The 56,610-nt window shown below is 65.4% G+C and carries 50 protein-coding genes (2 of these 50 running past the window's edge); 24 read left to right on the top strand and 26 right to left on the bottom strand.

Annotation, left to right across the window (positions count from 1 at the left end; all coding sequences use genetic code 11):
• Window positions 1-897, top strand: the 3' portion of a protein-coding gene (locus QCE49_RS15365; RefSeq protein WP_250459637.1) for an RNA polymerase sigma factor. 354 nt of this gene lie to the left of the window's left edge; only the last 897 of its 1,251 coding nucleotides appear in the window; its start codon lies off the left edge, out of view; the stop codon is at window positions 895-897.
• On the opposite strand, the gene QCE49_RS15360 is transcribed toward QCE49_RS15365, so the two are convergent.
• The 3 genes from QCE49_RS15360 to QCE49_RS15350 all read right to left on the bottom strand — a co-directional run bounded on the left by QCE49_RS15360 (window position 880) and on the right by QCE49_RS15350 (window position 4,560).
• Complete coding sequence (locus QCE49_RS15360) at window positions 880-2,937, bottom strand: secretin N-terminal domain-containing protein (protein ID WP_250459627.1); 2,058 nt, start codon at window positions 2,935-2,937, stop codon at window positions 880-882. The two genes, QCE49_RS15365 and QCE49_RS15360, sit on opposite strands and share 18 nt — an antisense overlap.
• A 354-nt stretch (window positions 2,938-3,291) precedes the next feature.
• Window positions 3,292-3,765 (bottom strand): hypothetical protein, encoded by a 474-nt coding sequence (locus QCE49_RS15355; RefSeq protein WP_008345806.1) that lies wholly within the window; start codon window positions 3,763-3,765, stop codon window positions 3,292-3,294.
• A gap of 330 nt (window positions 3,766-4,095) precedes the next feature.
• Window positions 4,096-4,560: a diacylglycerol kinase gene (locus tag QCE49_RS15350; RefSeq protein WP_250459625.1), complete on the bottom strand. Its 465-nt coding sequence runs from the start codon at window positions 4,558-4,560 to the stop codon at window positions 4,096-4,098.
• A 346-nt stretch (window positions 4,561-4,906) separates the two neighbouring features.
• On the opposite strand from QCE49_RS15350, the gene bcsB reads away from it, so the two are divergent.
• Genes bcsB through QCE49_RS15305 form a run of 9 tightly spaced genes read left to right on the top strand, consistent with a single transcriptional unit; the run spans window position 4,907 to window position 19,447 of the window.
• Window positions 4,907-7,159 carry a cellulose biosynthesis cyclic di-GMP-binding regulatory protein BcsB gene (bcsB, locus tag QCE49_RS15345; RefSeq protein WP_309806138.1) on the top strand — a complete coding sequence of 751 codons (2,253 nt, stop codon included), beginning with the start codon at window positions 4,907-4,909 and terminating at the stop codon, window positions 7,157-7,159.
• A 3-nt stretch (window positions 7,160-7,162) separates the two neighbouring features.
• On the top strand, window positions 7,163-8,320 hold the full coding sequence (bcsZ, locus tag QCE49_RS15340) for a cellulose synthase complex periplasmic endoglucanase BcsZ (protein ID WP_034473656.1): 1,158 nt from the start codon (window positions 7,163-7,165) through the stop codon (window positions 8,318-8,320).
• On the top strand, window positions 8,302-12,270 hold the full coding sequence (locus QCE49_RS15335) for a cellulose synthase subunit BcsC-related outer membrane protein (protein WP_409017229.1): 3,969 nt from the start codon (window positions 8,302-8,304) through the stop codon (window positions 12,268-12,270). Before bcsZ ends, QCE49_RS15335 begins: the two co-directional genes overlap by 19 nt.
• A 13-nt stretch (window positions 12,271-12,283) precedes the next feature.
• Window positions 12,284-14,140: a cellulose biosynthesis protein BcsE gene (gene bcsE, locus QCE49_RS15330; RefSeq protein WP_239295266.1), complete on the top strand. Its 1,857-nt coding sequence runs from the start codon at window positions 12,284-12,286 to the stop codon at window positions 14,138-14,140.
• A gap of 4 nt (window positions 14,141-14,144) precedes the next feature.
• Window positions 14,145-14,357: a hypothetical protein gene (locus QCE49_RS15325; RefSeq protein WP_175982192.1), complete on the top strand. Its 213-nt coding sequence runs from the start codon at window positions 14,145-14,147 to the stop codon at window positions 14,355-14,357.
• The gene (gene bcsQ, locus QCE49_RS15320) at window positions 14,354-15,121 is read left to right on the top strand and encodes a cellulose biosynthesis protein BcsQ (protein ID WP_250459621.1); all 768 of its coding nucleotides are present in this window, start codon (window positions 14,354-14,356) and stop codon (window positions 15,119-15,121) included. Before QCE49_RS15325 ends, bcsQ begins: the two co-directional genes overlap by 4 nt.
• Entirely contained in the window at window positions 15,118-17,649 is a 2,532-nt protein-coding gene (bcsA, locus tag QCE49_RS15315) for a UDP-forming cellulose synthase catalytic subunit (protein ID WP_250459619.1), read from the top strand. Before bcsQ ends, bcsA begins: the two co-directional genes overlap by 4 nt.
• Window positions 17,650-17,663: 14 nt before the next feature.
• Window positions 17,664-19,220: a cellulose biosynthesis protein BcsG gene (gene bcsG, locus QCE49_RS15310; RefSeq protein ID WP_250459617.1), complete on the top strand. Its 1,557-nt coding sequence runs from the start codon at window positions 17,664-17,666 to the stop codon at window positions 19,218-19,220.
• Entirely contained in the window at window positions 19,217-19,447 is a 231-nt protein-coding gene (locus tag QCE49_RS15305) for a hypothetical protein (protein ID WP_008345789.1), read from the top strand. The genes bcsG and QCE49_RS15305 overlap by 4 nt, the downstream gene beginning before the upstream one ends.
• Here QCE49_RS15305 and QCE49_RS15300 read toward each other — a convergent pair.
• The 8 genes from QCE49_RS15300 to QCE49_RS15265 form a co-directional block, all read right to left on the bottom strand.
• Complete coding sequence (locus tag QCE49_RS15300) at window positions 19,436-19,618, bottom strand: hypothetical protein (RefSeq protein WP_250437835.1); 183 nt, start codon at window positions 19,616-19,618, stop codon at window positions 19,436-19,438. The genes QCE49_RS15305 and QCE49_RS15300 overlap by 12 nt on opposite strands.
• 18 nt (window positions 19,619-19,636) lie before the next feature.
• Entirely contained in the window at window positions 19,637-21,067 is a 1,431-nt protein-coding gene (locus QCE49_RS15295) for an efflux transporter outer membrane subunit (RefSeq protein WP_250459614.1), read from the bottom strand.
• Complete coding sequence (locus tag QCE49_RS15290) at window positions 21,060-24,197, bottom strand: efflux RND transporter permease subunit (RefSeq protein ID WP_250482070.1); 3,138 nt, start codon at window positions 24,195-24,197, stop codon at window positions 21,060-21,062. Before QCE49_RS15290 ends, QCE49_RS15295 begins: the two co-directional genes overlap by 8 nt.
• 6 nt (window positions 24,198-24,203) lie before the next feature.
• A complete protein-coding gene (locus QCE49_RS15285) occupies window positions 24,204-25,340 on the bottom strand; it encodes an efflux RND transporter periplasmic adaptor subunit (RefSeq protein ID WP_250459612.1) in 1,137 nt (378 codons plus the stop codon).
• 383 nt (window positions 25,341-25,723) lie between these two features.
• Window positions 25,724-28,465, bottom strand: coding sequence for an EAL domain-containing protein (locus QCE49_RS15280; protein ID WP_250459610.1), 2,742 nt, complete (start codon window positions 28,463-28,465; stop codon window positions 25,724-25,726).
• Between the two features lie 135 nt (window positions 28,466-28,600).
• Entirely contained in the window at window positions 28,601-29,083 is a 483-nt protein-coding gene (locus QCE49_RS15275) for a hypothetical protein (protein WP_250459608.1), read from the bottom strand.
• A complete protein-coding gene (locus tag QCE49_RS15270) occupies window positions 29,084-30,997 on the bottom strand; it encodes an RICIN domain-containing protein (protein WP_008345777.1) in 1,914 nt (637 codons plus the stop codon).
• 76 nt (window positions 30,998-31,073) lie between these two features.
• Window positions 31,074-31,733: an SCO family protein gene (locus QCE49_RS15265; protein WP_250459606.1), complete on the bottom strand. Its 660-nt coding sequence runs from the start codon at window positions 31,731-31,733 to the stop codon at window positions 31,074-31,076.
• Window positions 31,734-32,338: 605 nt separating this feature from the next.
• Between QCE49_RS15265 and QCE49_RS15255 the strand changes: the two genes are divergently transcribed.
• From QCE49_RS15255 to QCE49_RS15245, 3 genes are all read left to right on the top strand, one after another.
• Window positions 32,339-34,003, top strand: a complete 1,665-nt coding sequence (locus QCE49_RS15255; RefSeq protein WP_250459603.1) for a PQQ-binding-like beta-propeller repeat protein — start codon at window positions 32,339-32,341, stop codon at window positions 34,001-34,003.
• 12 nt (window positions 34,004-34,015) lie between these two features.
• A complete protein-coding gene (locus QCE49_RS15250) occupies window positions 34,016-35,689 on the top strand; it encodes a hypothetical protein (RefSeq protein WP_175982185.1) in 1,674 nt (557 codons plus the stop codon).
• Window positions 35,690-35,790: 101 nt separating this feature from the next.
• The gene (locus QCE49_RS15245; protein ID WP_008345771.1) at window positions 35,791-36,162 is read left to right on the top strand and encodes an RcnB family protein; all 372 of its coding nucleotides are present in this window, start codon (window positions 35,791-35,793) and stop codon (window positions 36,160-36,162) included.
• An 18-nt stretch (window positions 36,163-36,180) separates the two neighbouring features.
• On the opposite strand, the gene QCE49_RS15240 is transcribed toward QCE49_RS15245, so the two are convergent.
• Both QCE49_RS15240 and QCE49_RS15235 read right to left on the bottom strand, forming a co-directional pair.
• Complete coding sequence (locus QCE49_RS15240) at window positions 36,181-36,588, bottom strand: DUF2000 domain-containing protein (protein ID WP_008345769.1); 408 nt, start codon at window positions 36,586-36,588, stop codon at window positions 36,181-36,183.
• A gap of 44 nt (window positions 36,589-36,632) precedes the next feature.
• Window positions 36,633-37,490 carry an AraC family transcriptional regulator gene (locus tag QCE49_RS15235; protein ID WP_008345768.1) on the bottom strand — a complete coding sequence of 286 codons (858 nt, stop codon included), beginning with the start codon at window positions 37,488-37,490 and terminating at the stop codon, window positions 36,633-36,635.
• 98 nt (window positions 37,491-37,588) lie between these two features.
• Between QCE49_RS15235 and QCE49_RS15230 the strand changes: the two genes are divergently transcribed.
• Window positions 37,589-39,097, top strand: coding sequence for an MDR family MFS transporter (locus QCE49_RS15230; protein ID WP_033535645.1), 1,509 nt, complete (start codon window positions 37,589-37,591; stop codon window positions 39,095-39,097).
• Between the two features lie 9 nt (window positions 39,098-39,106).
• Here the strand turns inward: QCE49_RS15230 and QCE49_RS15225 are convergent, their stop codons facing one another.
• Window positions 39,107-40,234 (bottom strand): aminotransferase class V-fold PLP-dependent enzyme, encoded by a 1,128-nt coding sequence (locus QCE49_RS15225; protein WP_250459601.1) that lies wholly within the window; start codon window positions 40,232-40,234, stop codon window positions 39,107-39,109.
• 198 nt (window positions 40,235-40,432) lie between these two features.
• On the opposite strand from QCE49_RS15225, the gene QCE49_RS15220 reads away from it, so the two are divergent.
• On the top strand, window positions 40,433-40,876 hold the full coding sequence (locus QCE49_RS15220) for a hypothetical protein (RefSeq protein WP_175982183.1): 444 nt from the start codon (window positions 40,433-40,435) through the stop codon (window positions 40,874-40,876).
• A gap of 199 nt (window positions 40,877-41,075) precedes the next feature.
• Here the strand turns inward: QCE49_RS15220 and QCE49_RS15215 are convergent, their stop codons facing one another.
• The gene (locus QCE49_RS15215) at window positions 41,076-42,245 is read right to left on the bottom strand and encodes a zinc-dependent alcohol dehydrogenase (protein WP_175982182.1); all 1,170 of its coding nucleotides are present in this window, start codon (window positions 42,243-42,245) and stop codon (window positions 41,076-41,078) included.
• A 142-nt stretch (window positions 42,246-42,387) separates the two neighbouring features.
• Here QCE49_RS15215 and QCE49_RS15210 point away from each other — a divergent pair, with 142 nt between their 5' ends.
• On the top strand, window positions 42,388-42,900 hold the full coding sequence (locus QCE49_RS15210) for a flavin reductase family protein (RefSeq protein WP_250460741.1): 513 nt from the start codon (window positions 42,388-42,390) through the stop codon (window positions 42,898-42,900).
• 131 nt (window positions 42,901-43,031) lie between these two features.
• On the opposite strand, the gene QCE49_RS15205 is transcribed toward QCE49_RS15210, so the two are convergent.
• The 3 genes from QCE49_RS15205 to QCE49_RS15195 all read right to left on the bottom strand — a co-directional run bounded on the left by QCE49_RS15205 (window position 43,032) and on the right by QCE49_RS15195 (window position 44,968).
• Window positions 43,032-43,514, bottom strand: coding sequence for a DUF3597 domain-containing protein (locus QCE49_RS15205; RefSeq protein WP_175982181.1), 483 nt, complete (start codon window positions 43,512-43,514; stop codon window positions 43,032-43,034).
• A 67-nt stretch (window positions 43,515-43,581) separates the two neighbouring features.
• Complete coding sequence (locus QCE49_RS15200; protein ID WP_008345755.1) at window positions 43,582-44,028, bottom strand: response regulator; 447 nt, start codon at window positions 44,026-44,028, stop codon at window positions 43,582-43,584.
• 64 nt (window positions 44,029-44,092) lie between these two features.
• Entirely contained in the window at window positions 44,093-44,968 is an 876-nt protein-coding gene (locus tag QCE49_RS15195; RefSeq protein WP_008345754.1) for a manganese catalase family protein, read from the bottom strand.
• Window positions 44,969-45,292: 324 nt separating this feature from the next.
• On the opposite strand from QCE49_RS15195, the gene QCE49_RS15190 reads away from it, so the two are divergent.
• From QCE49_RS15190 to QCE49_RS15175, 4 genes are all read left to right on the top strand, one after another.
• The gene (locus QCE49_RS15190; protein ID WP_008345753.1) at window positions 45,293-46,393 is read left to right on the top strand and encodes a YihY/virulence factor BrkB family protein; all 1,101 of its coding nucleotides are present in this window, start codon (window positions 45,293-45,295) and stop codon (window positions 46,391-46,393) included.
• Between the two features lie 57 nt (window positions 46,394-46,450).
• Window positions 46,451-46,915: a hypothetical protein gene (locus QCE49_RS15185; protein ID WP_008345752.1), complete on the top strand. Its 465-nt coding sequence runs from the start codon at window positions 46,451-46,453 to the stop codon at window positions 46,913-46,915.
• A gap of 46 nt (window positions 46,916-46,961) precedes the next feature.
• Window positions 46,962-47,165: a CsbD family protein gene (locus tag QCE49_RS15180; protein WP_250458522.1), complete on the top strand. Its 204-nt coding sequence runs from the start codon at window positions 46,962-46,964 to the stop codon at window positions 47,163-47,165.
• 72 nt (window positions 47,166-47,237) lie between these two features.
• Window positions 47,238-47,411 (top strand): hypothetical protein, encoded by a 174-nt coding sequence (locus QCE49_RS15175; RefSeq protein ID WP_008345750.1) that lies wholly within the window; start codon window positions 47,238-47,240, stop codon window positions 47,409-47,411.
• 6 nt (window positions 47,412-47,417) lie between these two features.
• Here QCE49_RS15175 and QCE49_RS15170 read toward each other — a convergent pair whose 3' ends face one another.
• Genes QCE49_RS15170 through coxB form a run of 7 tightly spaced genes read right to left on the bottom strand, consistent with a single transcriptional unit; the run spans window position 47,418 to window position 53,803 of the window.
• Window positions 47,418-48,695, bottom strand: a complete 1,278-nt coding sequence (locus QCE49_RS15170; protein ID WP_250437854.1) for a cytochrome c — start codon at window positions 48,693-48,695, stop codon at window positions 47,418-47,420.
• Window positions 48,696-48,697: 2 nt separating this feature from the next.
• Window positions 48,698-49,060 carry a cytochrome c family protein gene (locus QCE49_RS15165; protein WP_008345748.1) on the bottom strand — a complete coding sequence of 121 codons (363 nt, stop codon included), beginning with the start codon at window positions 49,058-49,060 and terminating at the stop codon, window positions 48,698-48,700.
• 4 nt (window positions 49,061-49,064) lie between these two features.
• The gene (locus QCE49_RS15160) at window positions 49,065-49,991 is read right to left on the bottom strand and encodes a cytochrome c oxidase assembly protein (RefSeq protein WP_250458520.1); all 927 of its coding nucleotides are present in this window, start codon (window positions 49,989-49,991) and stop codon (window positions 49,065-49,067) included.
• Window positions 49,970-50,305, bottom strand: coding sequence for a hypothetical protein (locus QCE49_RS15155; protein ID WP_033535647.1), 336 nt, complete (start codon window positions 50,303-50,305; stop codon window positions 49,970-49,972). The genes QCE49_RS15160 and QCE49_RS15155 overlap by 22 nt, the downstream gene beginning before the upstream one ends.
• The gene (locus QCE49_RS15150) at window positions 50,302-50,931 is read right to left on the bottom strand and encodes a cytochrome c oxidase subunit 3 (RefSeq protein ID WP_175982175.1); all 630 of its coding nucleotides are present in this window, start codon (window positions 50,929-50,931) and stop codon (window positions 50,302-50,304) included. The genes QCE49_RS15155 and QCE49_RS15150 overlap by 4 nt, the downstream gene beginning before the upstream one ends.
• The gene (gene ctaD, locus QCE49_RS15145) at window positions 50,928-52,850 is read right to left on the bottom strand and encodes a cytochrome c oxidase subunit I (RefSeq protein WP_034471079.1); all 1,923 of its coding nucleotides are present in this window, start codon (window positions 52,848-52,850) and stop codon (window positions 50,928-50,930) included. Before ctaD ends, QCE49_RS15150 begins: the two co-directional genes overlap by 4 nt.
• Window positions 52,847-53,803 carry a cytochrome c oxidase subunit II gene (gene coxB, locus QCE49_RS15140; protein ID WP_250458518.1) on the bottom strand — a complete coding sequence of 319 codons (957 nt, stop codon included), beginning with the start codon at window positions 53,801-53,803 and terminating at the stop codon, window positions 52,847-52,849. Before coxB ends, ctaD begins: the two co-directional genes overlap by 4 nt.
• A gap of 140 nt (window positions 53,804-53,943) precedes the next feature.
• Here coxB and QCE49_RS15135 point away from each other — a divergent pair, with 140 nt between their 5' ends.
• From QCE49_RS15135 to QCE49_RS15125, 3 genes are all read left to right on the top strand, one after another.
• Window positions 53,944-54,381, top strand: coding sequence for a CBS domain-containing protein (locus tag QCE49_RS15135; RefSeq protein ID WP_250458508.1), 438 nt, complete (start codon window positions 53,944-53,946; stop codon window positions 54,379-54,381).
• 105 nt (window positions 54,382-54,486) lie between these two features.
• A complete protein-coding gene (locus QCE49_RS15130; protein ID WP_008345740.1) occupies window positions 54,487-54,831 on the top strand; it encodes a response regulator in 345 nt (114 codons plus the stop codon).
• 109 nt (window positions 54,832-54,940) lie between these two features.
• Window positions 54,941-55,159 carry a hypothetical protein gene (locus QCE49_RS15125; RefSeq protein WP_250458505.1) on the top strand — a complete coding sequence of 73 codons (219 nt, stop codon included), beginning with the start codon at window positions 54,941-54,943 and terminating at the stop codon, window positions 55,157-55,159.
• Between the two features lie 18 nt (window positions 55,160-55,177).
• Here QCE49_RS15125 and QCE49_RS15120 read toward each other — a convergent pair whose 3' ends face one another.
• Window positions 55,178-56,305, bottom strand: a complete 1,128-nt coding sequence (locus QCE49_RS15120; protein WP_250458503.1) for a major royal jelly family protein — start codon at window positions 56,303-56,305, stop codon at window positions 55,178-55,180.
• A 158-nt stretch (window positions 56,306-56,463) separates the two neighbouring features.
• Here QCE49_RS15120 and QCE49_RS15115 point away from each other — a divergent pair, with 158 nt between their 5' ends.
• On the top strand, window positions 56,464-56,610 hold the 5' end (the start) of the coding sequence (locus QCE49_RS15115; protein ID WP_250442203.1) for an FUSC family protein. Its footprint extends 873 nt past the window's final position; 147 of the gene's 1,020 nt are visible here — the first part of the coding sequence; the start codon lies at window positions 56,464-56,466; its stop codon lies beyond the right edge, outside the window.

Genomic DNA, 56,610 nt, shown 5'->3' with positions numbered 1-56,610 from the left:
CCCGCGCTCGAGGCCGCGATCCGCACGCCGCTGATGCTGCAAGTGGTGCTCGGGCTCGAAGCGAAGACGATCGCTTCCGCGTTTCTCATGTCGCCCGCCGCGATGAGCAAACGCCTCGTGCGCGCGAAGAACAAGATCCGCGAAGCCGGCATTCCGTTCAGCGTGCCGGAGCGCGAAGACTTGCCGGGCCGTCTCGACGCGGTGCTCGAAGCCGTGTACGCGGTGTATGCCGAAGGATGGACGGATCCGCTCGGCGGCGATGCCGCGCGGCGCGATCTGACCGGCGAGGCGCTGTTTCTCGCGCATCTGCTCGTCGACTTGCTGCCCGATGAACCGGAGACGCTCGGCCTTCTTGCGCTGATGCTCTACGCCCAGGCGCGATGCGACGCTCGACGCGATGCGGCAGGCGACTACGTGCCGCTGTCGGCTCAGGATCCGTCGACATGGAACGCGCCGATGATCGACGCAGCCGACAGGCTGCTGCGGCGCGCGAACGCTTTCAACGCGATCGGACGGTTGCAGCTGGAGGCCGCGTTGCAGTCGGCGCATGTGCATCGCTGCCGCACGCATCGGCCGAACTGGGACGAGATCGTGCAGCTCTACGATGCGCTGTTCGGGATCGCGGCGTCGCCGGTGGTGGCGGTGAACCGCGCGCTCGCGCTGGCGAAACGCGACGGCGCGCGGGCGGCGCTCGATGCGCTCGCGCCCTACGCGGACGATCCGCGCCTCGCCGACTATCAGCCGTATTGGGCGGCGCGCGCCGATCTGCTCGCTCGCGTCGGCGCGACGGACGAGGCGCTCGCCGCCTACGATCTCGCGATCGGACTGGAGCGCGATCCGGCGGTGCGCCGGTTCTTGCAGCGCAGGCGCGCCGCGGTGTCAGCGGGCGGGCGATGAACGCTCGGTTCCAGGCGTCGCGGGCTGCGCCGCGTTTCGCACATGCGTCAGATCGACCACGTTGGTTCCGTCGCCGTGATCGTATCCATCGATGTGGGGCAGCGCCGGCACGGTGTCGTCCTTCTCCAGCCAGTTGTCGCTCTTGTACGTGGCCGAGCGCGCCTGCATGTAGCCGTAGCGATCCGCGGCGATCGCCTGAAGCTGCGACGCGTCGCGAACGATCACCGGCCTCAGGAAGATCAGAAGGTTCGTCTTCTGCCGGCTTTTCGTCTCGTGCCTGAATAGCGATCCGAGCACCGGAATCTTCGAAAGCCACGGGATTCGGGAATTGCCGTTCGTGTAGTTGTCGCTGATCAGTCCGCCGAGCACGACGATCTGGCCGTCGTCCGCGAGAATGGTCGTCTGCAGCGAGCGCTTGTCGATGCTGTAGCCGCCCGCCTGATCCGCCGTGCCGTTCTGCACGCTCGAATCTTCCTGATAGACCTGCAGCGTCAGCGTTCCGCCCTGATTGATCTGCGGCTTGACGTTCAGCATCACGCCGACATCCTTGCGGTCGTACGTGTTGAACGCCGATACCGATGACGAGCTCGTCGTGTTCGTCGAATAAGACCCGGACTCGATGGGAACATTGGTGCCGACGAGAATGCGCGCCTCGTGATTGTCGAGCGTGACGAGGCTCGGCGTCGACAGCACGTTGACATCCGAGTTCGACTGCAATGCGCGGAACAGGCCCTTGGTGCCGAGGATATTGCCGAATCCCGCGACCAGGCCGACGTTCGTCGTGGTCGCGGCGACGGACTGCAGCCCCGCAGCCGTCAGCCATTCGATGCCGAATTCGCCTTCCTTGTCGGAAGCCACTTCGATGATGAGCGATTCGATATACACCTGAACCTTGCGCTGATCGAGCCGCGCTATCACGGTGGCGAGGTTTCTGAACACCGGTTCGGGCGCGGTGATGATGAGCGAATTCGTGGACACGTCCGCGACGACTTCGCCGCTTCCTTGCTCGTCCTTGTCATCGCCCGAGCGCGATTGCATCCCGCCGAAAGGGCTTTTCGAGGAAGACGCCGACGATGACGTCGCGCTCACCGACGATGCCGAATCCGTGCCGCCCGGCAGCGGCGGCAGCGTGCCGTTGCTGCTCGGAAGCCCCGACGAGCTTTGATTGCCGCCGCCGTTGCCCGAGCCCGATTGCGAATCGCCGCCGCCTGTCTGGCCGAGAATCCGTCGCAGCGTCTTGGCGATATCGGTGGCGTCGGCGTTGCGCAGGCTGACGATATGAATGTTGCCCGGCGCGCGCGTCGGCGTGTCCAGCTTGACGATCAGCGATTCGGCGTCGGACAGCCGCGCGGCGCCGCTCGACCGAAGCACGACCGCGTTGCTTCTCGCGTCCGGCGTGACGACGACCTTCTGCGTCGGATCGCTGTTGCCGATGCCGTTCAGATCCAGCAACTTCTGCGCTTGTTGCGAGACGGCCGTCGCATCCGCGAAATTGAGCTGCACGACCGCGATATGCGGGCTCGACGCCCCTTCGATGCCCGCGATGATCGACGCGATCCTGCGCACGTTATCCGCATAATCGGTCACGATCAGCGTGTTGTTGCTCGGGTTGGCGGCAATCGTGTTGTTCGGGGAAATCAGCGGCCGCAGCGTCGGCAGGATACTGTTCGCGGACTCCCTGCGAAGCTGAAATACCTGCGTGACGATCTGATCGCCCTTCGCGACGGGCTGATTGCCGACATAGGTCGGCACGCCCTGAACCTTCGCTTCCGATTCCGGCACGACCTTGAGTACGCCGTGATCCTGCAATAGCGCGAAGCCCTGCATACGCAATGCGGATTGCAGCGTCTTGAGCGCTTCGTCTTCGGGAACCGGATTCTCGGAGACGAGATCCAGTTGTCCCTTCACGCGCGGATCGACGATGATCGTCTTGCCCGTGGCGAGTCCGATCGCGCGCACGACCTCGTTTATATCGGCATGCGAAAAATTCATCACGACGGCGGCGAACGGCGCACGCGGATACGCAACGAGGAAAGTCATCCCCGCGACGAATGCGGTTCTTGCAAGAGATCGCGACAGGGCGCGGCGAAAACGGTCTTGGATCGGGAAAGTTGTCAAATCGGCGGGCGATGTAGTTGGCTTCAGCGCAGACAGGAAATACAGGCAAAAAAGCGCGCTGCGGGGACTATACGTGCCGTTCGATGACTAAAGGACTACAGGTAAGGTTTCGATAGGATTGCAGAGCCGTTCAAGGCGCGCGATGACGGTTCGACTATCACAAGATGTTTCGCAATCCTTCTTTAGAGCGAAGGCACTCGCACCGATCGACGACACAACCTGTTTCCCGGAGAAATAGTTGGTAAGAAGATCGTCGCGTGCGAGTGCCGGGCGCGCTTACTTGGCCGCGCCGACGAGCTTGAACGAGTCGAAAGCGGGATCGATGGGCGTGTGGCCGATATGCGTCAGCGCTTCCGCGACGAGCGGCTCGCACGCGCTGTAGTCGGAGTTCATGCTGTCGACGTGCGCCTGGGGAAAGTTCACGGACAGCACCTTGCCGCCCCAGCGTTCGGTGGTCGCGGTCATGCTGCACTTGCCGGCGCCGCCGATCTTCAGATCGAGCAGGATCACGTTCATTTCGAACGCCGCATCCGAATTCGAGAAGTTCCACTGCATCACCATGCGGTCGCCCGGCGTATTCGTATCCACGAGTTTCATCGTCTTGTCGGGAATGCCGACCGCTGCGACGAGATCGAGAACATTCGATCCGATGAGCGCGCCGGAATCGCTGCGCGCCTCATGTGTCCGGTAAGCCGCGCATCCGGAAAACAGCGTCACGAACAGCAGAAAAATCAGGGTGAAAGGCCGCACGACAACTCCTCCGTCGAAGTAGATGGAATCCCGCAATTGGAAGAAATGCAGAGTGGGCGCCGTGAAAACGGGCGCGCAGACGGGAACCAGCAAGAAGGCGACCCAGGCGGCCGCGCGGCGCGTTTGTCTCTCGCCGATTGCCTTTCGGAATATTTCACGGCGGTCCGCGTGAGGTATTAGCTACCGCTCCATCAACGTCCATCGGGCAAAGTCGCCGCGACGGGCATCAAGAATCCGTTTGCGCCGCCGACATATCGTGCATGGCCTCCGGTGCCACACACGAATAGCCCCCGCGAATTGCGAGGCTCATCACCGCCGGACGCCGCAACGTCAAAGATGCGCGCGCAGCCAGTCCCATGCGAGCGGCCCGCAGATCACGCCCCACGTAAGCAAGCCGATGACGATGGCCACCGTGACCGCCGCGCTGCCGCAGTCCTTGGCGCGTCCGGAGAGTTCATGACGTTCGAGCGAAATGCGGTCGATCGCCGCCTCGATGCTCGAATTGATCAGCTCGACGAGCAGCACGAGCAGCACCGAAGCCGCGAGCAGCACGCGCTCGGCGGCGCCCACGTGCACCGCGAACGCGATCGGCAGCAGCACGGCCGCGACGCACACCTCCTGGCGAAACGCGCTCTCCTCGCGCCAGGTCGCGGCGATGCCGTCGCGCGAATGGCGCAACGCGAAAAGGCCGCGCAGCAGGCCGCTGCGCTTGACTGCGGGCTTCGCGGTCCGCTCGGCGTGGCCGGATTTTTCGGATGCGGAAGACGTAGCGGATGAAGAACGGGATCGAACCATGTCGCGATATGGCGCTTTTTTTGATGAAGGACGGCTGAGGTGATACAAATTGTCACAAATTATGCTACTGTTGCGTCCGCTTTTCAGCGGCAAAGGCGCGTCATCGCACAGACCGGCGGGATGAACGCAGCAGCCGCACGACCGCACCCGCGTCGCGGATCACGCACGCCCCGACGCCTCGCTTCGTGCATCGCACGCTTGCCCCGATTCTTTCCCGCTCTTGCTGCATTCGTCCCGGTTGCCGCGCGCGCCGCTCGCCTGGCGATCCGATTGTCGTTGCGCCTCCGTCACGATGCCATAGCGGGCAGCGCGGCGCGCGGCCGTGAATTCCGTAGCTGACTCGCCGATGAAACCAGTCGTCTCGTTCTGCCTCTCGCTGGCGATGGCCGCCAGTGCGCTTTTCGCCGGCGTCTGCGCCGAAGCGGCGCCGCCGGCCGTCAATCCGGACGCCGCTGCCAGCGCCGACGCCGGCTCGATCCACGTCCCGTTCTCCGCGCTCGGCGCGTATCAGCCGATGCATCTGCGCGGCCTCGAAGATACGCGCTCGATCGTGCTCGGCGTGCGGCTCGACCGCGTCGTGACCGGCGCGCGCCTGCGTCTGCGCTACACGTATTCGCCCGCGCTCCTGTTCGCGCTGTCGCACGTCAAGGTGTCGATCAACGGCGAAGCGATCGCCACCGTGCCGTTCGACAAGGAGCACGCCGGCGCGATGCTCACGCAGGACATCCCGCTCGATCCGCGCCTGCTCACGGACTACAACCAGTTCGGGCTGCGCTTCATCGGCCATTACACGCTCGATCATTGCGAGGATCCGGCGAACACGGCGCTGTGGGCCGACATCAGCCCGACGAGCGAATTCATCCTCGATACCGCGCCGATCAGGCTGCCGAACGATCTCGCGCTGCTGCCCGCGCCGTTCTTCGATGCGCGCGATGTGAGCCGTCTCACGCTGCCGTTCGTGCTGCCCGCATCGCCGGACAGCGCGACGCTCAAGAGCGCGGGCGTGCTCGCGTCGTGGTTCGGCGCGCTCGCGGATTACCGTCAGGCGCGCTTCCCGGCGATGAACACGCTGCCCCCGAACGACCACGCGGTCGTCGTCGGCACGCGCGCGCAATTGCCGGCGGGTCTCGCGCTGCCCGATATCGACGGGCCGACGATTCTCGTCGCCGACAATCCGGCGTCCAAGGATCGCAAGCTGCTCGTCGTGACCGGCCGCAACGGCGCCGAAGTCGACGATGCCGCGTATGCGCTCGTGCTCGGCCGCACGGCGATGTCCGGCGATGCGGCGAAGGTCGCGCATGTCGACATCGGCCAGCCGCGCGAACCGTACGACGCGCCGCGCTGGATGCCGACGAATCGCCCGGTGCAGTTCAAGGAACTCGTCGACGACGTGTCGCAGCTTCAGGTCGCGGGCAGCGAGCCGGAGCCGATCCGCCTGAACCTGCGCGTGCCCGCCGATCTGTTCTCGTGGAACAGCGTCGGCGTGCCGCTCAATCTCAAGTACCGGTACACCGCGCCGACGGTGCAGAACAACTCCGCGCTCGCCATCGACATCAACGAGCAACTCGTGAAGTCGTTCCGGCTGCCGCCCGCCAAAACCGATGACACGCAAGGCCGCCTGCAATTGCCGCTGCTTTCGGGCGCGCCGGGCGGCACGGCCAACGCGCTGGACATTCCGGCGTTTCGCGTCGGCAGTTCGAACCAGCTGCAGTTGCGCTTCAACCTCGATTCGCAGAAGCAGGGCCTGTGCGCGGGCGTGCCGACCAACCCGGCGCGGGCGGCGGTCGACCCGGATTCGACCATCGACTTCTCCGGCTTCGTGCATTACGCGCAACTGCCGAATCTCGCGTACTTCGCGAACAGCGGTTTTCCGTTCACGCGCTACGCCGATCTGTCGCAGACGGCCATCGTGATTCCCGCGCGTCCCGCCAATGCCGAGATCGAAGCGATGCTGACGATGCTCGGCCACATGGGCCAGTGGACCGGCTTTCCGAGCCTGCGCGTGACCATCGCGCGTCCGGACGATGTGCCCGCGCTCGCGCAGAAGGATCTGCTCGTGATCGGCGGCGCGCCGTCGTCGCCGGTGTTTTCGCGCTGGCACGATGCGCTGCCGCTGTCGATCGCGGGTTCGGCTGCGGGAACGCCGTCGAAGGAGGGCATCGCGCGGGCGTCGTTCTCGGTCGGCGAGCATTGGCGCGATGGCGCGCGCGTCACGCACGGCGGCGCATCGCTGGATCAGAACGGGCCGCTCGCGGCGCTGATGGGCTTCCAGTCGCCCGGAACGAAGGGGCGCAGCATCGTCGGGCTCGCGGCGACCGGCGACGGCCATCTCACCGATCTGCTCGACGTGCTCGAACGCGCGGATCGCCTGTCGCAGATTCAGGGCGATGTCGCGCTCGTGCGGCACGGCGGCGTGGACAGCGCGCGCGTCGGCGAGACGTATGTCGTCGGCTACGTGCCGTGGTACGCGAAGCTGTGGGGCCACGCGATCCGTCATCCGGCGCTGCTCGGCCTCGCCGGCGCGCTGGCGGGCCTGCTGCTCGCGATCGCGGCGTTCGCGGCGCTGCAGGAACTGGCCGCGCGGCGCCGGGGTATCTGAGCGATGAAGGCTTCGGGCGTAAAGCGCGCGATCGTGTCCGGCGCGCTCGTCGTGTTCGGCGCGAATGCAGCAGCGACGGATCTGGCGTCGCCATCGGCGTGCATGGATTCGTGGCCGCGCTGGGACGCCTTCAAACGCGACTTCATTTCGAAGGAAGGCCGCGTGATCGACGTCGGTTCCGCCGACGAGCGCACGGTCTCCGAAGGCCAGTCCTACGCGCTTTTCTTCGCACTCGTCGCGAACGACCGCGCGAGCTTCGACACGATTCTCCACTGGACCGAAGACCGGCTCGCGCGGGGCGATCTCACGTCGCGGCTGCCCGCGTGGCTCTGGGGCCGCGACGACGCCGGCACGTTGCGCGTGCTCGACGGCAACGCGGCGTCCGATGCGGACTTGTGGATCGCCTACGCGCTCCTCGAAGCGGGCCGCGCGTGGGGCGAGCGCAGCTACACGGCGCGCGGCGCATCGCTTGCGAAGCGCGTGCTCGACGAGGAAACGGCCACGCTGCCCGGCCTCGGCCTCACGCTCTTGCCCGGACCTCTGGGTTTTCATCCGTCAGCCGATACGTGGCGCGTCAATCCGAGCTACGCGCCGCTGCAGGTGATTCGCGGCATCGGCGCGAGCCTGCCCGATGACGCGCGCTGGACGCGGCTCGCGGCATCGAGCGCACGCATGCTGATCGACACCGCGCCGCAGGGCTTTGCGCCGGATTGGGCGCTGTATCGCGCGAACCGGGGTTTCGAGCCCGACGAAGAGACGCACGCCGAAAGCGCCTATAACGCGATCCGCGTGTATCTGTGGGCGGGCATGCTCGCATCCGACGATGAAGCGCGCGCGCGCCTCCTCGCGCATTTCGCGCCGTTCGCCGCGTATATCGACGCGCACGGCGCGCCGCCCGAGCGCATCGACACGCGCGACGGCAAGCCCGGCCCGAACGACGGCAACGCGGGTTTCTCCGCCGCCGCCGTGCCGTTTCTCGACGCCATCGGACGCCCCGAACTCGCGGATGCGCAAGCGGCGCGCGCGGCGGGGGCATCGGCGCCGGGGTACTACACGAGCGTGCTGACGCTCTTCGGCCTCGGCTGGCGCGAGGGCCGCTATCGATTCGCGGGCGACGGAACGTTGCGCACGGCGGCATCGGCATGCGGAGCGGCGAAATGAAGCGCGCGCCCCGGACGAAGGCGACGTTGCTGCGCGCGGCGCTGATGTCGGCGAGCGTCGTGTGCGCGACGCAGACGCATGCCAGCGAGGCATCGACGGACGCGCTCGCCGAGCGTCTTTACGGCACCGCGCGCGCGTGGGCCAACAAGCATCGCGACGATCTCGCGTTGCAGGCGATCGACAAGGCGCTGCTCATCGCGCCGGACGATCCGCGTCTGAACGCCGAGCTCGTGCGTATCCAGTTGCGGCTCGGCCAGGCGCAAAAGGCGCAGGCCACGCTCGCGCGCATGAAAACGCGCGCGCCCAATGCGGCGCTCACGCAGCAAGTCGACGACGAATATCGCGTCGCGGTCAGCGGCCGTCAGGAAATGGCGGCGATCCGCCTGCTCGCACGCAGCGGCCAGTCGGACGAGGCCGCGCGCCGCGTGAGCGCACTCTTTGCGCACGGCGCGCCGTCGGGCCCGCTCGGCGCGGAGTACTACCAGATCATCGCCGCGACGCCCGCGCGACGTGCCGAAGCGCTCGCGGCCTTGCACCGGCGCATCGCGGACGATCCCGCCGACGTCGATTCCGCGCTCGTCCTCGCGCGTCTGCTCAACAGCAGCGACGCGACCCGCGCCGAAGCGAACCGCATCGCATGGAATCTCGCCACGCGCACCGACACCGACCGCAACACCGCGCTCGACGTCTGGCGTCACGTACTGCAATCGGCGGGCGCGGACACGGCATATCGGCAGGCGCTGCGCGCGTACCTCGAACTCGTGCCCGACGACACCGAGTTCAAGGATCGCGCCGATCTGCTCGACGCGCGCATCGAAGCGCAGCGCAAGCTCGAACGCGATCCCGATTACATCGCCCGGCAGCGCGGTCTGGCGGCGCTCGCTCGCGGCGACCTGAACGCAGCCGCGCCGTTGCTCGCGCGCGCGGCGGCCGCCCGTCCGGACGACGCGGAAGCCGTCGGCGGATTCGGTTTGCTGCGCATGCGCGAAGGCAATCGCGACGAAGCGCGCGCGCTGTTCGAACGCGCGGCGTCGCTCGCGCCGGACAACCGTGCGAAGTGGCTGGGCCTCGCGCGCACGGCGCGCTTCTGGGGCACGCTCGCGCACGGCCGCGACGCCGCGAACGCAGGCAAGCCGAAGGACGCCGAACGCTACGCGCGCGAGGCGCTCGCCATCGAGCCGGATAGCGCCGATGCCAAGCTGCTTCTCGCCGATGCGCTGCTCGCACAAGGCGACTGGCGCGCCGCCGAACCGATGCTGCGCGCGCAGCTTGCGGACCGCGAGCCGAGCCTGTCGGCGCTGAAGAGCACGCGTGCGCTGCTCGAATCGACCGGACGCGCCGATGAAGTCGAGCCGCTCATCGCCGCGTTGCAAAGCCGTTTCACCGCCGCCGACGATCGCCAAAGCCTGATCGCGATGCGCGCCGATATGGTCGCGAACGAGGCGCAGCAACTCGCCGCGCGCGGCCAGAACGGGCCGGCGGCGCAGAAATACGAGGCGTCGTTGCGCATCGAGCCGGATCAGCCGTGGACGCGCTTCGCGCTTGCGCGGCTGTATCGGGATATCGGTTTGCCGCAGCTCGGCCGCGCCGTGATGGACGACGGCCTCGCGCGCTCGCCGAACGCCGCGCCGATGGCTTACGCCGCCGCGCTGTATCGCAATTCGATGGACGATCTGGCGGGCGCGCGCGCCGCGCTCGATGCCGTGCCGCAAGCCGATCGCACCGACGCCATGCGCGCGCTCGCCCGCAATCTCGACGCGCAACAGTCGCTCGCCGATGCCCGCGCCGCCTTCGCGCGCAACGACGCCGACGCTGCCGCCGCCGCGCTCGATCGCGCGCAAGCGCTGGCCGCGGACGATCCCAACCTGCTCGCGTCGATCGGTGCGCTGTATATCGATCGAGGCGACGCGGAGCGCGGCCTCGCGCTGCTGCGCGACTGGATGGCCGCGCATCCCGAAGAAACCGATGCTGACGTGCGCCTGCGCTACGGCGATCTGCTCGGCGGCGCGCGTCGCGAAGATGCGCTGTCGCAGACGCTCGCGCAAGTGCGCGCGGAGCCGAAGCTCACGCCGCGTCAGCAAGAGCGTCTGGAGGATCAGGCGTTGCGCAGCGTGCTGCGTCAGACCGACGATGCCATCGACGCCGCCGATTACGCGCGTGCGCGCCGTCTGCTCGATACCGTGAGCGACGCAGGCAAGCGCGACAAGCGCTACGCGTTCGAGCTCGCCGATCTCGCGCGCGCGCAGGGCGATTACGACAGCGCACGCGCCGCGCTCGCGCCGATGCTCGCGGCATCGCCCGACGATCCCGAAACGCAGCTCATGCTCGCGCGCGTGCTCGGCGACAGCGGCGGCATCGGCGCGCGCAAGGAAGCGCTCGCGATCGTCCGCCGCGTCGCGGATGCCGCGCCGCCCGACGACATCGACACGCGCCTCTCTGCCGCGCGCCGTTTCGCCGCGCTGCGCCGTCCGCTCGATGCGCAGGCGCTGACGCAGCCGCTACGCGTCGCCTTTCCCGAACGCGCGGACGTCACCGTGCAGGCGGGACGCGTCGCGGAAGACCTCGGCGAGTACGAGCAGGCGGCGTCGCTGTATCGGCTGTCGATGGAGCAGGAACGCGCGTCGGGCATCGCGCCGGCGTTCAGCGTGCCGGCCGGCTCGGCACGCGCGACCCCCGCAACGTCCGCCACGCCCGCGCGATCCGCACTCGACGATCTCGATCAGCGCCGCAATCCCGAAGTCGAAACGGCGTGGATACCGGCGTACAAGTCCGGCGATGCGGGCGTGTCGCAGTATCACGCGCAGCAGGTGCCGCTGTACGTGCAGATTCCGTATCGCTACGACGGGCATTTCTTCGTGCACGCGGACGCCGTGCATCTCGACGCGGGCACGCTCGACGTGAGCGGACTCACCGATCAGGCCGGCGCTTCGGCGCCGAGCCTGCCGTACACCATTCAGACCTTCGGCACGAACGCGGGCTTCTACGACGGCACGGCGGCGTCGGCGAACGCGCTGCGCCAATATCTGACGAACTCGCCCGTCACGACCGGCGATCTGCATCAGCACGCGAACGGTCTCGGCGGCGGCTTCGGCTATCTGTCCGATGCGTGGCGCGTCGATCTCGGCTCGACGCCGATCGGCTTTCCGGTGCATTACCTCGTCGGCGGCGCGCGCTACAGGTTCGATGCAGGTCCGGCGAGCCTGTCGATAGCGGCGTCGCGGCGTGCGGTCACGAGCAGCGAGCTGTCCTACGCCGGTCTCACCGATCCGCTCACGCACGTCGTCTGGGGCGGCGTGCGGCGCGACGGCATCGACCTGCATGTGAGCGTCGATGTCGGCAGGACGAACGTATTCGCCGATATCGGCGTGGCCGAGCTGAGCGGGCGCAACGTCGCGAGCAATCAGGAATTCACGCTGCGCACGGGCTTCACCGTGCCGGTGTATCGGCGCGCGACGATGCGCGTGCAGACGGGCCTCGTCGGCAATGCCTGGCATTACACCGACAACCTGCGCTACTACACGTTCGGGCAGGGCGGCTATTACAGCCCGCAGCGCTATCTGTCGCTCGGCGTGCCGATCGAATGGATGGGCAAGCGCAACGGCTTCACCTGGGACATCGCGGCGACGGCGGGCGTCTCGAATTCGTACGAGAAGAACTCGCCGTATTTCCCGAACGGCCTGCCGGCGGTAGCGGGACTCTCGCCGGTCGATACGAGCAGCCTGATTTATCCCGGCGGCTCGACGCGTGGCGTGAGCTTTTCGTACGGACTCGGGGCGACGGTCGAATATCGGCTGAATCCGCAACTGGCGCTGGGCGCGCGCGTGTCCATCGACCATTCGCACGACTATGCGCCGAGCGCCGGGATGATCTACGCGCGTTTCGCGTTCTCGCCGCGCAAGGACGATTACCGCATCAGCCCGCAGCCGGTGCGGCTGTATTCGAGTTATTGAGGAACGGATTGCCGTGAACGACGAATCGAACCGATCCAGTGGCGCGACGAGCCTCATCGCCGCGTTTGCGCGCTTCGTGCGCGCGCGCGTCGCGGGCCGCGATGCCGCGCCGGGCCGCATCGGCGTCGATGCGCTTCCCGACGATCTCGCCGTGCTCGCGCCGGGCGCGCTCTACGCGGTGCACGTCGCGCCGCGTTCGCCCGAATGCGATGCGCTCATCTGGGCCACGGCGCGGGCCGCGAACACGCGCCATGTGAGCGTCGTGCTCGCGCGCGAGCGTGCGGAAGCGGCGGCGCGTGCGCGCGAACTGGGCTTTTCGGGCGCGGCGGCGCAAGGCTGGCCGCGCCGACTGAACGTGCTCGCGATGCCGAACGAAGCCGCATCCGCCGATGCCGATTCTGAACCGCCCGCTCTCGCGCTCGCGCGCCTTTACGGCGGCCTGCGCGCGCTCAAGCGCTTTGGCTTTCGCGCGAACGCGCTGTATATCGTCGAAGGCGCGGAGCGCTGGTTCTCGTGGCGCGATCCGGCGGCGCTCGCGCGCGAAGGACGGCTGTTGTCGAGCTGGTGCGAGACGCGCGGCATCACGATGATCCTGCTGCTCGGCGACGCCGCCAGCGATGACGATTTGGGCATCGACGAAACTCAGGCTTCGGCAAGCCGCAGCGAACTGAACGGCGCGTGCGCGGGCGTTGCGCGCGTGCGGCGCTCGCACGGCGAACTGCTGTGGCAAGTCGATTTCTGGCGCGCGGGCCGCGCGCTCGCCACCGGCGACGTGCACGCGTTGCGCTTCAACGAAGCCGGCCGCCTGAGCATCGCCGCGCCCGAGCGCGCGGGCGATGCGCGCCGCGATGCGCGTCTCGCGCCGGACGAAGCGCGCGTCGTCGTGAGCCGCGCGGTCGTCGGCGACGAGGCTTGGGTGCCGCGCGACTGGGAAGTGCTCGCGGACCGCGATGCCGTCGTCGCCGCCTGCGATGGCGCGCGCGGCGCGACCGTGGTGCTCGCGCATCGCAACGGCGCGCAGCTCGAAGCGCTGTGCGCCGCCGTGCACACGCTGCGCCGCCGCTGCGGACGCGCGCTCAAAATCGCCGTGGTCGAACGCGGCGAAGTGCTGCGTCATCAATATGAATTGCTGATGCTGAGCCTCGGCGCGAATCTCGTCGTCGGGCGCGACGTGCCGTTCTCGCGCCTCGAATCGCTGTTGCAGTCGCTGCAAGGCCAGCTCTACACGCGTCCGCTTTTGTCCGATTACCGCACGGCGCTCGCCGCGTCGCTCGCCGATGCCGCGCTCGGCTATCAGAACGTGGCGGCGTTCTGCGCGCAGACGCAAGGCGCGCTCGCACGCGGCGCGGTGCTGCGTCTGCCGCATGTGCTCGTGAAGCTGACGCTGCCGCCTGCGCTCGCTCACGTCGATGCGCTCGCGTGGTGCCGTCCGCGCCGCGCGGGCGATGTCTTCACGGCGGACGCGTCGCATCTGTACGTGTTCCTGTTCGGCTGTCGTCTCGCCGATGCCGACGCCGCGCTCGCGCGCATCTTCACCGTGCCGGTGGAGCGCGTGGCGAAGGACGTCACGTATCTGTCGGACGACGGCATCGGCGCGCAATTGCAGGCGCTCGAAGCGGAGAACCGGCGCGCGCCGTCGGCGGATTACAGCGATCTGTTCGCCGCGACCGCGCCCGTCATCGCGATGGAAGACAAGGCGGATGCGGCTACGGAAAGCGAATCCGTGCGCCGCTCGCGCGCCGAACTCGACGCGCTCGACGCCGTGCTGAACCAAGAAGCGCGCAGGAACGCGACCGACGAAGGTCCGTTGCATCCGCCCGCGCGCCGCGCCGTGCGTGCGCATATGCCGCTCGCCGAACCGGGAAACTGAAACGATGGACACCTTGCTCATTTCGATGCTGATCGGCGTGCTGGCCGGCGTGCCCGCGTGGATCGTCTGGCAGCGCGCGGGCGCGCGGCGCGGTCTCGTGGCCGCGCGTGGTTTCGATCCGCGCGACGCGGTGCCGTGCCGCATCGAGCCGGTCGTGCTCAACGCGCGTCTCGTCCCCGATGTCGATGCCGCGCCGAAGGACGCCTCCCGCCCATGAAAACCATCGCGCTCATTTCGACGGCGGGCGGCGCGGGCCGCACGACGCTCGCCGCATCGCTCGCGACGCTGCTCGCCCGGCGCGGCCGCGCCGTGGTCGCGCTCGACTTCGATCCGCAGAACATGCTCGGCGCGTATCTCGGGCTGGACGCGTTCGCGGCGGAAGGCATCGGCGGCGCGCTCGCCGATCCGTCGCGCAAGTGGCACGAATCGACCTGGCGCAACGAGGACGGCGTGCTGTTCGTGCCGCACGGCGGTCTCACGCCCGCGCGATCCGCCGCGTGCGAAGCGCGTCTTTGCGAGCATCCGCGATGGCTCGAACGCACGATCGGCGAGATCGGCTTGCCGGAGACCGGCGTCGTGCTGATCGATACGCCGCGCTATCCGTGCTCGCATGCGGATCACGCCGCGCGCGCCGCCGATCTCGTGCTCGCCGTGTGCCCGCCTGAGCCGGCTGCGTGCGCGACGCTCGTCGCGCGTTTGCCCGCGCTGCGGGAATCGTGCGCGGATGTGCGTCTCGTCGTGAATCGCCTGAATCCCGCCCGCGCGATGCAGCGCGACGCGCTCGCGATGCTGCGCGCCGCGACCGGGAACATGCCGCTCGCGCAACGCATTCATCTGGAAGCGTCGATGCCCGAGGCGTTTTCGCGCGGCGCGTGGATTGTCGACGAAGCGCCGCATCTGCAGACGTCGCACGATCTGCACGGTCTCGCGCAGCACGTCGATGCGTGGCTGCCCGCGCTCGCCGCGAGCGAGACGGCATGAAGCGCGAACCAGGCTCCCGCTCGAACCGCGCGATCGGCTGGATCGCGCGCGGGCTCGGCGTGCCCGACACGCGCTCGGCGTTCGACTGGTGCGTGCGTCTCTTCTTCAAGCCGCCGCGCGCGGGCAAGCGCGACATCGCGCGGGACATGCTGCGCGCGTTCGTGCTCGCGTGGGCGCGCGAGTGGGGCGTCATCGACGTGCGCAATCCTTGGGCGTGGCTGCTGCGCGCGTTCGTGCGCCCGCCGCGCGAAAACGCGAAGCCGCTCGCCGCGTATGCGCGGGCCGCGCTCGGCCTGATCGAACGCGCGCTCACGCCGCTCGCTCTCGCGCTGATGTGGATGAAGCGCCGCATCGATGCCGCCATCGACGGACTGCCGTGGGCGCGCTTCGGCGCGCGGCTCGAAGGCGGCGCGAATGTCATCGGCAAGAAGCGCTGGATGCTGCCCGCGCTCGTCGTGATCGGCGGATTGCTGTGGGCGGTCGTCGGCACGTCGCCGCTCGCGTCGGGAAGCCAGTTCGTGTTCTTCGCCGTGCTGATGATCGCGGCGCTCGTCATCCGCCGCATTCCGGGGCGCATGCCGGTGCTGATTCTCGCGTCGCTCGCGCTGCTCGTCACCGCGCGCTACGTCTGGTGGCGCACGACCGAGACGCTCGACTTCCGCACGCCCGGCGAGGCGATCGTCGGCTACGCGCTCTTCGGCGCGGAAGCCTATACGTGGATGATCCTGCTGTTCGGCTTCGTGCAGACCGCGTGGCCGCTCGAACGCGCCGTGTCGAAGCTGCCCGACGATCCCGCCGACTGGCCGAGCGTCGATGTCTTCATTCCGACCTACAACGAGCCGCTGTCGGTCGTGAAGCCGACGCTTTTCGCCGCGCAAGGCATCGACTGGCCGCGCGACAAGCTCAATATCTGGCTGCTCGACGACGGCCATCGTCCGGAGTTCGAGGCGCTCGCGCGGGCGGCGGGCATCGGCTACATCACGCGCGACGACAATCAGCACGCGAAGGCGGGCAACATCAATCGCGCGCTCGCGAAGACGCACGGCGAATACATCGCCATTTTCGATTGCGATCACGTCCCCACGCGCTCCTTCCTGCAAGCGACGATGGGCACCTTCTTCGCCGATCCGAAATGCGCGCTCGTGCAGACGCCGCATCACTTCTTCTCGCCCGATCCGTTCGAGCGCAATCTCGACACGTTCCGCCGCGTGCCGAACGAAGGCAATCTGTTTTACGGGCTCGTGCAGGCGGGCAACGATCTCTGGAACGCGACGTTCTTCTGCGGCTCGTGCGCGGTCATCAAGCGCGCGCCGCTGGAAGAGGTCGGCGGCATCGCGGTCGAAACCGTGACCGAAGACGCGCACACGGCGCTCAAGCTGCATCGGCGCGGCTATACGACGGCGTATCTGCCGACGGTGCAGGCCGCCGGTCTCGCCACCGAAAGCCTCGCGAGCCACATCAAGCAGCGCACGCGCTGGGCGCGCGGCATGGCGCAGATTTTCCGCATCGACAATCCGTTTTTCGGGCGCGGGCTGAACTTCTTTCAGCGCCTGTGCTACGGCAACGCGATGCTGCACTTCTTCTACGGCATTCCGCGCCTCGTGTTCCTCACCATGCCGATGTGGTACCTCTTCTTCCAGATGTACTTCATCAACGCGGCGGCGACGACCATCGCGGGTTTCGTGCTGCCGTACATCGTCATCGCGAACATCGCGAACTCGCGGATGCAGGGCAAGTTCCGGCATTCGTTCTGGGCCGAAGTCTATGAGTCGGTGCTCGCGTGGTATATCGCGCTGCCGACGACCATCGCGTTCTTCAGCCCGAAGCATGGCAAGTTCAACGTGACGGACAAGGGCGGGCGCATCGACGAGACGTATATCGACTGGGCGATGAGCAAGCCGTATCTCGTGCTGCTCGGCCTGAACGCGCTCGCGATGTCCGTCGGCATCGTGAAGCTGATCGCCGGCGCGGGCGACGAAGACGCGACCATCCTGATGAACGTGTTCTGGACGCTCTACAACCTCGTGATGCTCGGCGCGGCGGTGAGCGTCGCGCGCGAGGCGAAGCAGGTGCGCGTCACGCATCGCATCGCGATGAACATGCCCGCGACGCTCGTGCTCAACGACGGCAGCAGCATCGCGTGCAGCACGAGCGATTACTCGACGGGCGGGCTCGGGCTCGTCGTCGGCGAAGGATTGCTCTCGCTCGAAACCGGCGACACGCTCGGCGTCGTCGTGAGCCGCGGCGAGCGGCAGTTTCACTTTCCGGTGCGCGTGACGCGCCTTTCCGGCACGCATCTGGGCGTGCGCTTCGATTCGCTCACGCTCGAAGACGAGCGCCGTCTCGTGCAATGCACGTTCGGCCGCGCGGATGCGTGGATCGAATGGGACGAGCGCACCGAAGACGACGCGCCGCTCAAGGGCCTGAAGGAAGTGCTGCTGATGGGCTTCGAAGGCTATGCGCGGCTGTTCGGCGGAGCGCGCCGCGCGCTGCTCGACAAGCTCGCGCTCGATGGCCGCCGCTACTGACGAGAAGAACGAAGATGACCTTCTGGAACCTGTATTTCATCATCAAGATCGCGCTCTTTTCGACGGGGCATCTGAAGCCGATATGGCTCGCGAACATCGCGTTCGCGGTGGCGCTCGCCGCGAGCTCGCCGCTGCGCTCGCGCATCTGGCGGGCGGTGCGGTTCGTCGCCGGGCTCGGCATCGGTTTGCCGCTGATGTATCGCGAGGCGAACGTGCCGCCGTTCGGCCGCATCGTCGAGGAATTCGGCAATCTCACGACCTTCAGCTTCGGCTACTGGCTCGAGTTGCTGCCGCGCTTTCTTCCGCCGATGCTGCTCGCCGTCGCGCTCGGTCTGCTCGTCGCGTATCTCGTCGTCAATCGCTGGCTGCGCGTCGCGACCTTCGTGATGATCGCGCTCGTCGCGCTGCCGGTGTGGCAGGGCGCGAATGCGGTGCTCGCGCGCATCGAGGCGAAGCCGCAGGGCAATGCCGTTGCCGCAACTAACCGTCAATCCGCGGACCCCCTGGATTACAACGCGACGCTCGCGGCATTCAGGGCGAAGGAGTCGCAGCGACAGGTGAGCTTCGGTCATCGGTCGAGCGATCCGAAAGAGCAGTTCGACGTGATCGTGCTGCACATCTGCTCGCTGTCGTGGGACGACCTCGATGTATCGAAGGAGCGCAATCATCCGTTCCTGTCGCACTTCGACTATCTGTTCACGAACTTCAGCACGGCGGCGAGCTACAGCGGCCCGGCGGCGATTCGCGTGCTGCGCGCGTCGTGCGGACAGGAAGCGCACGCCGATCTGTACAAGGACGCGCCCGCGCAGTGTCATCTGATGGCCGATCTTGCGCAGGCCGGCTACACGCCGCAGGTCACGTTCAATCACGACGGCCACTTCGACAACTTCACGCAGCTCGTGAAGGAGAACATCGGCGTGCCGAACGTGCCTTTCGTGCCGAACACGGCCGCGCCCGTCGCGATGCACGCGTTCGACGGCTCGCCGATCATGGACGATTACGGCACGCTCGCGAACTGGTACGCAGAGCGCGCGCGGGAGCCGGGACCGGTCGCGCTGTACTACAACACGATCAGCCTGCACGACGGCAACCGCCTGCCGAACAACAAGATGACGAGCCTCGAGTCGTATCCGCTGCGCGTGGCGAAGCTGATGAGCGATTTCGACAAGTTCGCCGATCTGATCCAGCAATCGGGGCGGCGCGCGGTGATCGTGTTCGTGCCCGAGCACGGCGCGGCGCTGCGCGGCGACGCCAATCAGGTCGCGGGCCTGCGCGAGATTCCGACGCCGAGCGTGATCCACGGGCCGGTGGGCGTGCGGCTCGTCGGCTTCACGGGCAATCACGGCGCGACGACCGTCATCGATCAGCCGACCGGGCATCTCGCCATCGCGCAATTGCTGTCGAACCTCGTGTCGAACAGTCCGTTCAAGGCGGGCGTCACGCTGTCGCAATACGCGGCCAATCTGCCGCAGACGCCGATGATCGGCGAGAACGAAGGCACCGTCACGATGAAGACCGCGACGGGCTATGTCGTGAAGACGCCGGACGGCGTATGGGTGGATCAGAAATGAACACGCTGAACAAGGAAGCGCGCGACCGGCATGATGTCGTCGCGCTTGCGGAGCGCGTCGCCGGTCTCGACGCCGCGCGCTATTTCGATGCCGAAGCCGACGAGGAATTGCGCGCGGCGGTGACGCGCTGGCCGGTGCTCGCGCGGCTGATGGCGCTCGCGCCCGTCAGCGCCGACGACGATCAGCGCGCGATGAGCGGTTGCGCGACGGCGCCGTCATCGGCGTGATCGCGCGGGCGTCGATGGGCCGGAATCGCTCGTGTCGTACAGACGTTCCGGAATGAACAACGTGCCGATGCCGCTCGGAATGAACACCGCGCCGACGAGCAGAAAGCTCACGCCGAACGAGAACTGCGTCGCGATATGGCCGAGCGCGACAGGCGACGGCCCTCGCAGCACGAATGAAGCGCGTTCGGACTATTTCGCCGCCGTCTCCTGCACTTGCGCATCCTTGCGCCAGCCGCCGCCCAGCGCCGTGTAGAGCGTCACCATGTTGGTCTGTTGCGCGGCGCGGTCGGTCACGAGCTGGGTCTGCGCGCTGAACAGCGTGCGCTGCGCCGTGAGCAAAGTGAGGAAGCTGTCCAGGCCGCCGCGATAGCGCGCATTGGCGATGTCGTAGTACTGCTGCGCGGCATCGACATACTGAAGGTCCGCGACGGTCTGATCGACATACGTGGCGCGCGCCGCGAGCGCGTTCGACACCTCCTTGAAGGCGGTCTGGATCGTGCCTTCGTACGCCGCGACGTAGATGTTCTTCGAGATCGTCGCGGAGTCGAGCGAGGCGCGCAGACTGCCGAACTGGAAGATCGGCACGCTGATCGACGGCTCGAACGCCCACGCGCCCGAACCCGCCTTGAAGAGCGACGACAGCCCGTTGCTCGCGACGCCGCCCGTCGCGGTCAGCGAGACGGTCGGGAAGAACGCCGCGCGCGCCGCACCGATATACGCGTTCGCGGACTTCAACGCATGTTCCGCCTCGATGATGTCGGGCCGCTCCGTCAAGAGCGTCGAAGGCAGGCCCTCGGGCACCGCGGCGAACAGCGGTTCGTCGGGCAAGGCGCGATCGTCGGGGAAGCCGTCGGGCAACGGGCAGCCGATCACCGCGATCAGGTTGTTGCGATCCTGCTCCACCGCGCGCCGATACGCGGCGAGATTCGCCATTGCGCTCGTCAGCGATGTGCGCGCGGACTGCACGTCTTCCATCGAGCCGCTGCCGAGATTGGCCGCGCGCAGCGTCGTCTCGTAGGTGTCGCGATACGAAGCCACCGTGCGTTCCGTCACGTCGAGCAGGGCGCGATCCGCGAGCCATGTCAGATAGTCGCCCGCCGTGGTCGAGATGAGGCTGATCTGCGTGCTGCGGCGCGCCGCGTCCGTCGACAGATACTGCTCCAGCGCCTGATCCTTCAGGCTGCGGATGCGGCCGAAGAAGTCGATTTCCCACGCGCTCGTGCCGAGTTCGAGGCTGGTGGATTTCGTCGTCACGCCCGACTGGTGCGACGCACTATGCGTGCCCGTCGCCGTGATCGACGGCCCCAGTTCGGCGCGCACGATCCGATACTCCGCCTCGTATTGCGCGACCTTCAGCGCTGCTTGCCGCAAGTCGCGGTTGTTCGTCAGCGCAAGCTCGATCAACTGACGCAGATACGGATCCCGCACGAACGAGCGCCAGTCGGACAGCAGCTCGGCAGCCGATGCCTGTTGTTGCGCGCTCGTCGATTCGTACTGCGGATAGGACGCGGGCATCGGTGCGGCGGGCCGCTCGTAGTGAGGCTCGAGCGTGCACGCGCCGAGCGCGAAAACCGTCAGCGTCGCCGCGACGATGCGGCAGACAGCGAAGCGCTTATTCATGAGCGGCTCCTTCCTTCTTCCTGTTTCCGAAGCCCCGAATCAGCACGAAAAATACTGGCACGAAGACGATGGCGAGCAGCGTCGCGGCAATCACGCCGCCAAGCACGCCGTTGCCGAGACTCTCGCGGCTCGATGCGCCCGCGCCGCTCGCGAACGCCATCGGCAGCACGCCGAAGCCGAAGGCGAGCGAGGTCATCACGATGGGCCGCAAGCGCAGATGCGCCGCTTCGATCGCCGCCTGACGCACGCTGTGACCGCGCTCGTGCAGGGACTTCGCGTACTCGACGATCAGGATCGCGTTCTTGGTCGCGAGTCCGATGGTCGTCAGCAAGCCGACCTTGAAATAGATGTCGTCGGTGAAGCCGCGCAGATGCGCCGCGACCAGTGCCCCGACGATGCCGAGCGGCACGACGAGGATCACCGAGAACGGCACGGACCAGCTTTCGTACAGACCCGCGAGACAGAGGAACACGACGATCAGCGAAAGCGCATAGAGATACGTCGCCTGCGAGCCCGCGAGCTTCTCCTGATACGACTGGCCGGTCCACTCCATCGCAATGCCTTGCGGCAACTGCGCGACGAGCGCTTCGATCGCGTTCATCGTGTCGCCGCTGCTGACGCCTTGCGGGCTTTGCGCGGTCATCTCCATCGAAAGGCTGCGGTTGTAGCGTTCGACTTGCGGAGAACCGGTCGTCCAGTGGCCCGAGGCGAACGACGAGAACGGCACCATCTTGCCGTCGTAGCTGGTCGTGCTCGTCGTCGTATTGCTCGATGTCACGAACCATTTGCCGATATCGGCGGGCATCATGCGGTATTGCGGCAGCGCCTGAACATAGACCTTCTGGATGCGCCCCGTGTCCACGTAATTGTTCACGTAGGTCGAGCCAAACGCGGTCTGCAGCGTGTCGTTGATATTGGAAGCGCTGACGCCGAGCGCCGACGCCTTCAGGTAATCGATATCCACGGCGTACTGCGGCACGTCGGCCATGCCGGCGGGACGCATACCGGTGATCTTCGGATCCTTCGCGGCAAGAGCCAAGAGCTTGTTTCTCGCGGCGACAAGCTGATCGTGACCCAGACCGGCCATGTCCTTCAGTTCGAAATCGACACCGCTGTAACTGCCGAGACCTTGCACGGCGGGCGGATTCATCACGAAGACCTGTCCGGCGCGCAAGCTGCGAAAGTGCGCGTTCGCGGCGCCGACGATCTCCGCCGCGGACTGGCCTTTGCCCTTGCGATCCCTCCAGTCCTTGAGCTTGACCATCGCCATCGCCATGTTCTGTCCGCTGCCCGACACGCTGAAGCCATCGAGCATGACGACGTTCTCCACTTCGGGAAGCGCCGTGAAATACGACTCGACCTGCTTCTCCACGACGTTCGCCTGCACGCTCGAGCTGCCCGCGGGCAGATTGACGATGGTCATCAGCGTGCCCTGATCCTCATCCGGCAGGAACGACGATGGAAGCTGCCAGTACAGCAGCGCGGCCACGCCGCAGATCGCGGCATACGCGGCCATCCAGCGCAGCGGGCGCGCAACGAGGCGCGTCACTACACGCTCGTAACGGCGCGTGCCGCCTTCGAATGTGCGCTCGAACCACGCGAAGAAGCCGCGCCGCTGATGTTGCGGATCGACCGGGCGCAGCAGCGTCGCGCACAGCGCGGGCGTGAGCGTCAGCGCGAGCAGCACGGAGAGCACCATCGCCGATGTGATCGTGAGCGAGAACTGACGATAGATCTCGCCCGTCGAGCCCGACATGAACGCCATCGGAATGAACACGGCCGTCAGCACGGCGGTGACGCCGATCAATGCGCCGCCGATCTCGCCCATCGCCTTGATGGTGGCATCGAGCGGCGACAGGCCTTCGCTCAGCAACCGCTCGACGTTCTCGACCACGACGATCGCGTCATCGACCAGAAGACCGATGGCCAGCACCAGCGCGAACAGCGACAGCACGTTGATGGTGAAGCCGACCGCGGCGATCAGCGCGAACGTGCCGAGCAGCGCGACCGGCACGACGATGGTCGGAATGAGCGTCGCGCGCAGGTTGCCGAGGAACAGGTACATCACGAGGAACACGAGCACGACGGCTTCGAAGAGTGTCGTGATGACCTCGGAGATGGACGCGGATACGAAAGGCGTCGTGTCGTGCGGAACGCTCAGTTGCACGCCGCCCGGCATCTGCTTCTGCAACACCGCGAGTTGCGCGCGCACGGCCTTCGCGACCGACAGCGCGTTCGCGCCGCTTGCGAGCATGATGCCCATCGCGGCGGCGGGCTTGCCGTTCAGACGCGACGTCATGTCGTAGGAGTCGCCGCCGACTTCGACCGTGCCGACATCCTTCAGATACACGCGCGAGCCGTCCTGATTGACGCGCAGGAGAATGTTGGCGAACTCGTCCGAAGTCTTGAGAAAGCCGCGCGTCACGATGGTCGCGTTGATGGCTTGCGTCTTCGTCTGCGGTGCGCCGCCGATCTGCCCGACGGAAAGCTGCGCGTTCTGACTGTCGATGGCGGTCGTGACATCGCTCGGCATCAGGCCGACGCTGCGCAGCTTGACGGGATCGAGCCACACGCGCATCGAGTGCTGCGCGCTGAAGAGCGTCACTTGCCCGACGCCGCTGATTTGCGTGAGCGGATCCTGCACCCGCGTCGCGAGCAGATTGCCGAGATCGACGGTGTTCATGCGGCCGTCCGTGGACGTGACCGATACGACCATCAGGATGTTGCCCGCGGTCTTGCTGACCTGAATGCCCTGTTGCTGAACGGCGCTCGGCAGCGATGCGTTCGCTTCCTGCACCTTGTTCTGCACCTGCATCGCGGCGACGTCCGCGTTGGTGCCCGACTTGAATGTCAGCGTGATGGTCGCCGTGCCCGCCGAGCTGCTCGTCGACGACATGTACATCAGATTGTCGATGCCCGTCATGTCCTGCTCGATCACCTGCGTGACCGTGGTGGCGAGCGTATCGGCGGATGCGCCCGGATAGGTCGCGGTGATGCGGATCGACGGCGGCGCGACGTTCGGATATTGCTCGACGGACAGCGTGCGGATCGAGAGCGCGCCGATCAGCATCACGACGATGGCGATGACCCATGCGAGCACGGGCCGGTGAATGAAGAAACGGGAGAGCATCGTGCGTCAGTCTCCCTTGGCGAGCTGCGCTTGCGCATCGCGTTCGACGGGCGAGACCTTCATGCCCGCGCTCACCACCTGCAGATTGTCGGTGGCGATGCGCTCGCCCGCGCGCAGGCCGCGCGTCACGATCCAGTCGTTGCCGTGCGCCGTATCGGCGGTGACGGTGCGGCTTTCGACGACGTTCTGCGCGTTCACGACGAGCACGGTCGAGGTGCCGCCCGCGCCGCGATTCACGAGCGTTTGCGGCACGAGAATCGCGTCCTGCTCGCCTTCGTCGAGTTGCGCCTGCACGAACATGCCCGGCAGAAGCTGATGCTCCGGGTTGGGAATCGATGCCCGCAGCGTGATCGAGCCGGTGGTCTGATCGACGGTGACATCGGAGAAGAGCAGCGTGCCGGTATGCGCGTAGGTCGCGCCGTCTTCGGTCTGCACCGTGACCTTGCTCGTGCCGGGCTTCAGCGCGCCGGACGCGATGGCCTTCGAGAGCCGCAGCGCTTCAGTGCTGGAACGCGTGACGTCGAGGTAGAGCGTGTCCATCGACTGGATGGTCGTGAGCGCCGTCGATTGTCCCGACGTGACGAGCGCGCCGACCGTCACCGCCGACTTGCCGATCTTGCCGCTGATCGGCGCGACGATGCGCGTGCGCGCCAGATTCACGCGCGCGGTTTCGAGCGAGCCGCGATCCGTGACGATATCGGCGCGTGCCTCGTCGGCCGCGGCGGCGTAGTTCTCCACGTCCTGCGCGCTCACGCTCTTGATCTTGAAGAGTTCCTGATAGCGCTTCGCCGTGACGTCGGCGGCCTTCGACGTGGCGATCGCCTTTTGCAGCGTGCCGAGCGCGGTGTCGTACGCGGCCTGGTAGCTCGCGGCATCGAGTTGATAAAGCGGCTGGCCGGCCTTGACCGTCGAGCCTTCGACGAAAAGCCGCTTGGTCACGATGCCATCGACTTGCGGGCGCACGTCGGCGACTTCGACCGACGAGAGGCGTCCGGACAGATCGTCCACGATGTCGATGCGCTGCGCCTTCAGCGTCATCACGCTGACTTCGGGCGCATTCGCCGCGGGTGGCGCGCCGGCGGCGGCGGATTTCTCGCCGCACGCGCACAGCGCGAAGGCGGCGGCCGCGACGAGCGCGAGCATTCGCGCGAGCGGGGCATGGGCAAACGGCGGGGCAAAAGCGTATTCGTTGTCTGGCATGTCGGAAGTGGAAGGGCTGGCGTCGCGCGGGAGTTCATCGCTTGATCGGGGAATGCGATTCCCGCCGCCGTGCATCGGACGAGCCGAAGGGCGGTTCACAACGTGACGAGAGGATGTCGCGACGCGGATTGCAGGCGTCGATCAGGAGAGACAGCGCGAAGTATTGCCGAGGGCCCAACGATAATCGCAGCGCGCGCCGAAATCAACTAAGTCTTTGATTTATATCGACATTCACATAATGTGTCTGAATTGACACGATTCGGCGACGCGCTCGCGACGGAGAATCTAGCGCATTCGCGTGGCATTGGGAATCGGCGCAAACGCCGTCAGGCGATGCTCGGCGCGAGCGCCGATTGCATCAGCGATATTTCGGCCAGTTCCGGTCGCATCGGGCATCCCAGCCAGAAGCCCTGTACTTCGTCGCAGCCGTTGTCGATCAGATAATCGAGCTGATCCGCCGTTTCCACGCCTTCCGCGACGACGCGTATGTCCAGCGCCTGACCCATGGCGATGACCGCCTTCACGATGACTTCGTCGGCGCGCGAGCAACCGATGCCGCGCACGAACGACATATCGAGCTTGACCCGATCGACCATGAAGCTGCGCACGTAGCCCAGGCTCGAAAAGCCCGTGCCGAAATCGTCGATGGCGATCGACACGTCGAGCCTGCGCAGCGCTTGCAGCGAAGGCAGCGCGCCGGGCGCCATGAGCGTGCTTTCGGTGATCTCCAGTTCGATATTGCGCGGATCGACACGCGAGCGTTCGAGCACGCGCGCGACCATCGCCGGGACGTCGCTGCGTTCGAACTGCACGGGCGAGACATTCACCGCCACCACGACAAACGGCGACAGCCTCGCCCATTCGCCGGCCTGCCGGCACGCCTGCTCCAGCACCCATTCGCCGATCTGCACGATGAGCCCCGTGCTCTCCGCGAGCGGGATGAACTGCGCGGGATTCACGAGGCCGAACTCCTTGCTCTGCCATCGGAGCAGCGCTTCGAAGCCTTCGACCCGCCGCGTGCGCAGGCAGATCTTCGGCTGATACAGCACGAACAGTTCGTTCTTCGCGATGGCGAGTCCCAGCGCCTTGACCATGGCGCTGCGCGCCGTCTCCGCCGCCGCGATCTCCGGATCGAAAACCTGTATCGAACCGGCGTGAAGCGACTTCGAGCGATACATCGCCGCATCGGCGGCGCGCAGCAGCGTCTCGGCGTCGCTGCCGTGATCGGGAAAGAACGCGACGCCCATGCTCGCGACGGAGACGACGGTGGCATCGGCGGCTTTCATCGGCTGCGCGAGAAGCGTCGCGATCTGCCGGGCATGGGCGAGGCATTCGTCCTGGCTCCGGCCCGGCAGCAGCACGACGAACTCGTCGCCTGCGTAACGCGCGACGAAACCGGGCGGCGTGACGCTCGATTCGAGCCGTCGCGAGACTTCGCGAAGCACATCGTCGCCGGCCGCATGGCCGAGGCTGTCGTTGACGTCCTTGAAGTTGTCCAGATCGAGGAAGATGAATCCGAGCCGGTCGCCGTTGCGCCGCGCGATCCGCACGGCGTGGTCGAACAGTTCGCCGAGCGCGAGCCGGTTCGGCAGACCGGTCAGCGGATCTTCGAGCGCCTGGCGCTTCAACTGCTCCTGATGGCGCACGCGCTCCGTCACGTCGCTCAACACCGTGATGCTGTGCGTGACGCGTCCGTGGTCGTCGAGAATCGGACCGACGTAGGTATCGCTCCAGAACGTCGAGCCGTTGCTGCGCGACATCTTCAGCAGTCGCGATGCTTCGACATTGCCGCGCATCGCGTGCGTCAGCGATCCGGTCTCGGGCATCGCGCGATCCCAGCCGAGCGCCGCCTGCGTTTGTGCGCCGAGCACATCCGCCACGCGGCGGCCCGTCAGGCGCTCGAACGCGGTGTTCGCATACGTGATGCGGTGCGAGCCGCAAGAGAGATGCGAAATGACGATGGCGTCGCGCGTCGCTTCGAGCGCGCGGCTGCGAAGGTGCAGTTGTTCCTTCGCGTTCTCGTGCGCGGTGACGTCGTGAGCGGTGATGAAACACGCCTCGTGACCGCCGAACGAAAGCAGATGAAACGACACGTCCACGAAGATGACATCGCCATCGAGCCTGCGATGACGTCGGATGCCGCCCGCGCCCGAACCGGCTCCCGACTGCACGTAGCCCGCGAGATCGAGCCGGAAGTTCGCGACTTCTTCGGCGGGGCGCAGATCGAAGATCGTCAGCGCGTTGAGCTGTTCCAGCGTCGCCCGGTACTGACGTTGCGCTGCCGCGTTCGCGGTGAGAATCGCGCCGTTCCCGACATCGAAGATCAGCATCGCGACCGGATGCTGGTCGAAGTACTGGCTGAAGCGTTTCTGCGCTTCATCGGCGACGATGCGCGCCGCGTTCTTCGCGAGCGCCGAGCGATGCCGGCTCGACGCCGCGAACGCGAGCAGCAGCATGCCGGCGGCGAGACCCACGATGAGCGCGATGCGCTGCTTCAGAATCTGCGATTGCGCTTTCTCCTGCATGCTGGCGATCAGCTCCCGCTCGTCGCTGCGCAGCAGGGCGAGAATGTCCATGATCGATTTCAGCGACGCGTTGGCGAGCAGCAACCTTCCGGAGTCGACTGCGGTGCCATGCGACGCAAGCGCGACGTTCGCCGCGGCATCCTGCAGCGCTTTGGGCCATTCGCCGCTCAGGCGTCTGAGTTCCGCGAGCTTTTCGGCGGCGGCGGGCGAATCGGCGAGCAGCGCATCGAGATGGTTATAGGCGCGCGCCACCATCACCGCGCGGGCGATGGGCCACGCGCGCGATTCGAACGTGGCCGAGCCGACGCCCTTGAGGAAGTCGGTGTTGGCGGCGAGATGCAGATCGACGAGCAGTTCGAGCTCCGAGCCGACGTCGAGCGCCCGGCGCAATTCCCGCTCGCCGATGTCGCGATCGACGGTGATGGAAACGGCGGCGAGCGCGGCGAGGCACAGCCCGGACGCCGACAGCGTCGCCAGAACCAGCGTGGTCGCGAAACGCCGGCGAGACCACGAGATCAAGGTTCTGAGGCGAAGGTGAAACATGGTCAATCCTGTACACGGTTTGCATGTTTTACGACCTTCGTCAAAAGCTCTTTAGCGGGTTAAGCCCTTATTGGAATGATTCTTCTGACGGTTGAGGCAATAAATACCTCTCGCCGGAACGCGTAGCGCCCGCGCTCATCGATGCATGACGTATTGCCAAAGCGCCTGGCATTCGGTATCGGCGATGCGGTAGTGGGGCATCGACTTGCGCAGCAGCACGCCCGCCGGATCGATGCCGTCCTTCACGGCGCGGCAGAAGGACGTCGCGTCATAGTGACTGAGCGGCCCGCCACGGCGGCTTGCGACGCCGAGCAGGGCGTCGTGCGTCAGCGGCGGCGCGAACGCGGGCTTCGTCGATGTGCCGACGTGGCAATTGACGCATCGCGTCGCAAAGGAAGGCAACGGGCGCTCGTCGTCGCGCAGATGCGCGGTCATCGGATGTTGTCCGTTGAAGATCGCGCAGCCCATGTCGGCGGGGTCGCATGCGGTCTGCGCGCGCGCAAGCGGCGCAATTGCCACGACCGCGACGAATGCCACGACCGCGACGACCGCGACGAATGCGACGAATGCGACGCGCATCGCCGCGGCCCGCGCCTCGAGGAAGCGGCGTCGGGCCATTCAACGCACGCGCAGCACGCGCGAAACGCTCGGCACGCCGTTGGCGTTCAGCGCGAACAGCATGTAATAGCCGGGGACGACGACGCCCGGATCGGACGGAATGTTCAACTGGAATTCGCCCGCCGTACCGACGCTGAACGTGAGCGGCACGCGTCGTTGCTCGTTGTTCAGCGAATGCGTAACCGAAGACGAGCGCATCAGCACGAATGCGCGCGTGCTCCGGCTGGCCGTCACCACGATCGTCGTGCCGAGCTGCGCATCGCTCGGAACGGAGCTGAGAGTCGGACGCGACGCGGCGGAACCGTCCGAGTTGAGCAGGTACGGCGGCGTCAGGATCTCGATGTCGGTGTGATTGGTCGAGCATGATCCGCACAGACCCCCGCCGCCGCTCAGCACGCGTCCGTCGTTCAGCAGCAGCGCGACGCTGTGATAGGTGCGCGGCACGGCCTGCTGCGCGAGCGGGGAAAACGTGTTGGTCGCGGGGTCCCAGAGTTCCGGGGTGAGGACCGCGTTGTTGTCCGAGAAAGGCTCGGCGAAGGTCTGTCCGCCGATCACGACGACCTGTCCGTTCGGCAGCACGACGCTGTTGTTGAACGCGCGCCGGTAGCTCATCGGCGGGATGGTCCGCGTCGTCGCGTTGCCGCTGCTGATGTCGATGAGCGTCGCGTTGGCCGTGGCCGGCGACTGATCGTAGCTCGGCGCGCCACCGACCGCGAGAATCTTGCCGACGTCGTACATGACCGCGTTGCCGTTCATCGCGTCGCCGTCGCTGCCACGGTTGCCGGCCGGGCTCACGTTGCCGTTGCCCGCCGTATCGAACCAGTGCATCGCCTTGCTCGGTCCCGCATGGAACACGCGTCCGTTGCCGACCGCGAACATCCACGCGTGATTGTCGGAGCGGAACACGCCTCTCGCGTCGTTCGTGACGATGTAATCGTCGAGAATCGCGCTATTGATCCGCCAGCCCGAACCCGAGGTCCACGTTTCGCCGGACTTTCCTCCGAGCCCTCCGCTCCACGAGCCGCCCATGACGAACACGTTGCCGTTGCTCAGCGTCACGCTACCCTGATAGCCGCGCGGGATGTTCATCTGATTGCCCGCGGTCCATGTGTTGGTCGTCGGCGAATAGATGCTGGTCTGCCGCACGCTCAATCCGCCGGTCACGAAGATGCGGCCATCGGGGAGATTGGAAATGCCGGGGCAGAACATGTCGTGCGCGGTATTGGTCACGATCACTTGCGAACTCGTGCCGTTCGATGGATTGAAGATCGCCGTGTAGGTTCTCGCCGGCGGATTCGCGCTGTCGGTGAAGTCGAGCGGCGCGTCGGCCGACCAGACGAGCACGTTTCCATTGGGCAGATTGGCGGCTTGCAGCGGGACGAGCGGCAACTGATACGGCGTCGTCCACTTCGACGGCAATGCGGCTTGCTGTACCGGCAGGCCGGCCACTTGCCACGTTTGCGTCGCGCTTCCGTTGCACACTTGCTGCGATAGTTGATTGCCTTGCGACGTCGTGCTCGATGCGGTCACGCACAAGCCGCTATGTCCCGCGACGATCGCGTAGCCCGCGCCTTGCGGCGTCAACGAGAACGCCTGATTCGCGCCGCCATTGCAGGTCCACTGGATGACGGGGCCGCCCGGACTCTGGCTTTGGCCCGAGACGTCCATGCACAGGCCGCTGTTCTGATTGATGAGGTTGTAGCGCGTGCCGGTCGCTGACGGAAACCACTGCTGATTCGCGCCGCCCCAGCAGGACCACGTAATCACGGGCGCGCCCGGCGCCCTCGATTCGCCGCTCACGTCGGCGCACAGGCTGGTGCCGCTCAGCGTGATGGGCGCCGAGCTTTGCGCGCGCGCGGCGTGCGGCATGCCCGCCAATGCCAGCGGCAACGCGACGAGCAGCAAGAAGCGCATGCATCGGACGAACAGGCTTGACGCGTGGCTCGTCGAACGGATTCCAGGCATGGTTGCACCCCGTACATGAAGCGGGTTACGTACGTGCGAGCGCGCCGAGCACATCGCAGATGTCTTCGACGCGAGGAAGATCGGCGCTTCGCCAGCGCAACATCGCGTTGGCATCGAAGCAATAGACCTGGGTGGAATGGTCAGCGATGTCGCCGAGAGGCGCGTTGCTGCCCGAGAGCGCCACGCGCATCCGGTCGACATCGGCGAGTGCCGGCGTCGCTGCATTCCAGGCGGAACCCGCCTGAAAGCGCGCGAGCCACGCGCGCAATGCCGACGGTGAATCCGAAAGCGGATCGATCCCGACCGACAGCAATTGCACCGGACGACGCGCGCGGATTTGCGGTATCCGTTCCTGAACCGCGTTGAACAACGCGCCTTGCAAGGGACATATCGTGCCGCAGCCGGTATAGACGGTTTGCACTGCAGTCACGCGCTGATGCAGCAAGTCGCTGAGCAGACGCTTCTTGCCGGTCTGATCGACGAGCCATGCATCGTCGAGACGGACTGGCGGCGTGACGAGTCCGAGATCGCCATGCTGCGCGAAGGAGGGCGACGACACTGCACCCAGAGCGAGCGCGGCCATGTGGCGAAGCAGCGAGCGGCGAGCCGATGAGCGCGCGGGCGCCTGCGTGCCGGATGTCATTCGGTCGGGCATCGTTTCGCGGATTTCCGAAATCGTCGTCATCGGCACGTTCCTGGTCCCGGCGAGGGCTCTCAAGGTGAGACTTGCATGTCGGACATCCGGACAGACGGCCTTGCGATTTGCATGACCATTGGCCCAAAGATTAGCAGCCCAAATCGGCAAAAAAAGTTCGAGACGCGAAATAAGTAGGTAGATATGTGCACTCCCCCACATTCGTTTTTACAGCCCCGGCAACATGTCATCAACGACGCGCACGATTTCGAAAAGTGCAATGTAAAACCTGCGCGATTGATTCACTCCGCGATTTGCGATAGCTTTCAGTCGGTAAAGAGCCTTCCCCGTTACGCCCGAACGTTCGGTGACAAGACTGCTCTGGTTCTCCGTCACCATTCCGCGAAGGCGCGCGAGTCGCGAGCAAAGCTGACGCGTTCTTTTGTAAGCCAGGTTCGTCGCTCGCCCTCCGTTTCCCGATGTTCAATAGCGGCCGAATTGCGTCCCTCGGGGCGCTCGACGGCTTCCTCGCTTCGCTGATGCGCTGGTTTGCGGGTACACGCTGCTATGGGGCATCACGATTGCTCTGTTGCAGCACCGATGTCGCCCGACACCGCGTTGTCCGTTCCGGCCCCTTCCGGAGAAGGAGAATGCAAATGAATGCGCGTTTTTCCGCTTATGCCGCCGCACTCGGCGCCGTGCTGATCGCGGCAATCATCGCCGCGTGCAGTGGCGGCGACTCCGGCGGCGATGCGACATCGGCCGCGGCGAGCCGGGCCGCGTCGAGCGTGGCGAAGGCAACGTCGCCCAGCAACGCGATGGACGTCGTCACCTGGCACAACGACATCGCCCGCACCGGACAGCAACTCGCCGAAACGACCCTCACGCTCGCGAACGTCAACCAGAACACGTTCGGCAAGGTGGCTTTCTATTCCGTCGATGGCGCCGTCGATGCGCAGCCGCTCTTTCTCGCGAACGTTCCGATCGCGGGCGCCACGCACAACGTCGTGTACGTCGCGACCGAGAACGGAAGCGTCTACGCGTTCGATGCCGACAGCGGCGCGACGCTTTGGAGAGTCTCGACGCTCGGCAGCGGCGAGAATCCGAGCGACGATCACAAGTGCCATCAGATCACGCCGACGATCGGTGTGACGGCGACGCCCGTCATCGATCGCGGGCGCGGACCGAACGGCGCGATGTATGTCGTCGGCATGTCGAAGGATGCATCGGGCGGCTATCACCAGCGCATCCACGCGCTCGATATCACGACGGGCGCCGAGCTCTTCAACGGTCCGACCGAAATCCGCGCGACCTATCCGGGCAACGGCGCGGGCAGCCAGAACGGCACGCTGACGTTCGATCCGGGTCAGTACGCCGAGCGCGCGGCGTTGCTGCAGTTGAACGGCGTCATCTATACCGCGTGGACATCGCATTGCGATTTCATGCCGTACACCGGCTGGGTGATCGGCTACGACGCCAACACGCTGCAGCAGGCGAGCGTGCTGAACGTCACGCCGAACGGCCAGATGGGCTCGATCTGGATGAGCGGCGCGGGCCCTGCGTCGGACGGCGAATCGATCTATTTCCTCGATGCCAACGGCACCTTCGATCCGACGCAGAACGAGCACGAGATGCCGATCAACGGCAACTTCGGCAACGGCTTCCTGCGGCTGAACCTCGGGCCGTTGAGAGTGCAGGACTACTTCCAGCCGTCGAACACGGTGCAGCAATCGAACGAGGACGAAGACCTCGGTTCCGGCGGCGCGATGGTCTTGCCCGATTTCACCGATGCGAACGGCAAGGTCTGGCGTCTCGCGGTCGGCGCGGGCAAGAACTCGACGATCTATGTCGTCAACCGCTGGTCGATGGGCAAGTTCGATTCGAACGCGGATCACATCTATCAGGAGCTCGTCGGCCAGATACGCGGACCGATGTTCGGCGCGCCCGCGTACTTCAACGGCAGGGTCTATTTCGGCTCGGTCGGCGACAACATCAAGGCGTTCACGGTAACGAACGCCGCGCTGTCGCGCACGCCGTCGAGTCAGACGCTGAACTCGTTCGGCTTCCCGGGCGCGACGCCGAGCATTTCGGCGAACGGCACGTCGAACGCGATTCTGTGGGCGGCGGAGAACGGGTCGATCGGCGTGCTGCGCGCCTACGACGCGACCAATCTCAATCATCAGCTTTACAGCAGCGTCGATGCGGGCGCGCGCGACCAGTTCGGTGCGGGCAACAAGTTCATCACGCCGATGATCGCGAACGGCAAGGTGTATGTGGGCGCGAAGAATGGCGTGGCCGTGTTCGGATTGCGGTCGCAATAGCGCTGTCTGCCTATGACCGAACACGTCACGCACAGGATCGAGGCGAAGGAGAAAGCCACCGGGTTGCTCTTCGCAGTGGCGTACGCAGTACTTTCGTTGACGGCGATCGCGCTGGCCGGCCCATACGGATGGGACGACGGCGCCATCACCGTCGCGTATGCACAGACGCTCGGGCGGCACGGATTGTTTGCGTTGACCCCGGTGTCGCCGTTGGGCGAAGGTACGTCGACGCTGCTCATGACGGCGATGCTCGCGATCGGGCATTGGCTGTTCCATCCGGGCTTTCTCGAAGCGATCAGGGCGGCGCAACTGCTTTCGTTCATCGCGCTCAGCGCTACGCTGGTGCTGATGTGGCGCGCGCTTCAACCGTCATTGCCGAGCCCGACGCATCGGCTCATCGTCGTGTCCTTGCTCGGGCTGCTTCCGATGTGTCAGGCCGAGATCGTCAACGGCATGGAGATGACGGTCTTCGCGTTGCTGCTGCTCGCGTTCGTGCTCTACTGGCGCGCGCAATCGACGCTCGCGTATGCACTCGTGCCGCTTCTGATGCTGACTCGCTTCGAAGCGGTGTTCTATCTGGGTTTCGCGCTGGGCTGGATGGTCGTGTTTTGCCCGCAGGAACGCTCGCGCGCGTTTCGAATGTGCGTGTGCCTGATGCTTTGTTTTCTGCTGATGACGCTCTGGCGATATTGGGTCTTCGGCGTATTGTTGCCGAACACCATTCTGGCCAAGCTTCACGCGCCATACAGCAAGAAGGGCTGGGACGGCTTACTGGAGAAGCTGCGCGGCCTCAAGGATTTTCTCTTCGTGAACGCCGCGCTGCTGGCTGGCATCGTCCTGAGCTGGAAGGGCGGTCAGGCGCGCCGTCTCGATCCGATGCCGCTGCTTCTGATAGTGGCCTTCGGCGTGTTCGCACTGATATCGGGAAGAAACTGGGGCTATACCGGCCGGATGTTCGTGGCGGTGCTGCCGATCCTCGTGCTATCGCTCGCGGAACGTTTCGCGAACATGCGTCGGCCGCGCGTCTTGCGCTGGCTCTTGCTGTGCCTTGCCGGGACCTTCGTGTTCAACGCCAAGGTGCTGCGCGAAAACGTCGACACGATGATCGTCGGCGCGGCGATGCGCGGCGCGCTGCCGGCTTCGATGGATGCAATGGGAAGCGCGGTTCGCAAAAGGGTGTGGAATCAATCGCCCGGCGACTGGCGAGGCGTAACGCCACAGAACTTCGCGATGACCGGCGCGTCGGTCGATCGCTTGCGCGAGCATCTCGGGCAGCCGACGCTCAAGTTCCTGACGCCGGACGTCGGCGGCACGGCATTGTGCTGCGAACGCCTGAACATCCTGGATCTGGGGCTGCTGACGAATCCATCGCTGACGCGTCAGGGGTATGCGAAGCTGGGCGACTACATAAGCACGGAACGTCCCGAAGTCATCGAAACGCATGGCGTATGGAGCAGGGACAGCGACATCTACTCGCTTGCCGCGTTCAAGGCGGATTACAGGCCCGCCATATACGACGGGTCGCTGTTCTGGCTGCGTGACGACGTTCTTCAACGTCTGATCGCGCGCGGCATGTCCGCCGATCTCGTCTCGCCTCGCGCGCTGCCGGATACGCGCTATCTGGGCGACGAGTGGGACGTTGAAAATCTGATGCGCTTTCCCGCCGTGACGGTGCTCGGTCGATGAACGATTCACACGCGCTGATGCGACCTGCGGTAAGGAAACGAAAGGCATCGCATTGAATCAATGAGCGCGCCATCGCTCTCATTGGTTTTATGGAGATGCCTATGAACAGACTTGCGATTGCTTCCCTTCTTTGTGTCATCACCTTTGGACAGACGGCCGCGTTCGCTCAACCGGCCGGACCGGATGCAGGCCCGGATCATCGACAACAGGAAGGGCCCGGCAAGCCGCGAAACGCCGGACCCGAAGCACGCGGACACGACGATGCGCGCCGTCCGGTGCCGCATCAGGACTGGCATTCGGGCGACCGTCTGCCGGATTCGTATCGTGGATCGCGTTACGTCGTGAAGGACTGGCGCGCGCATGACCTGCACGCTCCGCCCTCGGGTTATCAGTGGGTGCAGGTGAACGGCGACTTCGTGTTGGCGGCGATCGCCACGGGCGTCATTTCGAGCATCATCGTGTCGTCGCATTGACCGACAAGGCGGCTCGAATCAGCCGTGCAAGGCCAGTCCCTTTACCGCCTTGTCGACGGCCTTTTTGGCGCCGTGCAGCGCGAGGCCGACGAGATCGAGATTCGCCGCGTCCTCGGCACGGAATGCCTCGCGATTCGCGGCATCGTGCCCGGTGGAAAACATCGCGTGAACATACGGCACGATTCTGAGTTCGCGCGTGATCGCCTGTCGATGCGCGGCTTGCAGGCCGGACAGATCGGCGGCGAACACGAGCATCGGCTGGCCCAGCATGCGGCCGTAGCGATGTCCGGCGGCGTCCTCGTAAGGCTCGCCGAGCGCTTCGGGCACCGCGGCCGCGACGCCGGTCGCGAGAAAGGCGACGACATTGAGCTTTTGCCAGACGGGCAGATCATCGCGCACGATGAGCGCCACTTTGGTGTCGAACATGAAGGTTCCTCCTTGGAACATTCATGTTGCGCGATTCGCGGCGTTCAGTCTGGAACGTTTGTGCACATCCGCCGATACGCGGCCGGTGTCATCCGGTACGCGCGATGAAACCAGCGGCCGAGGTGGCTCTGATCCGAGAATCCGACGATCGCGGCAACCTGCGCAGGCCGATGACCGGCCGCCAGCAAGCGACGCGCGGCGCGCAGGCGCAAGCGCACCAGATACGCGTGCGGCGACGTGCCGAACGCGCGCTTGAAGAGGCGCGTCAGGCGGAACCGGTCGATGCCCGCAACGGTCGCGAGCTCATCGAGTCCGATGTTGCCGTCCATCTGTTCATGCAGGAGATCGCGCGCGCGAAGGGCGGCGAGCGGCGCGGTGACGCCGCCGATCGACGGCGCGTCGCGCAACTGGCCGCTGAGTTGCGTCAGCAGGCGATCGAACGCCTGATCGCGCGCGAGCCTGCCTTCGTCGTGATAGATGGCGTGGAACGCCGTGCGGATGACGTCGACGAGCCGGCGATCGTCGACGAGCGTTCGACTGAACGCCGCCTCGACGCTGCGCAGGCCCGGAAGATTCAGTTCGTGCGCCGCGCGTTCGACCCATGCTTGCGGCAGGTACAGCATCGCGTAGGTGAAGCCGCCGGCTTCCGGCGCATGACCGTCGTGCAGCGCGCCGGGTTCGATCAATATCGCGCGGCCCGGCACGCTCGTATGCAAAGACCGATGACACTGAAAGCGCTGTACGCCTTGTTCCGTGTAGCCGATCAGCATGTCGTCGTGATCGTGCGGATCGTAGGCGTGACCGCTGAAATGCGCGCGCAGCCCTTCGATACCCGTCTCCGGATCGCGCCGCGCGGCGAGCCAGTGATCGGCGTGCTCGTTGAATACGGTTGCGGTTGTCATCGCTCGCTCCGGCGCTGCTTAACCAAGGAATGTTATCCGAAAGGGCACGCATCCTGCTGCGCGCGTAGTGCGTTCTTCCATCCAATTTTCGCTACACGATGTCCACAGAAACAATCGACGTTGCCGTTTCACCGATCCCGTTAAACCAGCGCCGGCGCGTGTTCGCGGGCCTCATTCTCGCGATGATCCTCGCGGCGCTCGACCAGAGCATCGTGGCGACCGCGCTGCCGGTCATCGCGGGCGAACTCGGCGGCCTGAACCATCTTACGTGGGTCGTCACCGCGTTCATGCTGACGTCGACGGTCAGCGCGCCGCTCTACGGCAAGCTCTCCGACATGTACGGACGCAAGCCGTTCTTCGCGCTCAGCATCGGCATTTTTCTCGTGGCTTCGGCGCTGTGCGGCGCGGCGCGATCGATGAACGCGCTCATTCTGTTTCGCGCGCTGCAAGGATTCGGCGCCGGCGGGCTGATGACGATGTCGCAGACGCTCGTCGGCAGCATCGTGCCGATGCGCGAGCGCGGGCGCTATCAGGGTCTCTTCACCGGCGCGTTCGCGGTGAGCAGCGTCGCGGGGCCGTTGCTGGGCGGCTTCATCACGAGTCACGCGTCATGGCGATGGGTGTTCTACATCAATCCGCCGATCGGCGCGCTGTCGCTCGCGCTCGTGATGATGTCGCTGCCGAAGGTCGAGCGCGGCGGCGAGCACGCCGTCGATTACGCGGGCGCGGTGCTGGTCTGCATCGGGACATCGGCGCTGTTGCTGGTGTTCAATTCGGCGTCCGCGTCGTTCATGTCGGGCATGCGCTTGCCGTTGTCGTGCGTGCTTGCGCTCGCGTGCTTCGTCGCCCTGTTCTTCGTCGAGCGGCGCGCGCGGGAACCGATCATCGATCTGAAGCTCTTCGGCAACGTGCCTTACGCGACCTGCGTGGCGGCTTCCGGCATCATGGCCTTCGCGATGATGGGCTCGCTCGTCTTCATGCCGCTCTATTTCCAGCTCGTATTGGGCGAGACGCCCGAGCAGTCCGGCGCGATGATGCTGCCGCAAGTCGCGATGATGCTCGTCACGTCCGTGACCGGCGGACGTTTTTCCGTCGGCAGCATGCGGCGTATCGCGACGCTCCTGTCGATCGGCGTCTTTCTCGAATGTCTCGGTCTCGCCTCGCTCGCCTTGCTTGCGCATATCGGCGCGAGCGTGCCGCTCTTTCTCTGCGCGATGGCGGTGCTCGGCGCGGGCATGGGCATCGGCATGCCGAACGCGACGGTCATCGTGCAGAACTCGGTGCCCGAGCGCGTGCTCGGCGCCGCCACCGCGACGATGGGATTCGTGCGCTCGCTGGGAGCGTCGCTGGGCGTGGCGTTGTCCGGCGGCATCATGACCTTCGTGCTCAAGCGCGAGATGAGCGGGCTGCCTGCGTCCCTCGATACGCAGGCGCTGCTGGATCACGGTATCGCCGCGATCGCGCAGATGAGCGCGGCGCAGCAGGCGCAGATCGTCGCGGTCTATCGCGGCGCGATCGGTGCGAGCCTGATCGCGGGCGGCATCGTCATGTTCATCGGCTTCCTGCTGGTGCTGAATCTCACGCGGCGCGCCCTGCCGCAACGCTAGCCGCGCGCGTTACAGAATGCTGTTCAGCGCCTTCGCGAATCGGGCCTCCGTGCCTTCGATGTCGTGAAGCTTGTCCAGCCCGAACAAGCCGATGCGGAAGGTCTTGAAATCTGCCGGCTCGTCGCATTGAAGCGGAACGCCCGCCGCGATCTGCACGCCGGCATCGGCGAATTTCTTGCCGGTGCGGATGCCGTCATCGTCCGTGTAGCAGACCACGACGCCCGGCGCTTCGAAACCTTCGGCCGCCACGCTCTTGAAGCCCTTGTCGGCCAAGAGCGAGCGGATGCGCTTGCCCAGCTCGAATTGCTCCGCTTGCACTTTGTCGAAGCCGTACGCCTCGGTTTCCTTCATGACATCGCGCAGTGTCGTGAGACTGTCCGTGGGCATCGTGGCGTGATACGCGAAGCCGTTGTTCTCGTAGGCTTCCATGATTTGCAGCCATTTGCGAAGGTCGCAGGCGAAGCTCGTGCTCGTCGTCGCGTCGATTCTTTCGCGGGCGAGCGGGCTCAACATGACGAGTCCGCAACACGGCGACGCGCTCCATCCCTTTTGCGGCGCGCTGATGAGCACATCGACGCCGCTCGCTTCCATGTCGACCCAGACGGTGCCCGAGGCGATGCAGTCCAGCACGAACATGCCGCCCACGGCGTGAACCGCATCGGCCACGGCGCGCAGATACGAATCGGGCAGGATGATTCCGGCTGCGGTTTCGACGTGCGGCGCGAAGACGAGATCGGGCTTGTTCTGCTTGATCGCGGCGACGACTTCTTCGATCGGCGGCGGCGCAAATGCGGCCTGCCTGCCTTCCGCGACCGGGCGCGCCTTCAGCACGGTCGATTCGGACGGAATGCCGCCCATGTCGAAAATCTGCGACCAGCGGTAGCTGAACCAGCCATTGCGGATGACGAGGCACTTCTTGTTCGTCGCGAACTGCCGGGCGACCGCTTCCATGCCGAAGGTCCCGCTGCCGGGAACGACCGCGACGGCCTTGGCGTTGTAGACCTTCTTCAGGGTGTTGGAGATGTCGCGCATGACGCCCTGAAAGCGCTGCGACATATGGTTGATCGATCGGTCGGTGAAGACGACCGAGTATTCGAGAAGTCCATCTCGATCGACGTCAGGGAGTAACGCGGGCACGCTGGCCTCCTGTAGCGGACGATTCGACGAATCGGAATTAGATTCTAACGTCGCCATCGGCGAGGTGTCGGCTGCGGCCGCGCGATGTCGGCAATCGGACTTTGTTACAAGTCTTACCGCCGACGTGCGGCAGTTTTACCGAAGGTTTTCGTAAGCCGCGGTTATACTCGGCCCGTCTCAAAAACAATCATCCGAACTATGTCAAAGCGAATCATTCGACTCGTTGCAATCGCAGCGCTCACGGCTGCTGCGTCGGTTTCGGCGATGGCCGGCGACATGAACAATGCGCTCGGCGGCGCGCTCGGCGGCGTAGCCGGCGCGGCGCTGGGCGGCGCGGTGGGCGGCAGCACGGGCGCGGTGCTCGGCGGGGCGGTGGGTGGCGGCGCCGGCGGCGCGGTCACGTCGAACCGTCGCGAGCGCACGGGCGCGATCATCGGCGGCGCGCTCGGCGGCGGTGCGGGCACGGCGGCAGGCAACGCCATGGGCGGCCGCGGCGGCGGTCTGATCGGCGCGGCGCTCGGCGGCGGCGCGGGCGCGGCATTGGGCGGCAATGTATCGCGCTCGAATTCGTACGCGGACGACTACAGCCGCGGCTATAACGGCCGTCGCGGCAAGCATCACAAGCATCATCGCCACGACTGACGTTCACGCGTCGGCATGCTGTCTGCGCGCGCCTTTCATCGCATCGAGCACGGTCCTTGAATGCGATGGATGCGCGCAATGATCACGTACGTCGCAGAGGCGCCGCTTTCGGCGTCCGCGCGCTCGCGCGCCGCTTCGCCGGCCCGAGCGCGCATCCAAACGCGAAGCGACGCGTCCTCACCGTGCGCGGGTGCGTCGACTAAGGCTTCAAAACCACCTTGATGCACCCGTCTTGCTTATCGCGGAAGGTTTCGTACATCTGCGGCCCGTCCGCCAGATTCATCCGGTGCGTGATGACGAAGGACGGATCGATCTGTCCTTCTTCGATGCGCTTGAGCAAGTCGTCGCTCCATCGATTGACGTGCGTTTGCCCCATGCGCCAGGTGAGACCCTTGTTCATCGCCGCGCCGAACGGAATCTTGTCGATCAGTCCGCCATACACGCCCGGCACCGAGAGCACGCCCGCCGGACGGCACACGTAGATCATCTCGCGCAGCACATGCGGCCGGTCGGATTCGAGCATGACGGCCTGCTTGATTCGATCGTAGATGCCGTCGAACGAGCGCGTCGCGTGCGACTCCATGCCGACGGCATCGATACACTTCTCGGGGCCTTTGCCTTGTGTCAGATCGCGCAAGCGGTCGAGCACGCTTTCGTCCTTGAAGTTGATCGGGATCGCGCCCGCCGCCTGCGCCATCGCAAGCCGCTCGGGAATGTGATCGATGACGATGACCTGTCGCGCCCCCAGCAATATCGCGCTGCGGATCGCCATCTGCCCGACGGGGCCCGCGCCCCAGATCGCGACGGTGTCGGTCGGTTCGATTTCGCAATTGACCGCGGCCTGCCATCCGGTCGGGAAGATGTCGCCGAGAAAGAGCACCTGTTCGTCGGAAAGGCCATCGGGGATCTTGATATGGGTCTTGTCCGCGAACGGCACGCGTACGTATTCGGCCTGTCCGCCCGCATAGCCGCCTGTCAGATGCGTGTATCCGAAGAGGCCGGCCGTCGTATGACCGAAGAGTTTGTCGGCGGCGTCCTTGTTCCGGTTCGAGCGTTCGCAAACGGAGAAATTGCCCCGCTTGCATTGATCGCATTCGCCGCAGATGATCGTGAACGGCACCACGACACGATCGCCCACTTTGAGGGCGGTGTTATCACGGCCGACTTCGACCACTTCGCCCATGAATTCATGACCCATCACATCGCCCGATTCCATGCCGGGCATGAAGCCATCGAACAGATGGAGGTCCGAGCCGCAGATCGCGCAAGTCGATACCTTGATGATCGCATCGCGGCCGTGCTCGATCACGGGGTCCGGAACGGTGTCGTAACGGATGTCTTTCTTGCCATGCCAGATGAGTGCCTTCAAGGTCGCCTCCTGCGGATTGATCCGATCGTCGGATAGGTGCGTCGTCGCTGCCATTCGACTTGCGCAACGCGTATTCCCGCCGAGGCATGGCACATGCACATGCACGCTTGAACGATTCCTCCGACATCAAGGATAAAGCGCGATGACAAACGGTATGGCCGACCTCTTCCGGCGTCTGACGGCAGGCGTCCATGTGATCGGCGTGGCGGACGGCGCGACGAAGAACGCGTTTACGGCGAGCTCCGTCATGCAGGTCTCGTTCGACCCGCTGCTCGTTGCGATCGCAATCAATCCGGCGCATGCGTCCTATCGGATACTGCAACGCGGACGCGCGTTCTCCATCAACGTGCTGCTTTCGGATCAGCAGACGTTGGCCGCGCACTTCGGGACACAATCGGGCCGCACGATCGACAAGCTGTCGTCGACGCCTTGGAAAACCGGCCGAAGCGGCGCGCCGATACTGCCCGATGCGCTGGCGTATTTCGACTGTCAGGCTATCGGCGATATCGAAGCCGGGGATCATCGCCTCGTGACAGGCAGCGTGATCGACGGTGCGGTGCTTTCTCCCGAAGCGCAGCCGTTGATCTATGCCGCGACGGAAGATCTGGACCGGAGCGCGCAGCTCTACGCCAAGTCGTTCAACGAATCGAAGTAGAAGTTACGCTTGCGGCGGCTGTACGTTGGAGGCGCTCAGGCCGCCGTCTACCGGCGCATCGACGCCGGTGACGAAGCGCGTCGCATGCTGGGTCGAGATTCGTTCATGGATCGATCAGGGAAAGCGGGTTCTCATTTCAGATCGGCCGGCACCTTGCCGCCGTTCTCCGCGAGCTTCGTCATGACCTGCTTGTGCAGCCAGATGTTCATCGTGGCGGAGTCGTCGGTGTTGCCGGTGTAGTGCAGTTCTTGCGCCAGCGCCTTGCGCGATTCGAGACTGCTATCGAGATCGAGCAGCTTCAGCAGATCGACGATGGACGATCGCCAGTTCAGCGCCGCGCCGTTTTGCTGCTGCTTTTGCGTGAGGATCGCAATGACGTCCACTTCGGGCAATGGCGTGACCGGTGGCCGTGCAGGCTCGACGCCGGGCGTTGCGGGCGTGCCGGCGGCGCCGCTCGCCGAACCCAGAGGCGTGCTGGTCGGATTGCCCGATGACGTCGTGCTCGATGGCGGCGCCGCATTGGGTGCCGCAGGCGGCACGGTCCCGCCGGAAGCGGTCGCCGCCGGATGGTCGTGCGGAAAGATCTTGTTCAATATGTTCGAGAAGATGCTCATGTTTTCCTCTGTGCGTCAGTGATGTCGATGTTCCGCGCATCGCGCATCGAGCGTGCCGCGCGTCTCGTCATGCGACGGGCCCGTGCACGAAGTAACGAAGCAACGGCGCGAAGGTCATCGCGTCGGTCGGCTTCGCGCAAAACGCGTCGAATCCCGCTTGCTTCGCGCGTTGCAGATCGGCCTCGCTTGCTGCCGCCGAATGGGCGATAAGAATGGTCCCGGACGTGTTCGCGTCCGCGCGAAGGCGGGCGGCGACTTCGAGCCCGGACATGTCGGGCATCCAGATATCCAGCAGGACGACTTCCGGTTTGCATCGCGTGGTCGCGTCGATTGCGCCGAGGCCGCCGTAGACGGCATCGGCATCGAATCCGCACACGGCCAGAACCATGCTGATGGCGTCGGCCGTATCCACATAGTCGTCGACGACGAGCACGCGCGGCGTGCCGGGCGCGGTTTTCGTTCTACGTGTCCAGATCGCGCATTTCGGTACCAGGTATTCGCTCACGGCACTCATGATTCGTTGGCGCATCGATAACGCTCGAACGGCGCTGCCCCGAACCGGAGCAGCGCCGCGGGTCTTACACTTCGTTCGCCTTTCCAGCGCCCAGGTCGGCGCCGGTGGTCGGATCGGCGGACGGATCCGAAGCCGTGCGCGATGCCATCGCCTGCAGCACTTCGACATCGCGTTCGGTCACGGTCACGGTGGCCGCCCCGTCGCCGCCATCGACGGCCGGTTGCGGATCTTCGACGAACTTCCAGTCGCCGCCTTCGTTCCACGGCCCGCGCGCGTCATTGCCCTTCGACATGTTGAAGTACACGCTCGTGAACTCCGGCTCGCCCGGCAGCTTGCCTTGCGGGAAGTTCGGCTGAATCGAATGAAGCGCCTTTTCAAACGACTTCTGATGCGCGATTTCGCGCGTCATCAAAAAGCCCAGCGCTTCCTTGATGCCCGGATCGTCCGTCACGTTGATGAGACGCTCATAGACGATCTTCGCGCGTGCCTCAGCGGCGATATTCGAGCGCAGGTCGGCCGTCGGTTCGCCGATGGTGTCGATATAGGCAGCGGTCCAGGGCACGCCCGCGGAGTTGGTGAGGGCAGGGCCGCCGCCATAGAGCAGCGCGGTGGTGTGCGAATCGTTGCCGCCGCCCGTGAGCGAGCGATACAGCTCGGCTTCCGATTCCACTGCTTCCGCGAGCTGGCCCTTTGCGCCCTTGTTCAGCATCGCGACGATCGAGCCGATCACTTCGAGATGGCTCAGTTCTTCGGTGGCGATATCGAACAACAGGTCCTTGCGGCCCGGATCGTCTTCGCCGACAGCTTGCGTGAAGTACCGGCACGCGGCAGCCAGTTCGCCCTGCGGCCCGCCGAACTGCTCGAGCATCAGATTGGCGAGACCCGGATTGGGCGCGCTCACGCGGACGGTGTATTGCAGACGCTTGTTATGCACGAACATTGCATGGCTCCTTTTAGGGCGCACGAAACCCTTCACGGTCCCGGCGCGAATCATCAAGGTTGGACGGTTATGCTCGCAGCGACCAAGAGGACGTCGAAGGCGTCGGTTACGGTCATGCTGCTGCAAGCCTCAGCGCGATGCATCGCGCTGGCGTATCGCGGGGGAAAGCCGCGTCGTGGAATGGAAGGCCGGCTGTCCGGATCGAGTCCGCGGCATCGGCCTGAATGGGAATCAGCAACGCGTATGCCACGCGATCCAACTGACTTCGAAGGAGCGGGCATCGACGATGCTTGATGCCGAGCGGATGAATCAACGGAGACAACCATGAACGTCAAGTCGCTTATGGGACGAACCTTCGCGTGGCCCGCACGCACGTTCAAACGTTTCAGCGCGGATCGTGCTGCGCCGATGGCCGCGAGCATCGCGTTCTATTCAGCGTTCTCGCTCGCGCCGACGCTCGTCATGGTGATCGCCGTCGCCGGCCTCGTGTTCGGCGCGGAGGCCGCTCGCGGTCAGCTCTTTCATCAGATCAACGGCATGCTCGGCAAGGATGCCGCCGCGAGCGTGCAGGCGATCGTCGAGCACGCGCATCAGAGCGGCGGAAGCGGCATTGCCGCGGTGATCTCGTTCGTACTGCTGGCCGTGGGCGCATCGGCGACGTTTTCATCGTTGAACACGGCGCTATCGATCATCTGGCCGAAAAGCGGCAGAGAAAAATCGGGCGTCGCCACGCTCGTCAAGGTTCGGCTGATCTCCTTCGGTCTCGTGATGGGCGTCGCGTTCCTGCTGATCGTGTCGCTCGTGCTGGACACCGCCGTGCAGGCAGCGGGCAAATGGGTGTTCGGGGAATCGCCGCTCGTCGTCATCGGCGACATCGTGCAGTTCGTGCTCGGTCTCGCGATCCTTTCGTGCGCTTTCGCCGCGCTGTTGAAGTATCTGCCCGATGGTCACGTACCGTGGCGCGATGCGCTCGTAGGCGGCGTTATCTCCGCGGTGCTGTTCTCGGTCGGCAAGAAGCTGTTCGCGCTCTATCTCACGCATGCCGGGACCGCGAGCGCATTCGGCGCGGCCGGGTCGCTCGCCGTGCTCCTGATGTGGCTGTATTTCGCGGCAGCCGTCATGCTGCTGGGCGCGGAAGCCGCTGCAACGCGAGTCGAGGCGCGCGAAGGCAAGACCGACGAATCGAACGAGAAGCGCGAGCCTCATGCAGCGCCGGCGACGAACGTGCCCGCCACGACACGTCCGCAAACCGCGCCCGCGATGCAAACGCGCCCGAGCGTCGCGCCGAACGGTTCGCCGGTGATCGCGAAGGTAATCGGTGCGGTAAAAGCGAACCCGAGTCGATTCGCAATCGCCGCGGCAGGCGCGACGCTCTTCGTGTTCGCGAGGGGCGGACATCGACATCACACGGAAAGACGTTCCTGAGCAACTTCGGCACGGCGGATGCTGCGAAACGCGTGAGCATTCGGCAAGGAGCCACACATGCAAGGGCATTTCGACGACCTGATGAAGCGGGCCATCTATTCAGGCTCCGCTGCGGGACTGGCTTCGGCTTGCGCCGCGTCGACCGCGGCCGTTCGCGCGGGACACGAGCCATACGCGGCGATCAACGCCGTATCCCACTGCTTATGGCCGAGAGCAATCTGGCATGAAGAACCGAGCTTCAGATACAGCGCGTTCGGCGCAACCATTCACATGGGAAGCGCGGCTTTCTGGGGCGTGTTGTTCGAGTCGTTATGCGGACCGCGTTCCCGGCCGGCGACGATCGTCGCCGCCGCCGCGACGACCGCGCTCGTCGCCTATGTCGTCGATTACCACGCCGTGCCCAAACGAGTCACGCCCGGCTTCGAAGCTCATCTGTCGAAGCGCTCGCTCGCGATGACCTACGTCGCGCTCGGCGCAGGCTTCGCGATCGCGGCGCTGATTCGCGGACGCGCGGCGCGCTGAAGGCATCGGCTGTCATCGCCATTTGTCCATCACACAGGAGCACACGATGAACAAGGATCAAAGGGAAGGGATCAAGGAACAGATCAAAGGCTGGACCGATACGGCCATCGGCACCGTGACGCGCAATGAAGATCGCAAGGTGAAAGGCGATGTCGAAATTACCAACGGCGCCAATCGCAAGGACTATGGCGATCAGAAGGACAACATCGAAAAGGGCGTGGAAGACCCGGGCGATCCGACCAACGAGTAATCGATAGCGCGCAAGCGTTGAAACAAGAGTGGCCGTATGGTGCGGCCGCCGCAACCGTAAGGAGCATCGAACATGAGCACGCCATCCCAGCAAAGCGGACAGGACCAGAAGCCCTCCGACGACGAAACCTTCACCACCGATGTCTCCGAAACGGACGACGAAGGCACGACCGTGCGCGAAGCCGAAGTGCGGAAGGACGACCTTTCCGAAGTCAAGCCGAACGAGGGCGCGGGCACGCCGGAGTAACGCACGTCATTTGTGGATGGTCGCGCGAAACGATCCCACGTCGTTGGCCGTGACCGGGCGCGCGTCGTTGCCCCACGACGCGCGCACATACGTAAGCACTTGCGCGATCTGTACGTCGGTGAGGCGTCCGGCGAAGGGCGGCATCGCCTGACGTGGCGGGCCGTGGATCGTCGCGGGGCTGTTGCCGCCTTCGACGAGCAGCCGGATCAGCGAGGTCGTATCTTCGCTGATGACCGAGGGATTGCCCGCCAGCGCGGGAAACGCATTCGGCACGCCCTTGCCATCGCTTCGATGACACTGCGCGCAAAACCCCGCATAGACCGCCGCGCCCTGTTCGGGCGCAACGTCGGGCGCGCGCGTCTTGAGACGTCCCGGCGACGCAAGCGACGGATCGAACACGCCGTCCGCCGCGCCGGTCGCGGGCAGCGTCTTCAGATAGACGGCGATCGAGCGCAGATCGTCATCGGTCAGGTATTGAGTGCTGTCCTCGATCGTTTCGACCATGCTGCCGAATGCGGCCATGCCCGCGCCGTGGCCCGTCTTGAGAAACGCGGCGATATCGTCCTGTGCGATGCGCCCGAGCCCCGAGCCGGAATCTCCGCGCAAATTCGGCGCGAACCAATTGTCGTTGACGCCGCCGGAGAGGAACGTTTTCGATGACTCGTCGTATCCGCGTTCCTGATATGCGATCCCGCGCGGCGTGTGGCACGAGCCGCAATGCCCGAGCGACTGCACGAGATAGGCGCCGCGATTCCAGCTCGCATCGCGATCGGCGTGCGGTTCAAACCGCTGCTTCGGCGCGAACGCCATGCGCCACAGAGGCAACGCCCAGCGCTGATTGAACGGAAAGGGTACTTTCGTTTCCGGCGGCCGGTGATTCACGGGCGGCACGCCATGCATCATGTAGGCGTAGAGCGCGCGCAGATCGTCGTCGCTGATCTTCACGAACGCCGGATAGGGCATCGCGGGATAAAGCCCCTTGCCGCCCGGCGCGACGCCCTCGCGCAACGCCTTCGCAAAGTCCTCGTAGCTGTATGTGCCGATGCCCGTCTCGCGATCCGGCGTGATGTTGCTGCTGACGATGGTGCCGAACGGCGACGTCATCTCGAGCCCGCCCGCATACGGCGCGCCGTTCGAGGGCGCGGTATGGCATCCGGCGCAGTCGGCGGCTTTGGCGAGATACGCGCCGCGCGCAATCAGTTCGGGCGATGGCGACGCCCTGTCGTCCGCCATGACGGCGAGCGGCCACAGAAGCAGAACGGAGAGGAAGCGGGATACGTTCATCGTTATTGGTGATACAGGTATGCGGCGATGTCACGCGCATCGATTTCGCCGACGCCGAGATCGGGCATCGCGCTCTGCGGTGAAATGCGCTGCGGAAAGCGGATCCATGTCTGCAGATTCTCCGGTGTGTTCGGCAGCTTGCCCGCGACATAAGCCCGCTCGCCGATGTTTTGCAGCGTCGGTCCGACCTTGCCGTAAGCGCCCGGCACGCCGTCGATCCGGTGACACGCGCCGCAGCCGTAACGCTGGATCGCATCGAGGCCGTGTCGCGGATTGCCGCCGGTGATCGCGTCGGCCGAAGGCGGCTTGCCCTGGCAAGCGGCGAGCGTAGCGATCAGAAGGAGCGCGATTGGAGTCGTGTGCATGTGCTCATCCTTCGCTGGCCACGTCGGCGACGGCGCGCGGCGGCGGCCGCCGCATCAGCCAGCGCGCGCCGACGAGCAATCCGCCGATCAGATACGCAAGCCCGCCCGGAACCCACATCACCAGACCGCCGAGTTGCTGATCCTGCAAGGGATCGAAGCCGAGGGCGCGCGTCGTCTCGATGCACGACGGATACCAGACACCCGGCGCGAGCGTCAGCAGCGCACCGAGCGCGCCGGTGTGGACCATCGTCGTGAAGAGGGAAAGCATCGCGTGGGCATTGGATGCGCCCTGCGCCTCCGATGCGCGGCCGAACACCGTCCACCAGAACAGCAGCGCGCTCGCCAGAAAACTGGCGTGCTGAAGCGTGTGGATGCCGGGGCGCGCGAGCGCCGCCTCGAAGAAGCGCGGCGCGTGCCAGCACCACAGCGCGGCGGCGTGCAACGTCCACGCGACGACGGGCAAGGTCAGGAAGCGCCATGGCAGTTTGATCCAGCGTGAACGCGTCGCCGCGCCGATGCGCGCTCTCGCGTTCGCGGGAAACGCCCAGAGCCACACGGCGAGCGGCCGGCCGATGACGAGCAGCGGCGCGGCCACGAGCATGAAGAGCTCGTGCTGCAGCATGTGCGCGGAGAAGAGCCATTCGCTCAATGCGTGCAGCGGCGAAACCAGCGCGACGACGAGCGTCGACCATCCGGCGGCGAACGCGATCAGCTTCGCGGTCCGCTCGCGACGGCCTTGCGCGCCGCGCTTGTTCAGCTTCAGATAGCCGGCGAGATAGAGCGTCAGGCTCGCCGCCAGCACGGCGACGATCCACGGCTCGAACGTCCACGCGAGCGGCGATGCCTCCGTCGCTGGGACGTGGGCATACGCATCGGCGGACGACAGGAGCACGCAAGGCAGCGCGCATTTCAGCAGGCGGACAGTAGCCATTGCGGTATCGAAATCGCGATCACGGAAAGCACCGACAGCGCGCCCACACCGGCCGCCACCGCCGCGATGAAACCGGCGCGTGCCGGACGGTCGCCGGTATCGGGCGTCGGCAGGGCGAGCTTACGCCGCGCGTCGCGCCAGCGCTGCCATGCGAGCAGCGTCGCGGCCACGCAGACGATCGCGCTCGCGCCGCTCACGCCGTCGAGCAACGCATGGCCTCCGAGCCGGCACGCGGGCGTCACCAGCGCGTAGTTCAAGCTGAGACAGGCGAGAACGATGAACGGAGCGCCGAGCAGCGCGAGCCAGGTTTTCATAGCCGCGCCGCCCAATAGATGACGCCGTAGATCGGCAGCCAGCTCAACACGACGAAGTACCAATAGAGCGCGTTTTCGCTGACATCGACGAGCCGCTTGCCCTCGAACGGCCCCGTAAAGAGCAGCACCGTGAGCACGGCCGTATCGACGGTATCGGTGATGAGGTGAGTCGTGTGCAGACCGAGCAGCAGCCAGATGACCGAGCCATACGCGTTCGCGTACCAGCTCACGTTGAGCGATGCGAATTCGAATCCGCGTATCACGAGGAAAATCACCGATGCGACCAGGCACACCGCGAGCCAGATCGCCGCTTTCCGGCGATCGCCACGTTCCGCCGCGTTCTTCGCGAGCTGGTTCGGCCACAGGCTGGCGAGCAGCACGACCGTGTTGAGCGTGCCCCAGAAAAGACGCGGTGGCTCGGCCGCCATCGGCCAGGCGGGGGCGCGCGTGCGCAGATAGAAGACCATCATCACCGCGATGGCGAACACCGTGCCTTCGATCAGCATCAGGCCGGCCGTGCTCCACCACATGAGGCTGCGGTGACTGAAGGCGAAGGTCGGCAACGCGCGCACGTCGAGCACGAGCTCGCCGGTGCCGTGCGCTTCGCGGCGCGTTTCGGCGTTCATGGCCGGCGCTCCCGCGCGACCGCGAGCCGGTTCTCGCCGCGACTCGGCCAGAACCAGCCGATCATCGCCACGGCGACCGGCAGCGACGCCCATACGATCGCCCACGGCGTGTAGATCGAGCCGATGAACAGAATCGTCGTGGCGACGGCGCTTGCGAACGGCCACAGAGAGGGCGTCGGAAACATCGGCCGATGATCGGGCTGCGCATCGAGCACGCTCGTCACGAGCACTTCGCGCGCATCGGCGGCGAGACCCGCGACGAAGGCCGGTTGCGCGGACGGCTCCCACAGCGGATCGCGTCCGTGCACGACCGGAATCGCATCGAAGTTATGCGGCGGCGGCGGCGACGGCACGCTCCATTCGAGCGTGCCCGCGCCCCACGGATCGGCGGCGGCGCGTTCGTCGCTGCGCATCGTCTTCACGACATTGACGATGAAAAGCAGCACGCTCAACGCGATCATGTAAGCGCCGATCGTCGCCGTGAAATTCATGCCGTCCCAGCCCATGCCGTGCGGATACGTCCACACGCGCCGCGGCATGCCTTCGAGTCCGAGCAGATGCATCGGAAAGAAGGTCACATTGAAGCCGATGAAGAACAGCCAGAATTGCCATTTGCCGAGCCGCTCGTCGAGCAAGCGTCCCGCGAATTTCGGAAACCAGTAGAAGAACGCGCCGAAGAGCGGAAACACCGCGCCGCCGAGCAGCACGTAATGCAGATGCGCGACGACGAAGTACGTATCGTGAACCTGGAGGTCGAGCGGCACCGACGCGACCATGATGCCGGTCATGCCGCCCATCACGAGGATGAAGAAGAACGCGAGGACGAACAATAGCGGCACGCGCAGATTGAGCTTGCCGGTCCATAGCGTGCCGATCCAGCAGAAGATCTGTATCGCCGATGGAATCGCGATCATCAGGCTCGCCGCCGTGAAAAAGCTCTTGCCGAGCTCGGGAATGTTCGTCGCGAACATGTGATGCACCCACAGCCCGAAGGCGAGAAACGCCGTGGCGATGAGCGACAGCACCATCGCCGGATAGCCGAATATCGGGCGGCGCGCGAACGTCGGAATGATCGACGAGATGAAGCCGAGCGGCGGAATGAAGATCAGATACACCTCGGGATGGCCGAAGAACCAGAAGAGGTGTTGCCACAGCAAAACGTCGCCGCCCTTCGCCGGGTTATAGAAATGCGTGCCGACGAGGCGGTCGAGAATCAGCGCTGTGCTGCACAGCATGACGGCGGGCATCGCGAAGATCACCATGAACTGCGTCACGAGCGTCGCCCAAACGAAGAGCGGCATGCGGTTGAGCGACATGCCGGGCGCGCGCAGCTTGAAGATCGTCGTGATGAGAACCACCGCTTCGAGCAGGCCGGAAAGCTCGGTGAAGGTAATCATCTGCGCCCAGATGTCCGTGCCCTTGTTCGGCGAGTAGTCGGGACCGGCGAGCGGCACGTAGCTGAACCAGCCGGTGTTCGGCGCGGTGTTCACGGCGAGCGCGGCGAACAGCAGCAAGCCGCCGAACAGGAACACCCAATACGCATACGCGTTCATGCGCGGAAATGCGATGCTGCGCGCGCCGATCATCAAAGGCACGAGGTACGCGGCGACGGCCTGCATCACCGGCACGGCGAAGAGGAACATCATCGTCGTGCCGTGCATCGTGAAGAGTTCGTTGTAGAGGTTCGGGCCGATCAGCCGCTGATCCGGACGCGCGAGCTGCGTGCGCATCGCGAGTGCGAGCAAGCCTGCGAGCACGAAGAACACGAAGGTCGTCACGATGAAGCGTCGCGCAATCGTCTTGTGATTGACCGCGCTCAACATGCCGATGAAGCCCGGCGGATCGCTCCAGGTTTTCGCGAGCGCATCGCGCACTTCGGGCGATGCGTGCGGACCGTCTGTCAGCGGTGCTTCACTCATTTGAGCGTCTCCATCCAGACGAGCAGCGCTTGCAGATCGGCGGGCGGCAGGCGCGTCGGCGGCATGACGGTGCCGGGCTTGAGCGCGCGCGGATCGACGATCCATCCGGCGAGATTGCCGCGATTGTTGGAAAGCGTCCCGGCCGCGATGAACTGCCTGCTCGCGACATGCGTGAGATCGGGGCCGATCGTGCCTTGCGCTTCGGTGCCGCGCACGGTGTGACAGCGCGCGCAGTCCTGGCTCATGAACACGTCGCGGCCGCGCACGGCGATGTCGTCCGATGGCGCGATGGACGGCTGGCGCTGACGGGCGGCCCACGCTTCATACTGCGCAGGCGGATCGGCGATGACCTGAAACGCCATCAACGCGTGTTCGTAACCGCAGAACTCGGCGCATTGTCCGCGATACACGCCCGCCCTGTCCGCGCGAAACTCGATGGTCGCATCGCGGCCGGGAATCATGTCTTTCTTGCCATGAAGATTCGGCACCCAGAACGTGTGGATCACATCGGCGGCTTTCAGCGACACGACCACCGGCCGTCCGACCGGCACATGGAGTTCGTTGGCGAGCGTGAAGCCGGGCGCGTCGCCATCGCTCGCGTAGCGCACTTGCCACCACCATTGATAACCCGTCATCTCGATGCGCAACGCGTTGTCGACGGGCAGGCGCGAGAGCGCGCGGTCCGTGAGGACATCGGCGAGAACGAGACCGAAGAGCAGAAACGTGGACACGCCCGTCGCGGCGACGACCCAGAAGCGCACGCGCGGCTCGCGATGCCCGACAGCGGAGAGATCCGCAGGCGTTGCGCGATTCGCGCGAGGCGCGCGCATCATCGCGATGAGACACGCGAGCAGAATCGCCGCGAACACAACGCAGCAGACGGCCAGCGTCAGATGCCACAGGTCGAGAATGCGGCTGGCTTGAATGCCTGCGGGCGTCAATGCGCTTTGCATGGGTGCATCGTCTCTATGGACAGAAAGCGGACGTGCGACCTGTTTAGCAATCGGCGTGCCGCACGCTGACGCGAGACGGGGGCATGACGGATGCTGTTTCTCTCATCGCGAGAACAGCGTGATTCAGACGGGAGAATGTCATGACCAAGGTAGCCGATGTAATGACACGAGACGTGCAGGCGATCGCGTCGGGCGACACGATTCGCCGCGCGGCCGAGCTGATGGACGAATTGAACGTGGGCGCGCTGCCGGTATGCGACGGCACGCGGCTCAAGGGCGTCGTGACGGATCGCGATATCGTGGTTCGCGCGGTATCGGCGGGCAAGGATGCTTCGTGCGCCGTGCAGGAAGTGGCGAGCGAGCCGGTGGAATGGTGCTTCGAGAGCGACGATATCGAAGACGCGATGCGCCGGATGGAACGGTTGCAGATACGCCGTATGCCCGTCGTGAACGGAGAAAAGCAACTCGTCGGGATGCTTGCGCTGGGAGATATCGCGACATGGTCGGACGGCGAAGTTGCGTCGACGCTCGGCGCGATATCGACGCCGTCCGTGCCGAGTCGCGATGAACGGAAATAGCGTCGTGTCGAAGTCCGTCCGAGCGGTACGGGATTTGCTCGCGTTGCGACAGGATGCGCGTCCCTTCAAACACCGGGAGCCGGCCGCAATCGGCCGGAATCGACAATGCTGTTTCTGTTCGTCGAAGATGATGCAAACGTCGCCGCGGCTTTCGCCGAACTGGCCGCCTCGCTCGGCCATCACGCGGACGTCGCGCGTACCGGCGGCGAGGCGCTGCGCATGACAGGCCAGACTCGCTACGACTCCGTGTTCATGGATATCGGCTTGCCGGATATCGACGGACGCAAGCTCTGCGAATTCGTGCGCTGCGCGGGCGCATCGACGGAGGCGTGCATCGTCGCGGTGACCGGTACGCGCGGATTCGACATGGATTCATCGCGTCAATTCGACGGCTATCTGCGCAAGCCCGTTACCGCATCGGAACTCACGGATGTCATCCGAAGCTGCTGAGGCGCCGTGTGTGCGACGTTGCGCGGATCGCGCGGCTACGTATCCTGCATAACATTCGCTTGAGGTGAGCGACGCTACGATCGCAGCACGACAACGCACGTGCGCCTTCATGAACCGATACTTCACCAACACGCAGGGCGCCATCCGCCGCATCATCGATCTGAAGCGCAACGGGCCCGAGGCGAGCCGCGCGAACGTCGTCGGCCAGCAGAAGGACGGCAGGGAAGTCCACGGACTCGAGCAAGTGCTTCTTCACTTGCGCATCGGACGCATCGCCCATTTCACTTGCAGCAGTTCATATGTTCAGGAGATCGTCTTCGTCAGCTAGCGACGAAGACGGCATTCGTTAGCGTCCCCTGATCGCATAGAGCCGCGTCGGTAACGCGACGGGGCTTTGCGGATCGAACCAGTTCATGTCGGGAATGCGCGAATCCGTGACGTAGATCGTGCCGTCCGCGCCTTCCGAGAACGTGTCGGGCCAGACGAGACGCTTGTCGCGCAGCAGCGTCGTGAAGCGATCGCCGTCACGCACGCGGATCGCGTGATGTTCGACCGACGACACGTAAAGCCGTCCGCGCTCGTCGAACCAGAGACCGTCCGCGGGACCGTCGATGCCGACCGCTTCGACGCGCGACGAAACCTGCTGCGCGCTCAACTGCGCGTTCTGAAGCGCGTCGGTCGCGATGCGATACAGCGTCTTGCCCTTCACCGCCTGCCAGTACAGATAGCGCCCATCGGGCGTCAGCGCGATGCCGTCGGCGGAAAAGCTCACGCGCCGTCCGTCGGTCTGCTGCAGCGGCTTGCCGTCGACCTTCACGGTCACGCTTTTGTCGGCCTGCGTGCTCGGGTCGCCGTCGAGCACGCGGCGCGCCGAGCCGGACGCCGTATCGACAACGACGATCGCGCCGCGTACGCCCGAATCGGTGATATAGACGAAGCGGCCGTCCGGGCTGAGGCGGACATCGTTGAGATAGCTGCCTTGCGGTGCGATCGTTTCATCGAACGAATAGACATGCGCGACGCGGTTCGATGCCAGATCGATCTGCACGAGCTTCGGCGCGCCCGGCACGACGAGCGACTGCGCCGGCGCACCCGGATCGATGACCCAGAGATTGCCGCGCTTGTCCGCGACGACGGACTGAACGCAGACCCAGTGATCCTGCGGCGTGACTTCATCGCGACGTGAATTGCGCCAGCTATTCCAATCGGCATCGGGATAGGGTCGCAGATCGCCGGTGCTGCCGAGCTCGGCGACGGATATCGGCGCGTCTTCCGTCCAGCGCGGAAAGTTGACGAAGGTGCGGCCATCGGGCGTCACGGTGACGCCGGTCACTTGATGCTCGAAGGTCGCGACGAGCTGAAGCCTGGCATCGCCGCCTTGCCGGTCGTGTCGGCTGGCGGTTTCCTCTGCGCTGGCCATCGGCGAGAGGGCGGCGAGGCTCAGAACGAGGAGGGTTTTGACGAGCGGTCTCATGATCGGCTCCGATTCGGGGATGCGCCATTTCAGCAATCGCAATGCCGTGGCATGGGCACAGGCGATGCTCGCATCGTGCAAACCTCTCAGCGACTCAAGCCGAATTGACAATCATACGAAGACGCCCCCGACGCATCGGCCGGTTCGATGCGCTGCGCATGTGCGTGCAATCGCTCATCGCGAGCGTGCTGACGTATGCGTGCATGAATTTCATCGGTTCATCGAGTACAACGTGGGGCGTTTTTTCCAGTCTGTTCGCGCTGCAGGTGAGCTTCGACCGAAGCCTCAAGTACGGCGTAGGCCAG

The sequence above is a fragment of the Caballeronia sp. LZ008 genome (genome assembly GCF_031451435.1).
In the GTDB taxonomy this organism is placed as follows: domain Bacteria; phylum Pseudomonadota; class Gammaproteobacteria; order Burkholderiales; family Burkholderiaceae; genus Caballeronia; species Caballeronia zhejiangensis.
The sequence above is the reverse complement of the archived record's forward strand: the minus strand, read 5'-3'. Positions and strand labels throughout refer to the sequence as shown.

Excerpts from the sequence above, each read along its gene's own strand:
- QCE49_RS15160 (WP_250458520.1), bottom strand. The coding sequence starts at position 49,991 with ATGGCTACTGTCCGCCTGCTGAAATGCGCGCTGCCTTGCGTGCTCCTG.
- QCE49_RS15135 (WP_250458508.1), top strand. The coding sequence starts at position 53,944 with ATGACCAAGGTAGCCGATGTAATGACACGAGACGTGCAGGCGATCGCG.
- QCE49_RS15255 (WP_250459603.1), top strand. The coding sequence starts at position 32,339 with ATGAATGCGCGTTTTTCCGCTTATGCCGCCGCACTCGGCGCCGTGCTG.
- QCE49_RS15295 (WP_250459614.1), bottom strand. The coding sequence starts at position 21,067 with ATGAATAAGCGCTTCGCTGTCTGCCGCATCGTCGCGGCGACGCTGACG.
- QCE49_RS15180 (WP_250458522.1), top strand. The coding sequence starts at position 46,962 with ATGAACAAGGATCAAAGGGAAGGGATCAAGGAACAGATCAAAGGCTGG.
- QCE49_RS15270 (WP_008345777.1), bottom strand. The coding sequence starts at position 30,997 with ATGCGCTTCTTGCTGCTCGTCGCGTTGCCGCTGGCATTGGCGGGCATG.
- QCE49_RS15235 (WP_008345768.1), bottom strand. The coding sequence starts at position 37,490 with ATGACAACCGCAACCGTATTCAACGAGCACGCCGATCACTGGCTCGCC.
- QCE49_RS15350 (WP_250459625.1), bottom strand. The coding sequence starts at position 4,560 with ATGGTTCGATCCCGTTCTTCATCCGCTACGTCTTCCGCATCCGAAAAA.
- QCE49_RS15245 (WP_008345771.1), top strand. The coding sequence starts at position 35,791 with ATGAACAGACTTGCGATTGCTTCCCTTCTTTGTGTCATCACCTTTGGA.
- QCE49_RS15155 (WP_033535647.1), bottom strand. The coding sequence starts at position 50,305 with ATGAAAACCTGGCTCGCGCTGCTCGGCGCTCCGTTCATCGTTCTCGCC.
- bcsA (WP_250459619.1), top strand. The coding sequence starts at position 15,118 with ATGAAGCGCGAACCAGGCTCCCGCTCGAACCGCGCGATCGGCTGGATC.
- bcsG (WP_250459617.1), top strand. The coding sequence starts at position 17,664 with ATGACCTTCTGGAACCTGTATTTCATCATCAAGATCGCGCTCTTTTCG.
- QCE49_RS15120 (WP_250458503.1), bottom strand. The coding sequence starts at position 56,305 with ATGAGACCGCTCGTCAAAACCCTCCTCGTTCTGAGCCTCGCCGCCCTC.
- QCE49_RS15230 (WP_033535645.1), top strand. The coding sequence starts at position 37,589 with ATGTCCACAGAAACAATCGACGTTGCCGTTTCACCGATCCCGTTAAAC.
- QCE49_RS15290 (WP_250482070.1), bottom strand. The coding sequence starts at position 24,197 with ATGCTCTCCCGTTTCTTCATTCACCGGCCCGTGCTCGCATGGGTCATC.
- QCE49_RS15285 (WP_250459612.1), bottom strand. The coding sequence starts at position 25,340 with ATGCTCGCGCTCGTCGCGGCCGCCGCCTTCGCGCTGTGCGCGTGCGGC.
- QCE49_RS15200 (WP_008345755.1), bottom strand. The coding sequence starts at position 44,028 with ATGAGTGCCGTGAGCGAATACCTGGTACCGAAATGCGCGATCTGGACA.
- QCE49_RS15275 (WP_250459608.1), bottom strand. The coding sequence starts at position 29,083 with ATGGCCCGACGCCGCTTCCTCGAGGCGCGGGCCGCGGCGATGCGCGTC.
- QCE49_RS15190 (WP_008345753.1), top strand. The coding sequence starts at position 45,293 with ATGAACGTCAAGTCGCTTATGGGACGAACCTTCGCGTGGCCCGCACGC.
- bcsZ (WP_034473656.1), top strand. The coding sequence starts at position 7,163 with ATGAAGGCTTCGGGCGTAAAGCGCGCGATCGTGTCCGGCGCGCTCGTC.
- QCE49_RS15335 (WP_409017229.1), top strand. The coding sequence starts at position 8,302 with ATGCGGAGCGGCGAAATGAAGCGCGCGCCCCGGACGAAGGCGACGTTG.
- QCE49_RS15240 (WP_008345769.1), bottom strand. The coding sequence starts at position 36,588 with ATGTTCGACACCAAAGTGGCGCTCATCGTGCGCGATGATCTGCCCGTC.
- QCE49_RS15250 (WP_175982185.1), top strand. The coding sequence starts at position 34,016 with ATGACCGAACACGTCACGCACAGGATCGAGGCGAAGGAGAAAGCCACC.
- bcsB (WP_309806138.1), top strand. The coding sequence starts at position 4,907 with ATGAAACCAGTCGTCTCGTTCTGCCTCTCGCTGGCGATGGCCGCCAGT.
- QCE49_RS15265 (WP_250459606.1), bottom strand. The coding sequence starts at position 31,733 with ATGACGACGATTTCGGAAATCCGCGAAACGATGCCCGACCGAATGACA.
- QCE49_RS15360 (WP_250459627.1), bottom strand. The coding sequence starts at position 2,937 with ATGACTTTCCTCGTTGCGTATCCGCGTGCGCCGTTCGCCGCCGTCGTG.
- QCE49_RS15210 (WP_250460741.1), top strand. The coding sequence starts at position 42,388 with ATGACAAACGGTATGGCCGACCTCTTCCGGCGTCTGACGGCAGGCGTC.
- QCE49_RS15175 (WP_008345750.1), top strand. The coding sequence starts at position 47,238 with ATGAGCACGCCATCCCAGCAAAGCGGACAGGACCAGAAGCCCTCCGAC.
- QCE49_RS15150 (WP_175982175.1), bottom strand. The coding sequence starts at position 50,931 with ATGAACGCCGAAACGCGCCGCGAAGCGCACGGCACCGGCGAGCTCGTG.
- QCE49_RS15165 (WP_008345748.1), bottom strand. The coding sequence starts at position 49,060 with ATGCACACGACTCCAATCGCGCTCCTTCTGATCGCTACGCTCGCCGCT.
- QCE49_RS15305 (WP_008345789.1), top strand. The coding sequence starts at position 19,217 with ATGAACACGCTGAACAAGGAAGCGCGCGACCGGCATGATGTCGTCGCG.
- QCE49_RS15125 (WP_250458505.1), top strand. The coding sequence starts at position 54,941 with ATGAACCGATACTTCACCAACACGCAGGGCGCCATCCGCCGCATCATC.
- QCE49_RS15195 (WP_008345754.1), bottom strand. The coding sequence starts at position 44,968 with ATGTTCGTGCATAACAAGCGTCTGCAATACACCGTCCGCGTGAGCGCG.
- QCE49_RS15170 (WP_250437854.1), bottom strand. The coding sequence starts at position 48,695 with ATGAACGTATCCCGCTTCCTCTCCGTTCTGCTTCTGTGGCCGCTCGCC.
- bcsQ (WP_250459621.1), top strand. The coding sequence starts at position 14,354 with ATGAAAACCATCGCGCTCATTTCGACGGCGGGCGGCGCGGGCCGCACG.
- QCE49_RS15205 (WP_175982181.1), bottom strand. The coding sequence starts at position 43,514 with ATGAGCATCTTCTCGAACATATTGAACAAGATCTTTCCGCACGACCAT.
- ctaD (WP_034471079.1), bottom strand. The coding sequence starts at position 52,850 with ATGAGTGAAGCACCGCTGACAGACGGTCCGCACGCATCGCCCGAAGTG.
- QCE49_RS15325 (WP_175982192.1), top strand. The coding sequence starts at position 14,145 with ATGGACACCTTGCTCATTTCGATGCTGATCGGCGTGCTGGCCGGCGTG.
- QCE49_RS15130 (WP_008345740.1), top strand. The coding sequence starts at position 54,487 with ATGCTGTTTCTGTTCGTCGAAGATGATGCAAACGTCGCCGCGGCTTTC.
- QCE49_RS15220 (WP_175982183.1), top strand. The coding sequence starts at position 40,433 with ATGTCAAAGCGAATCATTCGACTCGTTGCAATCGCAGCGCTCACGGCT.
- coxB (WP_250458518.1), bottom strand. The coding sequence starts at position 53,803 with ATGCAAAGCGCATTGACGCCCGCAGGCATTCAAGCCAGCCGCATTCTC.
- QCE49_RS15280 (WP_250459610.1), bottom strand. The coding sequence starts at position 28,465 with ATGTTTCACCTTCGCCTCAGAACCTTGATCTCGTGGTCTCGCCGGCGT.
- QCE49_RS15185 (WP_008345752.1), top strand. The coding sequence starts at position 46,451 with ATGCAAGGGCATTTCGACGACCTGATGAAGCGGGCCATCTATTCAGGC.